General features: G+C 63.9%; 50 protein-coding genes (2 of these 50 only partly in view). 28 read left to right on the top strand and 22 right to left on the bottom strand.

The window, feature by feature from the left end; translation table 11 throughout:
• The 7 genes from ASC75_RS19815 to ASC75_RS19785 form a co-directional block, all read left to right on the top strand.
• Positions 1 to 643, top strand: partial view of an extracellular solute-binding protein gene (locus ASC75_RS19815; RefSeq protein ID WP_055979293.1) — the 3' portion only. It extends 593 nt beyond the left edge of the window; 643 of the gene's 1,236 nt are visible here — the last part of the coding sequence; the start codon falls outside the window, past its left edge; its stop codon occupies positions 641 to 643.
• Between the two features lie 72 nt (positions 644 to 715).
• Positions 716 to 1,600 carry a sugar ABC transporter permease gene (locus ASC75_RS19810; protein ID WP_055979076.1) on the top strand — a complete coding sequence of 295 codons (885 nt, stop codon included), beginning with the start codon at positions 716 to 718 and terminating at the stop codon, positions 1,598 to 1,600.
• The gene (locus ASC75_RS19805) at positions 1,600 to 2,445 is read left to right on the top strand and encodes a carbohydrate ABC transporter permease (protein ID WP_055979073.1); all 846 of its coding nucleotides are present in this window, start codon (positions 1,600 to 1,602) and stop codon (positions 2,443 to 2,445) included. Before ASC75_RS19810 ends, ASC75_RS19805 begins: the two co-directional genes overlap by 1 nt.
• Positions 2,442 to 3,464 carry an SIS domain-containing protein gene (locus ASC75_RS19800; RefSeq protein ID WP_055979072.1) on the top strand — a complete coding sequence of 341 codons (1,023 nt, stop codon included), beginning with the start codon at positions 2,442 to 2,444 and terminating at the stop codon, positions 3,462 to 3,464. The genes ASC75_RS19805 and ASC75_RS19800 overlap by 4 nt, the downstream gene beginning before the upstream one ends.
• A complete protein-coding gene (locus tag ASC75_RS19795; protein ID WP_055979068.1) occupies positions 3,465 to 4,394 on the top strand; it encodes a PfkB family carbohydrate kinase in 930 nt (309 codons plus the stop codon).
• On the top strand, positions 4,391 to 5,476 hold the full coding sequence (ugpC, locus tag ASC75_RS19790; protein ID WP_055979065.1) for a sn-glycerol-3-phosphate ABC transporter ATP-binding protein UgpC: 1,086 nt from the start codon (positions 4,391 to 4,393) through the stop codon (positions 5,474 to 5,476). Before ASC75_RS19795 ends, ugpC begins: the two co-directional genes overlap by 4 nt.
• A 326-nt stretch (positions 5,477 to 5,802) precedes the next feature.
• Positions 5,803 to 7,095 (top strand): NCS2 family permease, encoded by a 1,293-nt coding sequence (locus ASC75_RS19785; protein ID WP_055979063.1) that lies wholly within the window; start codon positions 5,803 to 5,805, stop codon positions 7,093 to 7,095.
• An 80-nt stretch (positions 7,096 to 7,175) separates the two neighbouring features.
• Here ASC75_RS19785 and ASC75_RS19780 read toward each other — a convergent pair whose 3' ends face one another.
• Complete coding sequence (locus ASC75_RS19780; protein WP_055979060.1) at positions 7,176 to 7,697, bottom strand: cytochrome c; 522 nt, start codon at positions 7,695 to 7,697, stop codon at positions 7,176 to 7,178.
• A 448-nt stretch (positions 7,698 to 8,145) separates the two neighbouring features.
• Between ASC75_RS19780 and glpD the strand changes: the two genes are divergently transcribed.
• From glpD to glpK, 8 genes are all read left to right on the top strand, one after another.
• Positions 8,146 to 9,669 carry a glycerol-3-phosphate dehydrogenase gene (gene glpD, locus ASC75_RS19775; RefSeq protein WP_055979053.1) on the top strand — a complete coding sequence of 508 codons (1,524 nt, stop codon included), beginning with the start codon at positions 8,146 to 8,148 and terminating at the stop codon, positions 9,667 to 9,669.
• Positions 9,670 to 9,706: 37 nt separating this feature from the next.
• Entirely contained in the window at positions 9,707 to 10,789 is a 1,083-nt protein-coding gene (locus ASC75_RS19770) for an ABC transporter ATP-binding protein (RefSeq protein ID WP_055979049.1), read from the top strand.
• Between the two features lie 9 nt (positions 10,790 to 10,798).
• Positions 10,799 to 11,866, top strand: coding sequence for an ABC transporter ATP-binding protein (locus tag ASC75_RS19765; RefSeq protein ID WP_055979046.1), 1,068 nt, complete (start codon positions 10,799 to 10,801; stop codon positions 11,864 to 11,866).
• A gap of 2 nt (positions 11,867 to 11,868) precedes the next feature.
• Positions 11,869 to 12,735, top strand: a complete 867-nt coding sequence (locus ASC75_RS19760) for a sugar ABC transporter permease (protein WP_055979043.1) — start codon at positions 11,869 to 11,871, stop codon at positions 12,733 to 12,735.
• A gap of 118 nt (positions 12,736 to 12,853) precedes the next feature.
• On the top strand, positions 12,854 to 13,672 hold the full coding sequence (locus tag ASC75_RS19755) for a carbohydrate ABC transporter permease (protein ID WP_055979290.1): 819 nt from the start codon (positions 12,854 to 12,856) through the stop codon (positions 13,670 to 13,672).
• Positions 13,673 to 13,685: 13 nt separating this feature from the next.
• The gene (locus tag ASC75_RS19750; protein ID WP_055979040.1) at positions 13,686 to 13,967 is read left to right on the top strand and encodes a DUF2160 domain-containing protein; all 282 of its coding nucleotides are present in this window, start codon (positions 13,686 to 13,688) and stop codon (positions 13,965 to 13,967) included.
• 74 nt (positions 13,968 to 14,041) lie between these two features.
• Positions 14,042 to 15,766 carry an ABC transporter substrate-binding protein gene (locus ASC75_RS19745; RefSeq protein ID WP_055979037.1) on the top strand — a complete coding sequence of 575 codons (1,725 nt, stop codon included), beginning with the start codon at positions 14,042 to 14,044 and terminating at the stop codon, positions 15,764 to 15,766.
• 89 nt (positions 15,767 to 15,855) lie between these two features.
• A complete protein-coding gene (glpK, locus tag ASC75_RS19740) occupies positions 15,856 to 17,349 on the top strand; it encodes a glycerol kinase GlpK (protein WP_055979034.1) in 1,494 nt (497 codons plus the stop codon).
• An 18-nt stretch (positions 17,350 to 17,367) separates the two neighbouring features.
• Here glpK and ASC75_RS19735 read toward each other — a convergent pair whose 3' ends face one another.
• The 10 genes from ASC75_RS19735 to hutI all read right to left on the bottom strand — a co-directional run bounded on the left by ASC75_RS19735 (position 17,368) and on the right by hutI (position 36,860).
• Entirely contained in the window at positions 17,368 to 18,444 is a 1,077-nt protein-coding gene (locus tag ASC75_RS19735) for a nitronate monooxygenase family protein (protein ID WP_055979031.1), read from the bottom strand.
• Between the two features lie 27 nt (positions 18,445 to 18,471).
• The gene (locus ASC75_RS19730) at positions 18,472 to 19,236 is read right to left on the bottom strand and encodes a heme ABC transporter permease (protein WP_055979029.1); all 765 of its coding nucleotides are present in this window, start codon (positions 19,234 to 19,236) and stop codon (positions 18,472 to 18,474) included.
• A gap of 137 nt (positions 19,237 to 19,373) precedes the next feature.
• The gene (locus tag ASC75_RS19725) at positions 19,374 to 21,140 is read right to left on the bottom strand and encodes a glucan ABC transporter ATP-binding protein/ permease (RefSeq protein WP_055979025.1); all 1,767 of its coding nucleotides are present in this window, start codon (positions 21,138 to 21,140) and stop codon (positions 19,374 to 19,376) included.
• Positions 21,141 to 21,383: 243 nt separating this feature from the next.
• On the bottom strand, positions 21,384 to 29,939 hold the full coding sequence (locus ASC75_RS19720) for a glucoamylase family protein (RefSeq protein WP_055979022.1): 8,556 nt from the start codon (positions 29,937 to 29,939) through the stop codon (positions 21,384 to 21,386).
• Positions 29,940 to 30,313: 374 nt separating this feature from the next.
• Positions 30,314 to 30,886, bottom strand: coding sequence for an NADPH-dependent FMN reductase (locus tag ASC75_RS19715; protein WP_055979017.1), 573 nt, complete (start codon positions 30,884 to 30,886; stop codon positions 30,314 to 30,316).
• 111 nt (positions 30,887 to 30,997) lie between these two features.
• A complete protein-coding gene (locus ASC75_RS19710; protein ID WP_244487883.1) occupies positions 30,998 to 31,567 on the bottom strand; it encodes a HutD family protein in 570 nt (189 codons plus the stop codon).
• Between the two features lie 10 nt (positions 31,568 to 31,577).
• Entirely contained in the window at positions 31,578 to 33,254 is a 1,677-nt protein-coding gene (gene hutU / locus ASC75_RS19705) for a urocanate hydratase (RefSeq protein ID WP_055979013.1), read from the bottom strand.
• An 11-nt stretch (positions 33,255 to 33,265) separates the two neighbouring features.
• Complete coding sequence (gene hutG / locus ASC75_RS19700) at positions 33,266 to 34,093, bottom strand: N-formylglutamate deformylase (protein ID WP_055979010.1); 828 nt, start codon at positions 34,091 to 34,093, stop codon at positions 33,266 to 33,268.
• Positions 34,090 to 35,634, bottom strand: coding sequence for a histidine ammonia-lyase (gene hutH, locus ASC75_RS19695; protein ID WP_055979007.1), 1,545 nt, complete (start codon positions 35,632 to 35,634; stop codon positions 34,090 to 34,092). The genes hutG and hutH overlap by 4 nt, the downstream gene beginning before the upstream one ends.
• On the bottom strand, positions 35,631 to 36,860 hold the full coding sequence (gene hutI, locus ASC75_RS19690) for an imidazolonepropionase (RefSeq protein ID WP_055979284.1): 1,230 nt from the start codon (positions 36,858 to 36,860) through the stop codon (positions 35,631 to 35,633). The genes hutH and hutI overlap by 4 nt, the downstream gene beginning before the upstream one ends.
• A 98-nt stretch (positions 36,861 to 36,958) precedes the next feature.
• Between hutI and ASC75_RS19685 the strand changes: the two genes are divergently transcribed.
• Both ASC75_RS19685 and hutC read left to right on the top strand, forming a co-directional pair.
• Positions 36,959 to 38,311, top strand: coding sequence for a formimidoylglutamate deiminase (locus ASC75_RS19685; protein WP_156381327.1), 1,353 nt, complete (start codon positions 36,959 to 36,961; stop codon positions 38,309 to 38,311).
• 16 nt (positions 38,312 to 38,327) lie between these two features.
• The gene (gene hutC / locus ASC75_RS19680) at positions 38,328 to 39,086 is read left to right on the top strand and encodes a histidine utilization repressor (protein WP_244487882.1); all 759 of its coding nucleotides are present in this window, start codon (positions 38,328 to 38,330) and stop codon (positions 39,084 to 39,086) included.
• Positions 39,087 to 39,156: 70 nt separating this feature from the next.
• Here the strand turns inward: hutC and ASC75_RS19675 are convergent, their stop codons facing one another.
• Complete coding sequence (locus ASC75_RS19675; RefSeq protein ID WP_055979001.1) at positions 39,157 to 39,501, bottom strand: RidA family protein; 345 nt, start codon at positions 39,499 to 39,501, stop codon at positions 39,157 to 39,159.
• A 205-nt stretch (positions 39,502 to 39,706) separates the two neighbouring features.
• Here ASC75_RS19675 and aztA point away from each other — a divergent pair, with 205 nt between their 5' ends.
• From aztA to ASC75_RS26495, 7 genes are all read left to right on the top strand, one after another.
• On the top strand, positions 39,707 to 40,540 hold the full coding sequence (gene aztA, locus ASC75_RS19670) for a zinc ABC transporter ATP-binding protein AztA (RefSeq protein WP_055978998.1): 834 nt from the start codon (positions 39,707 to 39,709) through the stop codon (positions 40,538 to 40,540).
• A gap of 2 nt (positions 40,541 to 40,542) precedes the next feature.
• Complete coding sequence (gene aztB, locus ASC75_RS19665) at positions 40,543 to 41,409, top strand: zinc ABC transporter permease AztB (protein WP_055978995.1); 867 nt, start codon at positions 40,543 to 40,545, stop codon at positions 41,407 to 41,409.
• A 38-nt stretch (positions 41,410 to 41,447) separates the two neighbouring features.
• The gene (aztC, locus tag ASC75_RS19660) at positions 41,448 to 42,383 is read left to right on the top strand and encodes a zinc ABC transporter substrate-binding protein AztC (RefSeq protein WP_055978992.1); all 936 of its coding nucleotides are present in this window, start codon (positions 41,448 to 41,450) and stop codon (positions 42,381 to 42,383) included.
• Between the two features lie 185 nt (positions 42,384 to 42,568).
• Entirely contained in the window at positions 42,569 to 43,765 is a 1,197-nt protein-coding gene (gene aztD / locus ASC75_RS19655; RefSeq protein ID WP_055978989.1) for a zinc metallochaperone AztD, read from the top strand.
• Between the two features lie 133 nt (positions 43,766 to 43,898).
• Positions 43,899 to 44,237 carry a TIGR01244 family sulfur transferase gene (locus ASC75_RS19650; RefSeq protein ID WP_055978986.1) on the top strand — a complete coding sequence of 113 codons (339 nt, stop codon included), beginning with the start codon at positions 43,899 to 43,901 and terminating at the stop codon, positions 44,235 to 44,237.
• Positions 44,238 to 44,304: 67 nt separating this feature from the next.
• Entirely contained in the window at positions 44,305 to 44,535 is a 231-nt protein-coding gene (locus ASC75_RS19645; RefSeq protein ID WP_055978983.1) for a type II toxin-antitoxin system prevent-host-death family antitoxin, read from the top strand.
• Positions 44,489 to 44,740: a type II toxin-antitoxin system VapC family toxin gene (locus ASC75_RS26495; RefSeq protein ID WP_082496671.1), complete on the top strand. Its 252-nt coding sequence runs from the start codon at positions 44,489 to 44,491 to the stop codon at positions 44,738 to 44,740. Before ASC75_RS19645 ends, ASC75_RS26495 begins: the two co-directional genes overlap by 47 nt.
• Here the strand turns inward: ASC75_RS26495 and ASC75_RS19640 are convergent.
• Genes ASC75_RS19640 through ASC75_RS19630 form a run of 3 tightly spaced genes read right to left on the bottom strand, consistent with a single transcriptional unit; the run spans position 44,737 to position 46,913 of the window.
• Entirely contained in the window at positions 44,737 to 45,273 is a 537-nt protein-coding gene (locus tag ASC75_RS19640) for a DinB family protein (RefSeq protein ID WP_055978980.1), read from the bottom strand. The genes ASC75_RS26495 and ASC75_RS19640 overlap by 4 nt on opposite strands.
• A 7-nt stretch (positions 45,274 to 45,280) precedes the next feature.
• Positions 45,281 to 46,027: a fumarylacetoacetate hydrolase family protein gene (locus ASC75_RS19635; RefSeq protein ID WP_055978977.1), complete on the bottom strand. Its 747-nt coding sequence runs from the start codon at positions 46,025 to 46,027 to the stop codon at positions 45,281 to 45,283.
• Positions 45,993 to 46,913, bottom strand: a complete 921-nt coding sequence (locus tag ASC75_RS19630) for an MBL fold metallo-hydrolase (RefSeq protein ID WP_055978974.1) — start codon at positions 46,911 to 46,913, stop codon at positions 45,993 to 45,995. The genes ASC75_RS19635 and ASC75_RS19630 overlap by 35 nt, the downstream gene beginning before the upstream one ends.
• Positions 46,914 to 47,051: 138 nt before the next feature.
• Between ASC75_RS19630 and ASC75_RS19625 the strand changes: the two genes are divergently transcribed.
• Positions 47,052 to 47,564, top strand: coding sequence for a tetratricopeptide repeat protein (locus ASC75_RS19625; RefSeq protein ID WP_156381326.1), 513 nt, complete (start codon positions 47,052 to 47,054; stop codon positions 47,562 to 47,564).
• Positions 47,565 to 47,690: 126 nt separating this feature from the next.
• On the opposite strand, the gene ASC75_RS19620 is transcribed toward ASC75_RS19625, so the two are convergent.
• The 4 genes from ASC75_RS19620 to ASC75_RS19605 form a co-directional block, all read right to left on the bottom strand.
• Positions 47,691 to 48,143, bottom strand: a complete 453-nt coding sequence (locus ASC75_RS19620; RefSeq protein WP_244487881.1) for an HPP family protein — start codon at positions 48,141 to 48,143, stop codon at positions 47,691 to 47,693.
• A gap of 156 nt (positions 48,144 to 48,299) precedes the next feature.
• Positions 48,300 to 49,334, bottom strand: a complete 1,035-nt coding sequence (gene tdh / locus ASC75_RS19615) for an L-threonine 3-dehydrogenase (RefSeq protein ID WP_055978966.1) — start codon at positions 49,332 to 49,334, stop codon at positions 48,300 to 48,302.
• A 54-nt stretch (positions 49,335 to 49,388) separates the two neighbouring features.
• On the bottom strand, positions 49,389 to 50,576 hold the full coding sequence (locus ASC75_RS19610) for a glycine C-acetyltransferase (RefSeq protein ID WP_055978963.1): 1,188 nt from the start codon (positions 50,574 to 50,576) through the stop codon (positions 49,389 to 49,391).
• 122 nt (positions 50,577 to 50,698) lie between these two features.
• Entirely contained in the window at positions 50,699 to 51,178 is a 480-nt protein-coding gene (locus ASC75_RS19605) for a cupin domain-containing protein (protein WP_055979276.1), read from the bottom strand.
• Positions 51,179 to 51,429: 251 nt separating this feature from the next.
• Here ASC75_RS19605 and ASC75_RS19600 point away from each other — a divergent pair, with 251 nt between their 5' ends.
• Entirely contained in the window at positions 51,430 to 52,545 is a 1,116-nt protein-coding gene (locus tag ASC75_RS19600; RefSeq protein WP_055978960.1) for a mandelate racemase/muconate lactonizing enzyme family protein, read from the top strand.
• Positions 52,546 to 52,584: 39 nt separating this feature from the next.
• On the opposite strand, the gene ASC75_RS19595 is transcribed toward ASC75_RS19600, so the two are convergent.
• Together ASC75_RS19595 and ASC75_RS19590 are read right to left on the bottom strand one after the other, a co-directional pair.
• Entirely contained in the window at positions 52,585 to 53,028 is a 444-nt protein-coding gene (locus ASC75_RS19595) for a hypothetical protein (RefSeq protein WP_055978956.1), read from the bottom strand.
• A 260-nt stretch (positions 53,029 to 53,288) separates the two neighbouring features.
• On the bottom strand, positions 53,289 to 54,491 hold the full coding sequence (locus ASC75_RS19590; RefSeq protein WP_055978955.1) for an acyl-CoA dehydrogenase: 1,203 nt from the start codon (positions 54,489 to 54,491) through the stop codon (positions 53,289 to 53,291).
• A gap of 118 nt (positions 54,492 to 54,609) precedes the next feature.
• Between ASC75_RS19590 and ASC75_RS19585 the strand changes: the two genes are divergently transcribed.
• Positions 54,610 to 55,527: a LysR family transcriptional regulator gene (locus ASC75_RS19585; protein WP_055978951.1), complete on the top strand. Its 918-nt coding sequence runs from the start codon at positions 54,610 to 54,612 to the stop codon at positions 55,525 to 55,527.
• Here ASC75_RS19585 and ASC75_RS19580 read toward each other — a convergent pair.
• A complete protein-coding gene (locus tag ASC75_RS19580; RefSeq protein WP_055978948.1) occupies positions 55,505 to 57,550 on the bottom strand; it encodes an NADH:flavin oxidoreductase in 2,046 nt (681 codons plus the stop codon). The two genes, ASC75_RS19585 and ASC75_RS19580, sit on opposite strands and share 23 nt — an antisense overlap.
• A 111-nt stretch (positions 57,551 to 57,661) precedes the next feature.
• Between ASC75_RS19580 and queF the strand changes: the two genes are divergently transcribed.
• On the top strand, positions 57,662 to 57,671 hold the 5' end (the start) of the coding sequence (queF, locus tag ASC75_RS19575) for a preQ(1) synthase (protein ID WP_055978945.1). Its footprint extends 452 nt past the window's final position; 10 of the gene's 462 nt are visible here — the first part of the coding sequence; its start codon is at positions 57,662 to 57,664; the stop codon falls past the right edge of the window.

Here is a 57,671-nt window from a genome sequence, read left to right as displayed (position 1 = left end):
GCTGGTCAGCGCCTATGGCGGTGAATTCCTGAAGGACGGCAAGCCGGCGTTCCAGAGCGGCGGCGGGCTCGACGCGCTGAACTACATGGTGACCAGCTACACCTCCGGCCTGACCAACCCGAACTCCAAGGAGTTCCTCGAAGAGGACGTCCGCAAGGTCTTCCAGAACGGCGAAGCCGCCTTCGCACTCAACTGGACCTACATGTACAACATGGCCAACGACCCCAAGGACAGCAAGGTCGCGGGCAAGGTCGGCGTCGTTCCCGCCCCCGGCGTCGCCGGCAAGAGCGAGGTGTCGGCCGTCAACGGTTCGATGGGTCTCGGCATCACCACGGCCAGCAAGAACCCCGACGAAGCGTGGAAGTTCATCACCTTCATGACCTCGCAGGCGACGCAGAACCAGTATGCCAAGCTGAGCCTGCCGATCTGGGCTTCGTCCTACGAGGATCCGGCCGTCACCAAGGGACAGGAAGAGCTGATCGCCGCAGCCAAGATCGGCCTGGCCGCGATGTATCCGCGCCCGACGACGCCGAAGTACCAGGAGCTGTCGACGGCGCTGCAGCAGGCAATTCAGGAATCCCTGCTTGGTCAAGCCAAGCCGGAAGACGCGCTCAAGGGGGCTGCCGAAAACAGCGGCCTGTAAGCATTACTGCCCCAACTTCCGGGCGGCTCCGGCCGCCCGGCCCTTTCGTTTCCAATAATAAAGAGTCGCCTCATGTCGGGCTCATGGATGACGACCCGCGCATGGCTGCTGATGCTGCCTTTGCTTGTGGTCATGGTTTCAGTCATCGGCTGGCCCCTCGTCGACACCGTTCGTCTGTCCTTCACCGACGCCAAGCTCGTCGGCACCGAGGGCAACTTCGTCGGCTTCGACAACTACGCAAAGATGCTTTCGGGCTCGAATTTCCAGCGCACGCTGGTGACGACGACCTGGTTTGCGGTCATCTCCGTCGCCTCGGAGATGGTACTGGGCGTTCTTGCCGCCTTGTTGCTGAACCAGCAGTTCCGTGGCCGCACGCTGTTGCGTGCGCTGATGATCCTGCCCTGGGCGCTGCCGACGGTGGTCAACGCCACGCTGTGGCGGCTGATCTACAATCCCGAATATGGCGCGTTGAATGCCGCACTGACGCAGATCGGCCTGCTCGACGCCTATCGCTCCTGGCTCGGCGAACCCAACACCGCGCTCGCCGCCCTCATCGTTGCCGATTGCTGGAAGAATTTCCCGCTCGTCGCGCTCATCGCCCTGGCGGCACTACAAGCCGTGCCGCGCGACATCACTGCAGCATCGCTCGTCGATGGCGCCGGGCCATTCGCCCGCTTCCGCTTCGTCATCCTACCCTACCTGGCCGGACCGTTGATGGTGGCGCTCGTGTTGCGCACCATCGAGGCATTCAAGGTCTTCGACATCATCTGGGTGATGACCCGCGGCGGGCCTGCCAATTCGACCAGAACGCTGTCGATCCTCGTTTACCAGGAGGCATTTTCATTCCAGCGCGCCGGTTCCGGCGCATCGCTGGCGCTGATCGTCACCTTGCTGGTCACGGTCCTGGCCGTCGCTTATGCCGTCCTGGTCAGGAAAGCTGCGGGAAGTACCGCCTGATGGAACGCAAAAGCCCGCTCTTCACCGTCTTCGTCTACGCATCGGCGCTTCTGCTGGCGATCGTGATCCTGGCGCCCGTGCTGTGGCTGTTCGTCATGAGCATTTCGCCTGCCGCCAATCTTTCGGCCAAGCCGTTGCGCTGGTGGCCGCAGGAAGTCGACTTCTCGCGATACGCGATGCTGCTGTCGACGGCCGAAAACAGCGCGGGTGCCGCCTTTGTCGCCTCGCTCTACAACAGCCTCAGGATCGCCGGCATGGCGACGGTCGCAGCGATCGCACTGGCCATCCCCGCCGGCTGGGCGGTGTCGCGCACGCCGACGGTGGGTTGGTCGCTGTCGATGGTAATCGCCACCTACATGCTGCCGCCGGTGGCGCTGGCCGTCCCACTCTACATGGGCCTTGCCTGGCTCGGCCTGCTCAACAACATCTTCGGCCTGGCGCTCGTCTACCTGACCATCCTTGCGCCGTTCACCACCTGGCTGATGAAGTCGGGCTTCGATTCCATCCCGCGCGAAATCGAGTCCGCCGCGATGATCGACGGCGCCAGCCTGTTCCAGACATTGCGCATCATCACCTTGCCGCTGGCAGCGCCCGTGGTGGCGACGTCGGCACTGTTTGCGCTGCTGCTTGCGTGGGACGAGTTCTTCTATGCACTGTTGTTCACGTCGGACCTGCGCGCCAAGACGCTGACGGTGGCCATCGCCGATCTCGCCGGCGGCCGCGTCTCTGACTACGGGCTGATTGCCACGGCGGGCGTCCTGGCCGCGCTGCCCCCGGTGCTGATCGGCCTGGTCATGCAGCGCGCCCTGATTTCGGGGCTGACCAGCGGCGGCGTGAAAGGATGACCATGACCCCACAAAAGACCAGGCCCGCCGGGCTCGTGGCGATCGACCGCGAAATGGCGCGCCAGTATGGCGATGCGCTGGCATCGTTTGCCGAAGCCTCCGAGACGGCGGCCAGGGTTGCCGCATCCCTGGCCAGCACGGGGCAGTTGCTGCTGCTCGGCATGGGCGGTTCGCATGCGGTGGGCCGCGCAGTCGAGCCGCTCTATCGCGCCCTCGGCATCGATGCCATCGCGCTGCCCTTGTCGGAGCAGCTCGGGCAGCCGCTGGCACTTGACGGCCGCACAGTACTGATGACCTCGCAATCGGGCGAAAGCGCCGAAGTCCTGCGCTGGTTTGCCGAGACCGGCGGAAATTCCGAGACATTCGGACTGACGCTGGAGGCAGGCTCCTTCCTGGCCCGCACCGCGCCTTCGCTGGTCGGCATCGGCGGCACCGAGCTCGCCTTTGCGGCAACGCGAAGCCTGACCGTCACCCTGGCCCTGCATCTCGCCATCCTGGCCGCACTTGGCGAACACCCGAGCGGGGCGCTCGTCGCGCTCCAGGCACCTGAAGTCGTCGACATCCGTCCGGCACTCGCCGCCCTGGAGAACATTGCTACCATCGTCACTTCGGGACGCCGCCTGCAGGGCGTTGCCGAAGCGCTGGCCCTCGGCCTGACGGAGCTGTCGCGGCGGCCGTGCTTCTCGCTCGAAGGCGGGCAGCTTCGGCATGGGCCGATGGAAATGCTCGGCCCCGACATCGGCGTCGTGCTGTTTCGCGGCGACGATCCGACCGCCGCTCTCGTCACGGCCATGGCGGCGTCGGCAATCGACACCGGAGCACCGGTCGTCATCTTCGATTCGTCCGCAAAGAGCCCGGTAGCCGGTGCAGTCACGCTCCGGTTCAAGCCGGCCACCGGCATGGCCGCCATCTTCGCAATGCTGCCCACGGCGCAGCGCCTGATGATCGCCTTTGCCGATGCCCGCGTCGATGATGCCGGCACTCCGGTGCGATCGACCAAGATCACCCGGAGCGAATGAATGCGGCCACTTGCGGTGATCGGCAACGTCAATGTCGACCTCATTCTCGGACCGACCGCCCCCTGGCCGAAGGCCGGCACGGAAATCATCGTCGACCACGACGAGTTGCGCGTCGGCGGCCAGGCGGGCAATTCGGCTCTTGCGTGGGAGGCGCTCGGCGTTGACTTCGAGATTGCGGCGAATGTCGGCAACGACCAGTTCGGCCTGTGGCTGCGCACCGCCTTTGGCCGCCGCGCGGCGAAGTGGGCCATCTCTTCCGAGCGGACGACGCTGTCTGTCGGCATCACACATCCCGACGGCGAACGGACGTTCTTCACCACGCATGGGCACCTGCCCCGTTTCAGCCTCGCCGACACGCTTTCCGTGCTCGACGGCAAGCGGCTGTCCGGCGGCTATGCCCTGCTGTGCGGCTCGTTCCTGACCACAGACCTCGCCCAAGACTACGACGCCTTTTTCGACTGGGCGCATGGCCACGACATCTCGGTCGTTCTCGACACTGGCTGGCCGCCGGATGGCTGGACCGAAGCGAACTGTGCAACGACCCGCACCTGGCTATCCCGCTGCGATTGCGCGCTGCTGAACGAAGTCGAAACAACGACGCTGGCTGGCCGCGACAATCCAGCAGAGGCGGCACGGACGATCTGGTCCAGCATGCGCAAGGGGGCCGTCGTGGTGGTCAAGTGCGGACCGGATGGCGCCATTGCCATCGGTGCCGACGGCGAGCTGGTGTCGGCAGGCGCCCCAAAGGTGAAGGTCGTCGATACCATCGGCGCCGGCGACGTCTTCAACTCGGCTTTTCTTGCGGCCCTTGCCAAGGGCCAGCCGCTCGCCACCTGCCTCGCTGCTGGAACGCAGGTTGCATCGCGCGCGATCTCCACCTTGCCCCGCAGCTATGGCCACTTGCCGGATTTCAGGGACGACATTGCATGAGTGCGCTTGAAATCCAGAACATCCGCAAGAACTACGGGGCCGTCGAAACACTGAAGGGCATCGACATCTCATTGCAGAGCGGCGAGTTCCTGGTCCTGCTCGGTTCGTCGGGTTGCGGAAAGTCCACTCTGCTCAACATCATCGCCGGGCTGGCCGAGGCGACGAGCGGCGACATCAGGATCGGCGACCGCTCCATCCTCGGCGTTCATCCCAAGGACCGCGACATCGCCATGGTGTTCCAGTCCTACGCGCTCTACCCCAATCTCAGCGTCCGCCGGAACATCGGCTTCGGGCTCGAGATGCGCAAGGTGCCGGTCGCGGAGCGCGACAAGGCCGTGCAGGAGGCGGCGCGGCTGCTGCAGATCGAGGCGCTGCTCGACCGCAAGCCGAGCCAGCTCTCCGGCGGCCAGCGCCAGCGCGTCGCCATCGGCCGCGCGCTGGTGCGCAAGCCGCAGGTGTTCCTGTTTGACGAACCGCTTTCCAACCTCGATGCCAAGCTGCGGCTTGAGATGCGTACCGAGCTCAAGCGCCTGCACCAGATGCTGCGGACGACGGTGGTCTACGTCACCCACGACCAGATCGAGGCGATGACGCTGGCGACGCGCATCGCGGTGATGAAGGACGGCCGGATCGAGCAGCTCGGCACGCCCGAAGAGATCTACAACCGCCCAGCCACGCTCTATGTGGCGGGCTTCGTCGGCGCGCCGCCGATGAACATCCTTGATGTCACCGTGCGCAATGGCCTGCTTGAGATTGCAGGATCCGACGTGACGATCCCGCTGCCACCGCGATATGCAACGATCGGCGACGGGACCCGCCTTTCCCTTGGCATACGCCCCGAGGCGCTCCGGCTCGCAGCCGAAGGTGCAGTCGGCCTGACGTTGCCTGCCAAGGTCGAGGTCGTCGAACTGACCGGTCCGGAACTGATCGCGACAGCTCGAATCGGCGGGCAGAAGCTGATTGCCTGCCTTGCGCCACGCACGCGTCTCGGCGAAGGGGAAAGCCGCAGATTTGCTTTCGATGAAGAAGCGTTGCATCTTTTCGATCCCACGAGGGGGCTGGCTTGCGAAGGGGCGCCGTAGGACACGACGCTGGGTTTCATAAGGCCGGCAATTCCTCCCCAAAAACGCGAAACTGCTTCTCACAGAATTGGCTGTCTGGCCTCTTGTGCCATCCATGCAACGAGCAGAAGTTACCCCGGTTTGCGCAGGCAGCCATGTCCTGCGCTGGATCATTGGTCACAGTCGGCTGGGATGGACACGCTGGAACAGCGTCAAAGCCGACGGGGTGAGGAGCAGCAACGCTCGGCAAGGCCACGGGGTTCTTCGATCCACTCGGGATCATGGGCCATCGCAGTCTTGCGCGTGACGGACGGCCGCTCCCCGCGCCGCATGGGAGGAAGCAAAGAGTGCTCGAGAAGTATTTCAACCTGAAGGAACAAGGGACGACGGTGCGCACCGAGGTGATCGCCGGCGTCACGACCTTCCTGACGATGGCCTACATCATCTTCGTCAATCCCGAGATCCTGTCGTCGACGGGCATGGACCGCAACGCCGTGTTCGTGGCCACCTGCCTTGCCGCAGCGCTCGGCTCGCTGATCATGGGCCTTCTGGCAAAATGGCCGATCGGCATGGCGCCGGGCATGGGCCTCAACGCCTTCTTCGCGTTCACGGTGGTCGGCGCGATGGGCTTTTCCTGGCAGCAGGCGCTGGGCGCCGTCTTCATCTCGGGCGTCATCTTCCTGCTTTTGACGGTCAGTGGCGTGCGCAGCTGGCTGATCGCCGGCATCCCGCACTCGATGCGCAGTGCGATCGCCGCCGGCATCGGCCTGTTCCTCGGCATCATCGCGCTGAAAAGCTCGGGCATCGTCGTTGCGAGCCCCGCAACGCTGGTGACGCTGGGCGACCTCAGCCAGACTGGAACGCTCCTGGCTATCGCCGGCTTCTTCATCATCGCCGCCCTCGACGCACTCAAGGTGCGTGGCGCTATCCTGATCGGCATCCTGGTGATCACCGTCGCCTCGATGGCGCTCGGCGTCAGCCAGTTCAACGGCATCGTCTCCATGCCGCCTTCCATCCTGCCGACCTTCCTGCAGCTCGACGTCGTCGGCGCCCTGCACGCGGGCCTTGTCCATGTCATCCTGGTGTTCGTGCTGGTCGAGGTGTTCGACGCAACCGGAACGCTGATCGGCGTCGCCAAGCGGGCCGGGCTGATCGAGCCAGGTAAGCCCAATCGCCTCGGCCGCGCTCTGCTGGCCGACAGCACGGCGATCGTCGCCGGCTCGCTGCTCGGCACCAGCAGCACCACCGCCTATGTCGAGAGCGCCTCGGGCGTCCAGGCCGGCGGCCGCACCGGCCTCACCGCACTGGTCATCGGCGTGCTGTTCCTCGCAGCGCTGTTCTTCTCGCCGCTGGCTGGCTCGGTGCCGGCCTATGCGACCGCTCCCGCCCTGCTCTATGTCGCCTGCCTGATGATGCGCGAGCTGGTCGAGGTCGAATGGGCCGACATCACCGAGGCGGCTCCTGCCGCGCTGACCGCGCTGATGATGCCGTTCACCTATTCGATCGCCAACGGCCTGGCGTTCGGCTTCGTCACCTACGCAGCGCTCAAGCTCCTGACCGGACGCCCCGGCGAGGTGCACATGGCAACGTGGCTGGTCGCGGCGCTGTTCATCATCCGCTTCGCCTTCTTCCCGCACTAAGGCTCGACAAAGCATCGCCGGAGGCTGCGCCAGCGGCCTCCGGCGATTTTCGTTTCAGCCCAGCCCCACGGGCTGCGGGCCTATTTTGGCGCCGCTGCTGCGGTTTCGCCCGGCGGCAAGATCCGGAACGTGAAGGTCGATACCTTTTCGCCCGGCTTGAACGGCCCCGGCACCGCATTGCTGACCGGCTTCACGCTCTTGAGAAAAGCTGCAATTGCGGCCGCGTCTTCGGGGGTGAGCTGGGCCAGGGCACGCCACGGCATGATCGGCGCCAGTTCCCGCCCGTCCGGCCTCTGACCGGTCTGGAGCGCCGTGACGACCTGCTCGGCTGTCCACTTGCCGATGCCTGTCTCGTTGTCGGGCGTGATGTTGCGGCCGACGAAGACACCCAGCCCCGGAATCTCGAAGCCGACATCCGAGCCGCCGAGATACTTCGAATCATCGGGCTTTCCCAAGAGATAGCCCGGCGTGTGGCAGTCGGTGCAACCACCCATCGTCACGAGATATTCGCCTCGCGCAACCTGCGCCTGGTCGGCAATGGCAGCCGAAGATGCGGCGATTGTCGCGGCCCACAATGCAAGTCCAACTGGTGTTCGAAACATCGTTTCACCCCTGACGTTGCCTGTTTCTGCTCCCTCGCGTTCCGCCGCCTGTCTTCCCCGCCCTGGCATAGGTGCGGGACGCCCTAATTCTCGCACCCTTGCAAGACGCTGACCAGCAAGGATCGCTTCATCATGACCTCGATCGAGGCTGCCGCGAGGCCCTTTCGTTTTCGCCAGGCATCCCGAAAAACGAACATCGCGGTCAACAAATGTCGTGCAATCGCCACGCCGAACCCTGTTTCGCGGGCGCAAGAACAGAATATTCAGTGCAATCCGCGCAAAAATCGCAATCAGATCGCTGAAATCCAATGCCTACGCAACGTAATGCGCAACGTCACGATCATCGATATATTTCGTTTGACATTCATTTCCAGTTCGAAATAATCGAAATCGAGCTTCGGAATATCCTGAAATTGCTGCACTGCGAAAAGGCGACGAAGGCGTGAGCATGCCCGAGATACACGACATTTTCGTCATCGGCGGCGGCATCAACGGCTGCGGAATCGCCCGGGACGCGGCTGGGCGCGGCTACTCCGTCTATCTCGCCGAAATGAGCGATCTGGCCAGCGGCACGTCGTCCTATTCGACCAAGCTGATCCATGGCGGCCTGCGCTATCTCGAGCACTATGAGTTCAGGCTCGTGCGCGAAGCGCTGATGGAACGCGAAGTGCTGTGGCGCAACGCACCGCACATCATCTGGCCTATGCGCTTCGTCCTGCCTTACGCCAAGGGCCTGCGTCCTGCCTGGCTGATCCGTCTCGGGCTGTTTCTCTACGACCATATCGGCGGCCGCAAATTGCTGCCGCCGACCCGCACGCTCGACATGCGCAGCGACGCCGCCGGCAAGCCGCTGAAGCCGATGTTTGCGCGCGCCTTCGAATATTCGGACGGCTGGGTGAACGACGCCCGCCTGGTGGTGCTCAATGCCCGCGACGCGGCCGACCGCGGCGCCGTCATCCGCACCCGCGCCAAGGTGACGAGCGCGCGGCGCGACAACGGCCACTGGAATATCGCCGTCGAAGATCTGCGCAACGGCCAGGTCGAGGAGGTCAAGGCACGGTTGATCGTCAACGCCGCCGGCCCGTGGATCGACCATGTGCTGACGGAGACCGTCGGGCAGAACAACGTCCACAATGTGCGGCTGGTCCAGGGCAGCCACATCGTGGTGGCAAAGAAGTTCGACGACCCGCGCGCCTATTTCTTCCAGAACAAGGACGGGCGCATCATCTTCGCCATTCCCTATGAGGAAGACTTCACCCTCATCGGCACCACCGACCAGGACTATGACGGCGACCCGCGCCAGGCCAAGATCAGCCAGGCCGAGATCAGCTACCTGTGCGACGCAGCAAGCGAATATTTCGCCGAACCGGTAAAGCCCGAACACATCGTCTGGACCTATTCCGGCGTGCGGCCGCTCTATGACGATGGCGCCAGCAAGGCCCAGGAAGCGACGCGCGACTACGTGCTGAAGTCCGACGGGCGCGAAGGCCAGGCGCCGATCGTCAACATCTTCGGTGGCAAGATCACCACTTACCGGCGCCTTGCCGAGTCGATGCTGGAAATCATCGAAAAACACCTGGGCAAGAAGGGCAAATCCTGGACCGCGACGGCAGCCCTGCCCGGCGGCGAGTTCGAGGCAACCGCCTTCGATGCGGAGGTGGTGAAGCTCAAGGCCGCCTATCCATTCCTCGACATGCGTCTGGCGCGGCGCCTGACACGCCTTTACGGCACGCGCGCCAAAGCCTTGCTCGGCCTTGCGAGGTCCGAGGCAGACCTGGGGCGCAATTTCGGCGCCGACCTCTACGAGGCAGAAGTCCGATACCTTGTCGCCAACGAATGGGCTTTGACGGCGGAGGACATCTTGTGGCGGCGAACCAAGCGCGGCCTCAAGCTCGCCAAGGAGCAGGCCGCGTCACTCGACGAATTCATGCATGGAATAAGCCCGGGCGTGCACAACGCCGCGGCGGAGTAGGCGCCACCGCCTGATATCTGCCCTGGGAGGAGGGGAAATGCTGGAACTACGCAATGTAACCAAGGCGGTTGCCGGCGCGGACCACATCCGCGACGTCTCGCTCAACCTGCAGCACGGCAGCCTGAACGTGCTGCTCGGGCCGACGCTGTCCGGCAAGACAAGCCTGATGCGGCTGATGGCCGGGCTCGACAAGCCGACCGCCGGCTCGGTCTGGTTCGATGGCGTGGACGTCACCGGCGTGCCGGTGCAAAAGCGCAACATCGCCATGGTCTACCAACAGTTCATCAATTACCCGGCGATGACGGTCTACGAAAACATCGCCTCGCCGCTGCGTGTTGCCGGCGCCGACAAGGCCAGGATCGACCAGGAGGTCAAGCGCGCCGCCGAACTGCTCAAGCTGACGCCCTATCTCGACCGCACCCCGCTCAATCTCTCCGGCGGCCAGCAGCAGCGCACCGCGCTTGCCCGCGCCATCGTCAAGAATGCCCGGCTGGTGCTGCTCGACGAGCCGCTGGCCAATCTCGACTACAAGCTGCGCGAAGAACTGCGCGCAGAACTGCCGAAGATCTTCGCCGAAACCGGCGCGATCTTTGTCTATGCCACGACCGAACCGCATGAAGCACTGCTGCTCGGCGGCAATGTGGCGACTCTGTCGGAAGGCCGTATCACCCAGTTTGGTCCGACGATCGAGGTGTTCCGCAAGCCGAACGACCTGATCACGGCGCGGACCTTTGCCGACCCGCCGCTCAACACGATCGTGCTGAAGAAGAGCGGCCGCAGTTTCCAGCTTGATGGTGGGGTGGACCTCCCGGTGCCGGCAGACCTCGCCGGCATTGCCGACGCCAGCTATACGATCGGCTTCCAGCCCCACCATCTTTCTTTCGAGAAGCGCAACACAGATGCGGTTGGCGTGAAGGCCAAGGTGACGGTGACTGAGATCACCGGCTCCGAAAGCTTCGTGCACCTCGATTTCGCGGATGCCCGCTGGGTGATGCTCACGCCTGGCATCCGCCAGTTCGAGCCGGACGAGACCATCGAGGTCTTCATCGACCCTCGCCACGTCATGGTTTTCGACGCGAACGGCCGTTCTGCCGCCGCGCCATCGCAGCTGGCAGCGTAGGAGGGCGAAATGGCACGCATCGACCTGAACCATATCCGCCACGCCTACGGCGCCAACCCGAAGTCCGACAAGGACTATGCCCTTCGCGAGGTGCATCACAGCTTCGACGACGGCGGCGCCTACGCGCTGCTCGGCCCGTCGGGCTGCGGCAAGACCACGCTGCTCAACATCATCTCGGGGCTGCTGCACGCCTCGCACGGGCAGCTGCTGTTCGACGGCAAGGACGTGACCCGGCTGTCGACGCAGGAGCGCAACATCGCCCAGGTGTTTCAGTTCCCGGTCATCTACGACACCATGACCGTCTACGACAATCTGGCGTTCCCGTTGCGTAACCGCGGCGTCGCCGAAGCCGACGTCGACCGCAAGGTGCGCGAGACGCTCGACATGATCGACCTTGCCAGCTGGGCCAAGCGCAAGGCGCGCGGGCTGACCGCCGACCAGAAACAGAAGATATCGCTCGGCCGCGGGCTGGTACGCTCGGACGTCAACGCCATCCTGTTCGACGAGCCGCTGACCGTCATCGACCCGCACATGAAGTGGGTGCTGCGCTCGCAGCTCAAGCAACTTCACCGCCGCTTCGGTTACACCATGATCTACGTCACGCACGACCAGACGGAGGCCCTGACCTTCGCCGAAAAGGTGGTGGTGATGTATGACGGCGAGATCGTCCAGATCGGTACCCCTGCCGAGCTGTTCGAGCGCCCCAAGCACACCTTCGTCGGCTACTTCATCGGCTCGCCCGGCATGAACGTGATGCCGGTCAGTGTCGAAGGCAATCGCGCCCGCCTTGGCGGCCAGGTCATCGACTTGCCCGGCAGCCCAAAGGCCGAAGGCAACGAGATCGAACTCGGCATCCGGCCCGAATATGTCCGGCTCGGCGCCGCGGGCATGCCTGTCACCGTGCGCAAGGTCGAGGATATCGGCCGCCACAAGGTGGTCCGCGCCAGCCTCGAGGGCCGCGAGATCGCAGCTATCCTCGGCGAGGACGACCAGGTGCCCGCCGATGCGCGTGTCACGTTCGACCCCGCCGGCATCAACCTCTACGACAAGTCCTGGCGCGTCGAGATGGGAGCCTGACCATGGAAAAGACCTGGAACAACAAAGCCTGGTTGATGGTGCTGCCGGTGCTCGTGCTGGTGGCGTTCTCCGCGGTCATCCCGCTGATGACGGTGGTCAATTATTCGGTGCAGGACACATTCGGCGGCAACCAGTTCTTCTGGGCCGGCGCGGAATGGTTCCAGGAGATGCTGCACTCCGATCGCTTCTGGGCGGCGATGGGCCGCAACCTGATCTTCTCGGCGATCATCCTGGCGATCCAGATCCCGCTCGGCATCTTCATCGCGCTCAACATGCCCAGGAAAGGCTGGGGCGTGCCGGTCTGCCTGGTGCTGATGGCGCTGCCGCTGCTCATCCCGTGGAATGTCGTCGGAACCATCTGGCAGGTCTTCGGGCGCATCGACATCGGCCTGCTCGGCTATACGCTGCATGCGCTCGGCTTTGACTACAACTACGTGAACGACCCGTTCGATGCCTGGGTGACGGTCATCATCATGGATGTCTGGCACTGGACGAGCCTGGTCGTGCTGCTCTGCTATGCCGGGCTGGTGTCGATCCCGGATGCCTTCTACCAGGCGGCCAAGATCGATGGCGCCTCGCGCTGGGCGGTGTTCCGCTACATCCAGTTGCCGAAGATGCAGCGCGTGCTGCTGATCGCCGTGCTGCTGCGCTTCATGGACAGCTTCATGATTTACACCGAGCCGTTTGTCGTCACCGGCGGCGGGCCCGGCAATTCCACCACCTTCCTGTCGATCGACCTCGTCAAGATGGCCGTCGGACAGTTCGACCTCGGCCCGGCGGCGGCGATGTCGATCATCTACTTCCTGATCGTGCTGCTGCTGTCATGGGTCTTCTACACCGTCATGACAAACTACGACGTGGAGAAGTGAGATGACGGACACGAGCGAAGCCGTCGTGAGCACCGACAAGGACAAGATGATGCGCAATGCGCCGGCCACCGAAGGCGTGGCCCATGGCAGTTCCGCCGATGCGGCGCTGGCCAGGCGGATGCGGCGACGCGGTGAGGAATCGCGCTTCTGGTGGGTGGTGCCGACGATCTACATCATCTTCCTGATGCTGCCGATCTACTGGCTGATCAACATGAGCTTCAAGTCGAACCAGGAGATCCTGGGCGCCTTCTCGCTATGGCCGCAAAACCCGACGCTTCGCAACTACGGCGTGATCTTCACCGATCCGTCCTGGTACAAGGGCTACATCAACTCGATCATCTATGTGGTCATGAACACGGCGATTTCGATCTCCGTCGCCCTGCCTGCGGCCTATGCCTTCTCGCGCTACCGCTTCCTGGGCGACAAGCACCTGTTCTTCTGGCTTTTGACCAATCGCATGGCGCCACCTGCGGTGTTCGCCCTGCCCTTCTTCCAGCTCTATTCCGCCTTCGGCCTGATCGACACGCACATCGCAGTTGCATTGGCCCATTGCCTGTTCAACGTGCCGCTGGCTGTGTGGATCCTCGAAGGCTTCATGTCGGGCGTGCCGAAGGAGATCGACGAGACCGCCTATATCGACGGCTATTCGTTCCCACGCTTCTTCGTGAAGATCTTCGTGCCCCTGATCGCCAGCGGCATCGGGGTCGCGGCCTTCTTCTGCTTCATGTTCTCGTGGGTCGAACTGCTGATCGCCCGCACGCTGACCACCACCGACGCCAAGCCGATCGCCGCTATCATGACGCGCACGGTCTCGGCCTCGGGCATGGACTGGGGCGTGCTTGCCGCAGCGGGCGTGCTGACCATCATTCCGGGTGCGCTCGTCATCTGGTTCGTCCGCAACTACATCGCCAAGGGCTTTGCCCTGGGCCGCGTCTGAGGGAGCGCTTGCGATGGATTTTTCCTGGATGGCCTGGACGCTGCCAACGGCAGCCTTCTTCATCACCATCTTCCTGATGCTCGTCGGCATGGGTGTGTGGGAGTATTTTTCGCCCGGCGGCAACCCGCGCGTCGGCATCCTCCGGTTCGAGACGACCCGGGGCGACAGGCTTTTCGTTTCGCTGCTTGGCAGCGCCTTCATTCATCTCGCATGGCTGGGCCTGATCGGGCCCAACCTGTGGTGGGCTCTCGCTCTCGCAGTGGTCTACGCCATCGGCGTATTCCGCTTCGTCTAGAGGGGGAAATGTTGGGCCGCCGCAAGCCCGCGGCGGCGCCAAATGGCAATGCAACCTTGTTTGGGAGGAAATTAATGCGACGCCATATTCTAGCATCAACGAGCGTGATCGCCCTGCTTTTGGGCGCGGGCAATGCCTTTGCCGGCATGGAGGAAGCGAAAACCTTCCTCGATACCGAGATCAAGGACATGTCGGCGCTCGACCGCGCCGGCCAGGAAGCCGAAATGCAGTGGTTCATCGATGCGGCGAAACCTTTTGCCGGCATGGAGATCAAGGTCGTTTCGGAAACCATCACCACGCACGAGTATGAATCGAAGACGCTCGCCAAGGCGTTCTCCGACATCACCGGCATCAAGATCACGCACGACCTCATCGGCGAGGGCGACGTCATCGAAAAGCTGCAGACGCAGATGCAGTCGGGCGAAAACATCTATGACGCCTATGTCAACGATTCCGACCTGATCGGCACCCACTGGCGCTATCTGCAGGCGCGCAGCCTGACCGACTGGATGGCCAACGAAGGCAAGGACGTCACCAACCCCAACCTCGACATCGCCGACTTCATCGGCACGAAGTTCACGACAGCCCCGGACGGCAAGCTCTACCAGCTCCCCGACCAGCAGTTCGCCAACCTCTACTGGTTCCGCTACGACTGGTTCAACGACGAGAAGAACAAGGCGGACTTCAAGGCGAAGTACGGCTACGACCTCGGCGTCCCGGTCAACTGGTCGGCCTACGAGGACATCGCCGAGTTCTTCACCGGCCGCGACATCAATGGCCAGAAGGTCTATGGCCACATGGACTACGGCAAGAAGGACCCCTCGCTCGGCTGGCGGTTCACCGACGCCTGGCTGTCGATGGCCGGCAACGGCGACAAGGGCCTGCCGAACGGCCTGCCGGTCGACGAATGGGGCATCAAGGTCAACGAGAAGTCGCAGCCGGTAGGCTCCTGCGTCGCCCGCGGCGGCGACACCAACGGCCCGGCCTCGGTCTATTCGATCGTCAAGTATCTCGACTGGCTCAAGGCCTATGCTCCGCCGGAAGCCCAGGGCATGACCTTCTCCGAATCCGGACCGGTCCCGGCCCAGGGCGCGGTTGCCCAGCAGATCTTCTGGTACACCGCGTTCACTGCCGACATGGTCAAGCCCGGCCTGCCTGTGATGAACGAGGACGGCACGCCGAAATGGCGCATGGCGCCCTCGCCGCACGGCGTCTACTGGAAGGACGGAATGAAGCTTGGCTACCAGGACGTCGGTTCGTGGACGATCCTGAAATCCACGCCTGACGACCGTGCCAAGGCCGCCTGGCTCTACGCGCAGTTCGTGACGTCGAAGACCGTGGACGTGAAGAAGAGCCATGTCGGCCTGACCTTCATCCGCCAGTCGACCCTCGATCACAAGAGCTTCAGCGATCGTGCGCCGCAGCTCGGCGGCCTGGTCGAGTTCTACCGTTCACCGGCCCGCGTGCAGTGGTCGCCGACCGGCACCAACGTGCCTGACTATCCCAAGCTGGCCCAGTTGTGGTGGCAGGCGATCGGCGACGCTTCATCGGGTGCGAAGACGGCCCAGGAAGCCATGGACTCGCTTTGCGCCGAGCAGGAAAAGGTGCTGGAACGCCTTGAGCGCGCCGGCATCCAGGGCGAAATCGGTCCGAAGCTGGCGGAGGAGCATGATCTCGCCTACTGGAACGCGGAAGCGGTCAAGGCAGGCAATCTTGCACCTCAGCTGAAGATCGAAAACGAAAAGGAAAAGCCGATCACCATCAACTACGATGAGTTGGTGAAGAGCTGGAGCAAGTAAGGGCTCAGGCGGACATTCCGCCTGGCAGGACCTGGGGAGACGGCGCAGTGCCGTCTCCCCTCTTTTTGCAAGTGACTGCGGAGGGGAAGATGAGCGGATTCATTCTGGCGATCGACCAGGGCACCACGTCCAGCCGGGCAATCGTGTTCGATCAGGCAATGAGGGTTGCAGGCGTCGGCCAGAAGGAATTTGCGCAGCATTTCCCGGCGTCGGGCTGGGTCGAACATGATCCGGAAGAAATCTGGGACAGCGTGGTTTCGACTTGCAAGACTGCCCTGAAGAAGGCCGGCAGGGACGCCGCCGACATCGCGGCGATCGGCATCACCAACCAGCGCGAAACCGTGGTCATCTGGGACAAGGCGACAGGCAAGCCGATCCACAACGCGATCGTGTGGCAGGATCGGCGTACCGCCCCGCTGTGCGCCAAGCTCAAGAAGCAAGGGCTGGAGCCGCGCTTCACCCGGAAGACCGGCCTGCTGCTCGACCCCTATTTCTCCGGCACCAAGATCGCCTGGCTGCTCGACAAGGTCAAAGGCGCGCGCAAGCGGGCCGAGCGCGGCGAGCTGCTGGCGGGCACCATCGACTCGTTCCTGATCTGGCGGCTGACCGGCGGCAAGGTGCATGCGACGGACGCCACCAACGCCTCGCGCACGCTGGTCTACAACATCGAGAAGAACGTCTGGGATGCCGAACTACTCGACATCCTGCGCATTCCGGCTTCCCTCTTGCCCGAGGTCAAGGACTGCGCCGCAGACTTCGGCGTGACCGCGAAGGCGCTTTTCGGCGCGGAAATCCCGATCCTCGGCGTCGCCGGCGACCAGCAGGCGGCGACCATCGGCCAGGCCTGTTTCGAGCCCGGCATGATGAAGTCGACCTACGGCACCGGGTGCTTTGCCATCCTCAACACCGGCGGCGACATCGTGCGCTCGAAGAACCGGCTGCTCACCACCATCGCCTACAGGCTCGACGGCAAGACCACCTATGCGCTGGAAGGCTCCATCTTCATCGCCGGCGCTGCGGTGCAGTGGCTGCGCGACGGCATCAAGGTGATCGGCAAGGCCGAGCACAGCGGCGAACTGGCGGTACAGGCCGACGACACCCAGAGCGTCTATCTCGTGCCTGCCTTCGTGGGCCTCGGCGCACCGCACTGGGATGCCGAGGCACGCGGCGCCATCTATGGCCTGACCCGCAACACCGGACCCGAAGAATTTGCCCGGGCAGCACTGGAGTCCGTCGCCTACCAGACCCGCGACCTGCTCGACGCGATGAAGAAGGACTGGAAGACCCGGAACGGCAAGACGGTGCTGCGCGTCGACGGCGGCATGGTCGCCTCCGACTGGACGATGCAGCGCCTCGCCGACATCCTCGACGCACCGGTCGACCGGCCGACGGTGCTCGAAACCACGGCCCTCGGCGCTGCCTGGCTTGCCGGTTCCCGGGCGGGGGTGTGGCCGAAGGCCAAGGACTTCGCCAAGGCCTGGGCGCTCGACCGACAGTTCAAGCCCGAGATGCAGCCGGCCGTGCGCACGGCCAAGCTGAAGGGCTGGCACGACGCCGTGCGCCGGACCCTGACGCCAAAGTAGCGGCTCCAGGCAGCCGGCCTATCTGGCGAAGCTCGACAACAGAGCCTGCGCTTCCTCGGCGAGGGTTCGCGTCAGCTCGGCCGCCGGCATTTCACGGCCGAAACGTGCAGCCTGGCCCGCCCACAACGACATGAAGTCGCCCGAGCCCTGCGGCTCTGACTTCGCCCGAAGCGGCGCCAGCGCGCCGCCGGCAAGCGGAAAAGCCGGCGCCAAATCGGACAGCGGACCAACTTCGCGCATGATGCGGTTGACGATGCCTCGCGCCGGCCGGCCGGTGAAGACATTCGTCAGGGCGGTGTGATCGTCCTTGGCGCTCCGCAGCACTGCCTTGTGAGGGGCGGCCACCTTGGCTTCCGGGCAGAACAGATAGGCGGTGCCGATCTGCACCGCCGAGGCCCCAAGCACGAAAGCCGCCACGATGCCGCGTGCATCGGCGATGCCGCCGGCCGCGATGACCGGCACCTTGACCGCATCGACCACCTGCGGCACCAGCGCGAAGGTGCCGGGCTGGTTGGCGAGGTCGTCGGTGAGAAAGATGCCGCGATGGCCACCAGCCTCGGCACCCTGGGCGATGATGGCGTCGCAGCCATGCTGCTCCAGCCAAACTGCCTCATCGGCAGTGGTCGCCGACGACAGCACCTTGGCGCCAGTCGCCTTGACCCGGTCGAGCAGGGCTGAATCGGGCAGGCCGAAATGGAAGCTCACCACCTCGGGACGGAATTCCTCGACGATGCCACAGAACTGTTCGTCGAAAGGCGCGCGCGCCGATCGCGGCGCAGGCGCCGCGGGATCGAGCCCCAGTTCGAGGTAGAAGGGTTCGAGGCGCTTTTTCCAGGCTGTCTCACGAGCGAGGTCTTCCTCAGGCTGCTTGTGGCAGAAGAAATTGACGTTGATCGGCCTGGACGTACGCTGCCGGAAGATGCCGAGTTCGGTCCGCGTCTTTTCCGGCGTCATCAGCGCACAGGGCAAGCCGCCCAGCCCGCCAGCTTCGGAAACGGCAATCACCATCTCGGAATCGACCGGCCCGGCCATCGGCGCCTGCAAGATCGGAAGGTCGAGGCCCAGGAGATCAAGAATTCGACGATCGGGCCACATGTTGACTTCCTTCCTGGGTTTGGCTGCTCAGGGCCGCTGGCGCTCGGCCCTGCGGGCAGCGATCTGGCGCATGGCCATCACGCGGCGCCGCAATATCTCGGTGCGCATCGCCATTAGATGCAGAGTGAAGAACAGAAGGGTAAAGCCAAGCGCCATCACAAGCAGGGGCCAGAGCAGGCTCGGATGGATCGTCGGGCCGTCGAGGCGGAACACCGAAGCCGGCTGGTGCAGCGTGTTCCACCATTCAACCGAAAACTTGATGATCGGGATGTTGACGAAACCGACCAGCGTGATGACCGCCGCGGCACGCGCCGAACGCGCGGGATCGTCGAGCGCGCGGGTCAGCGCGATGATGCCGAGATACATCAGGAAAAGCACGAAGACCGAGGTCAGCCGCGCGTCCCATACCCACCAGGTGCCCCACATGGGCTTGCCCCATATCGACCCGGTCAGCAGCGCGAGAGCGGTGAACACGGCACCAACCGGTGCTGCCGCCTTCAGTGCCACGTCGGCGAGAGGATGGCGCCAGACAAGCGTGCCGAGGGCCGCGATCGCCATCACCGAGTAGCACATCATGGCGAGCCAGGCGAAAGGCACGTGGATGTACATGATGCGGACGGTGATGCCCTGCTGGAAATCGTCAGGCGCGGCAAAGCCGAGATACAGCCCTGCTGCCAGCACCAAGGCCGAGGCGCCGGCGAGCCAAGGGACAACCTTGTCCACCAGCGCGATGAAGCGGGTCGGGTTGGCCAGGTCGCTGAAACGCCAAGCCTGCGAACTCGTCTGTGTCATGGACGCTAAATAGCCGTGGCCGGCCCTCTTCGCAATCAGTTCCAACGTCGCGGCCCGCAACGCAAACGGGGCGCCGAAGCGCCCCGCAGCAATGCTGACAGAAAAACCGACCAGACCCGCTGCCTCGGCGGACAGCGTCAGGCCGCTGCCTCGACATGGGTGACGCGGCGCACCTCTTCGTCGTTGAGCAGCCCGCCGGCGCGCAGCAGCGAGGCAAAGCGGCCGTTGCGGGCCGAGAGCTCGCCAAAGCCGCCCATCTCGACAACACGGCCGTGATCCATGAACACGACGAGATCGGCATCGCGCACGGTGCTCAGGCGGTGGGCGATGATGAAGGTCGTGCGGCCATCGCGCAGCATGTCGATCGCGTCCTTGACGCGGTTTTCGGTCTCGACGTCGAGCGCACTGGTCGCTTCGTCGAGCACCAGGATCGGCGCGCTCTTGAGGATGGCGCGTGCGATCGCGATGCGCTGGCGCTCGCCGCCCGACAGCTGGCCGCCGCGTTCGCCGACATTGGTGTCGTAGCCTTCGCTCTTCGACAGAATGAAGTCCTGCGCTGCCGCGGCGCTGGCCGCTGCATGCACTTCCTCATAGCTGGCGCTGGCGCGGCCGACGCGGATGTTGTCCTCGATCGAGCGGTTGAGCAGACCGGCGTCCTGGAAGACGGTGGCGATCGAATGGCGCAACGACTTCTTGGTCACTGTGCGCGTATCGATGCCGTCAATGAGGATTCGGCCATGCTCCGGCGCATGAACGCGCTGAAGAAGGTTGATCAGCGTGGTCTTGCCCGCACCGGTCGGGCCCACGATGGCAACCGTCTGGCCGGCGCTGACCTCGAAGGAGACGTCGCTGACGCCCTGCCCCGAATTCGGGAACTCGAAGCTGACATTCTCGAAGCGGACATGGCCGGTGACGTTTTCCAGCTCACGCAGCCCCTCGGGCTCGCGATGGTCGGCGGCGCAATCCTCGAGGCGATAAAACTCCTCCAGCTTCGAACGTGCATCGAATATCTGGTTCGCAAAGTTCGAGACCTGATCGAGGCGGCTGATCAGCAGGGCGGCGAAGCCGGTGAAGGCAACGATGTCGCCGATCCGCAGCTGACCCTGGGTGACGAGATAGGCACCGATGAGCAGGACGACCATCATCGAGATCGTCGAGGCGAGGCGATGCATGGCGGAAGCCAGGGCCCACCAATCGAGAACCGGGTTCTGCGTGGTGATCAGGGCCTTGACGTAATCGCGCAGCGATTCCGTCTCCTGGCCGATACGGTTGTAGCTCTGCAGCACCGCCACGTTGCTGACCGAGTCAGACACATGGGAGAAGACCTTGTGATAGTGGCGCTCGACCGAGGCCTGGCCTTCCTTGGTCTTGCGCATCACCAGCCGACCGATCATCAGATAGAGCGCGCCGAGCCCGATGAGCACCAGCGACATGCGGACGTCCATCGAGAAAGCCGTCGGAATGAGCAGCGTCAGCGCCACAGCGGTCGACAGATGGGTGCGCATGAATTCGAGCCACAGGCTGAACAGCGCCTCTACCGCGCGCAGCAGCGTGTGCAGCGAATGCGACGTGCCGCGCTGCTGATGCCAGGCCAGCGGCATGGTGATGACGCGTTCGAAAGACTGGCAAAGAACTTCGCCGCGCCGCGCGTGGGCGAGCCGGTCGGCGCCACGCGCCACCAGAACGAATGCGACAATGTTGAACGCGCCGAAACTGGCCCACAGCGCCATCGTCGGAACGACTTCCGTCTTGCCGGCAATCGCATCAATGATGCGCCCGAACAGGATCGGCTCTGCAATAGTGACAATCGCCAACACGACGTTGGCGGCGCAAATCAGCCCAACCTTCTTGCCGTCTGCGGCAAGATAGCGAAGGGCTCTCCAATAAACCTCAAGCAACGACACTTTGGTACCCCTTGAGTCCCGTTCGTCCCTTTATTGTGCACTGCACCATGGCCGACAGATAACGACCCCGGGTCCGCAAGACAATGCGCAGATAACGTCTGAGTTCAAAAAAATCGAACAACACATGGCTACGCTCGGTAATCTCGTGTGATCCGATAAGGAATTGAGAACTAACGAAAAAAGGCATCGTTGCGGCGAAATGATGACGAAGATGCCGGACAAGTTAACGCAGGGGCATCCCGGTCAGGCCGGAATGCGCACCACCACCTCGATCTCGCCGCTGTCGCGCATGGCAAAAGATGCATCCTTGCCCTTCACACCATCGACGTCAGCCTTCGCAGCCTTAGTGGTTTTGTCTCGCACCACCCGCAACCTATAGACAGCCCCACCCAGGCGCAGGGTTGCAGAGTAACCCTCCCAATGCTTCGGGATGGCCGGAGACACCACAAGGCGGTCACCGCGCCGGCTGATGCCGAGGATGCTTTCGACCGCTGCACGATAGAGCCAGCCGGCCGAACCTGTGTACCAGGTCCAGCCGCCACGCCCGGCCTTGGAGGCGTCGGCATAGACATCCGCCGCCACGACATAAGGTTCGACCCTGTAGGTCTCGGCCCCCTGCTCGTCGAGCGCGTGATTGACCGGGTTGAGCATCGAGAAGCAGCGGTAGGCCTCGTCAACCTGCCCCATTTCCGCCAGCGCGATGACAAACCACGTCGCCGCATGGGTGTACTGGCCGCCGTTCTCGCGAACGCCCGGCGGATAGGACTTGATGTAGCCCGGCTCCTTCTCCGTCTCGGAGAATGGCGGCGTAAACAGCCGGATGAGCTTCATCTCATCGTCGACCAACATCTTGGTCGCCTGGGCCATGGCGGTGCGCGAGCGGGCCGGATCGCCCTCGCCCGAGATCACGCTCCACGACTGGGCGATCGAATCGATCTTGCATTCGTCGGAATTGCGCGAGCCGAGCGGCGTGCCATCGTCGAAGCTGCCGCGGCGGTACCACTCGCCATCCCAGGCGGCATGCTCCAGCGCCCGCTTCAGGGCATTGGCATGCTTGTCCCAGGCATTAGCGCGCTTGGAGTCGCCCTCGGCCTTGGCCAGGGGCGCGAACTCGCCCAGCGTCTTCAGCAGGAACCAGCCAAGCCAGACGCTGTCGCCCTTGCCTTCCTCGCCGACGCGGTTCATGCCGTCGTTCCAATCGCCTCCAAGGATCAGCGGCAGGCCATTCTTGGCCGTCCGCTTGATGGCGAGGTCGAGCGCGCGGGCACAATGCTCGTAGAGTGACGCCTTCTTCTTCGACGCCTCGGGCGTAAAGAAGGCATCATGCTCGCCCGGATTCAGCTGCTGCCCTTCGATGAACGGCAGTTGCTCGGCCAGGATCGCCGCATCGCCCGTAACCGAGACATAGCGTGCCGTGGCGCTCGCCAGCCAGACGACGTCGTCGGAGATCATCGTGCGCACGCCGGCACCGGTGCGCGGCAGCCACCAATGCTGCACATCGCCTTCGGCAAATTGCCGGCCTGCCGCATTCAGGATCTGGGCACGGGCCAAGCTTGCATCATGCATCAGCAGCGCTAGCGTGTCCTGCAACTGGTCGCGGAAGCCGAACGCACCGCTCGCCTGGTAGAAGGCCGAGCGCGCGCGGATGCGGCAGGCAAGGCTTTGATAGGGCAGCCAGTTGTTGACCATCGCGTCGAGCGCCTTGTCCGGCGTCTCGACTTCGATCGTGCCGAGGAACGAGCGCCACTCTTGCGCGTTGTCGCCGAGCCGCTTGTCGAAGTCGACCTTGAGATGACGGGCGACAAGCGCGCTCGCCTCCTCGTCGGAGCCGGCATCGCCGAGCAGCCAAAGCAACGACACCGAGCCGCCGGCCGGTACCTCCACGTCCCGCGCAATCGCCGCGCAAGGATCAACACCGGCTTCCACGCGGCCGGTCAATTCCACGCCGAGCGTCACCGCCCGCGGCGCTTCGACCGTGCCTCCGGTGCCGATGAATTCCTGGCGATCGGCTGTGACCGTGCCGGCCTTGCCATCCATCGCCATGAAGGCGACGCGCTCGCCGAAATCGAGACCATAAGTGTTGCGCGCCAGAAGTGCGCCAGTGGCAGGGTCGAGCGAGGATACGATGTTTGGCGCGGTCTTCGCCCGCCCGGTGCCGAGCACCCATTCGGCATAGGCATAGACCCTGAGCTTGGCTGCCACGGCGCCGGAATTCTCGATGCGCAGCCGCGAGACACGAACCGGATCCGACGGGTCGACGAGATGTGTCAGCTCGGTCGTCAGCGTGCCGCGCTTGGAGCGGAAGGTCGAGAAGCCCTGACCATGGCGCGCCTCATAGGAAGCGCTCGCGTCCCTTGCGACAGCGGCAATCGGCGAGTAGGTCCGGCCACTGGTGCGATCGAAGACATAGACCGCCTCGCCCGGACGGTTGGTGACCGGGTCGTTGGACCATGGCGTCAGCTGGTAGTCGCGGCTGTTGCGGCTCCAGGTGAAGGACGCGCCCTCGGCCGAGCTATGGAAGCCGAATCCGGGATTGGAGACGACGTTGATCCAGGGCTGCGGCGTGGCGCGCATGCCATTGAGGCGCACCACATAGTCGCGGCCGCCGGCATCGAAACCGCCGAACCCGTTCCAGTGGGAAAGTCCGTCGCCGACCGCCTTGCGAGCGTTTCGCGACGGCAGCGTTGCCGTTGCCGTGGATTCCGGGCGATCCGTTGCCTGAGCCGTCGCCAGCGCATCGCGCGCCTGCAGGGCTGCGGCCTCGGCACGCTCGATCTGGTCGAATATGGTGCCGTTGCGGGTGTGCAAGCAGACCCGTGCGACAGCGAGCAGCGTGCGATAGGACGCTTCGTCCATCAGGTCGCGGCGCACGGCAAAGATGTGCTGGCGCGGTCCGAGTTCCTTGCCGCGCAGGCGGCTGTTCTCGCACAGATGTTCGATCGCCTGCTGCAGGTCCTGAACATAGGACGAGGCCTGCTCGTTGACGATGACGAGATCGGCAACCAGGCCGCGGGCCCGCATGTACTCCTGGAACCGCAGCGCCTGGGCGACGATCTCGATGTCGGCGACGTCGCCGATGCGGATCGCCAGGATCGGGAAATCGCCGGAAATCGCCATCGGCCACAGCGCCGACTGCCGGCCGAGGCCGGAGGCGATCGCGTCCGCTGAAAGGCGCAGGAACGGATCGGGATAGATCAGATAGCGCGCCAGCTTCTGGACGTTGGCGGCGTCGGCGAGATTGAGGCCGAGATGGCGCGTCTGAACCTGCGAACGGGTCCAGGACAGCATTGCCTGGCGCGGGAAACCCTCGGGATGGTCGAGCCGGGCCACCGTCTCTTCGACTTCCTCGCGGGTCGAGCCGACGACGGTCCAGAAGGTCAGCGAGACCTTCTTGTTGGCGGGCACGCGGACCCGGCGTCGAAGGGCGGCGACCGGATCGAGCGTGAAGCCGGCGCTGCCCGAAAGCTTGGCGCCGGCATCGAAGGCGGCCGGGTCGGCGATGGTGCGGCCACGGCCGATGAAGGCGCGGCGGTCGGTCTCGGCTTCGGTGTCGCGTGCAAACCCCGACTGATCGGTGACGAAATGCGCGGCAACGATCGACGGCTCATTGGCCGCCCGCTTCTGCCGGGTTGCCAGAATAGCGCTGCCGTTGTGGGTGATCTCGGTCTCGACGAACATCTTCGAGAACGCCGGATGGGCGTTGTCGTTTGCTTCGGGTGCAAGCACCAGTTCGGCGAAGGACGTCACCTCGATGTGACGATCGACGGCGGCATCGTTCCAGATGACGACGCGGCGCGCTTCGCCATTGCCTTCGGAGACGACGATGCACTCGACCTCGCTGCGCAGCGTGCCGACAGTCTTGATGAAGCTCGCCTTGTCGTCGCAGAACAGCGTCTGGGTCTGCTCGCCGGTGGCGCGCTTGGGTTCGGCGGTAGCCGACCACCAATCGCCCGTATCGATGTCGCGCAAGAACAGATAGGTACCGAGGCGATCCTCGGTCGGGTCGGGCTGCCAGCGCGTGATCGCCATGTCGTTCCAGCGGCTGTAGCCGGAACCGGTGGCGGTCACCATCACCGAATAGCGGCCGTTCGACATCAGGTTGGTCGAACGCAGGGCCCGCATGGGATTGAGCACCAGGCGCGTGTCGGCGCTGTGGTCGGCGGTTTCGTCCTTGGTGTGCTCGGCGACCTCGGTGCGAACGGTTGCCACCGGGATGTCGCGCGGCGCCTTCTCCTGCAACAGGAGCTCGGCAGCCTCGATCACCTGATCGCTGTGGAACCGGTCGCGCATCCTGCCTTCGAAGATGGCGTTGGCAATCGACACGATCGACATGCCCTGGTGGTGGGCCATGTAGTTGTAGACGACGGCATGATCGGTGCCCTCCGGCACGCGCTGCGGCGTGTAGTCGACCGCGTCGTAATAGCCGTAGCGGCCGAGCGCGCCGAGCTTGCGCAAGCGCCGGAGGTTGGCCGTCGCTTCGCTCGGCATGAACTGGGCTGCCAGCACGGTCGCGTAAGGCGCGATGACGGTGTTCTGGCCAAGACCTCGCTTGAGGCCGAGGCCCGGCACGCCGAAGTTGGTGTACTGATAGGTCAGTTCGCGGTCGCGGCCATTGTAGGCGGCTTCCGAAATGCCCCACGGAATGCCCTTCGAACGGCCATACTGGATCTGGCGGCGGATGATGAGCTTGTTGGTCTGGTTGAGAATGCCACCCTGCGGCTCCTTCATGACCAGCGGCGGCATCAGGTACTCGAACATCGAACCCGACCACGACATCAGTGCGCCCTGGAAACCGATCTCGACGATCGGCCGGCCAAGCCGGAACCAGTGCTCGGTCGGAATATCGCCCTTGGCGATGCCGAACAGGCTGGTCAGACGTGCCTCGGAAGCCAGCAGGTCGTAGCAGCTTTCGTCGAGCTGATGTTCCTCGACCCGGTAGCCGATGGACAGCAGCTTGCGCTCGTTGCGCATCAGGAACGAGAAGTTCATCTCGAACGCGAACTTGCGGGTGCGTTCACGCAGTTCCATCAGCTTGGCCCGCAGGCCGGCGACGGCCAGGTCGTCGCTGTGCGCGTCATGCACGTGCGCCTCGCATGTCACCTCGAGCGTCCTCGCCCAATCGGACAGGACTTCGCTCCTGGTCGATGCGGCCTCGGTGTGGATGGCACCGGCCAGCTTGCGGATCTCGCCCGACAGGACCGCCAGGTTGATGGTGCGGATCGACGCCATTTCGGGCTGGGACTTGATGGTTTCCACGGCGCGGCGCATGCCGTCGATGCGGTCGATGAGCCGCTGGCGCAGCGGCCTCAACTGCCGGCGGTCGTCCGGCAGGTCGGCAACGCTTTCCTCGATGATCGAGACGATGTCGAGAATGCCCTCGAAATCGCCCTGCAGATGGACGGACGGGGCTTCCGCCCATTCCGAGCAGGCCGCGGCGACCGCCACGAGGTGCCCGGCAAGATTGCCGCTGTCGACGCTCGAAACATAAAGCGGATAGAGCGGGCGCAGATTGGTCGTGTCGTACCAGTTGTACAGATGCCCCCTGTAGCGCTCCATCTTCTCGATGGTCGAAACCGTGGCGTCGATGCGGGCAACCGCGTCGGCCAGGCTGATCCAGCCGAAGTCGCGGGCGGAGACGACCGACAGCAGGTAAACGCCGATATTGGTCGGCGAGGTGCGGGTGGCAATGACGCCGGTCGGGTTTTCCTGGAAATTGTCAGGCGGCAGGTGGTTCTGCTCGGGCGTCACGAAGGTTTCGAAGTAGTGCCAGGTGCGGCGCGCCACGGTGCGCAGCGTGTGGACGTCCCAAGGCATGACGTGCAGCCGGTCCTCGGTCTCGGCCGAGCGGCTGATCAACCAGGCGAAGGCCGGCGAGCCGGCCCAGAAGACGGCGAAGGCGAAAGCAACGAACGCACCGGTGGAATCGGCGAAAACCGGCACCGCCAGGCCGATCACGGCGATGATCACCGCGCCATACATCATCCGGTAGTAGGCGGCGAGGTCGTTGCCGCCCGACTTGTGGGCCTGCGAGGCGGTGCGCCATTCCAGCAGATCCTTGCGGCTGACGAACAGGCGATAGAGCGTGCGGACAATGGCGTCGCCCATCATCCAGGCGAGATGCGCCATGAGCACGATCTTCAGCGCCACCATTGCCGTGCCGAATGCCAGGTCGCGGCCAAGCGCGCTGAAATGGCCACGCGGCGTGGCGTCGCGGTTCTTGGGCAGGATGGCGTCGATGATGTCGAAAGTCGGCGCCATGAACAGGCTGAGGATCAGGAGCGCCTGCCACTGCGCCGCCTGGGTGAAGGGCAGCAGCGTCCAGCCGGCAATCGCCGCCATGACCCAAAAGATCGGCGTCAGCGAGCGCCTGAGGTTGTCGACCATCTTCCAGCGCGACAGCGCCGGAACGCCGGACTTCGGATCGAAGATGAAGCCGAGCAGTTGCCAGTCGCCACGGGCCCAGCGATGCTGGCGCGAGGCGTCGACCGAATAGCGGGTCGGGTAATCCTCGACGACCTCGACATCGGTGACGAGCGCTGAACGCGCCAGCGCGCCTTCGAGCAGATCGTGGCTGAGCACGGTGTTTTCGGCGATGCGGCCCTTGAGCGCTGCCTCTATCGCATCGACATGGTACAGCCCCTTGCCGGTGAAAGTGCCTTCACCGAAGACGTCCTGATACAGGTCGGAAACGGCAAAGACGTAGGGGTCGAGGCCGCGGTGGGCCGAGAAGACACGCTGGAAGAACGAGGCCTCGTCGCCCGTCGTCAGGGACGGCGTGACGCGCGGCTGCAAGATTGCATAGCCAGCCGTCACCAGGCGCTTTTCGACGTCGAACTCCGGCCGGTTGAGCGGGTGGCACATCTTGCCGACCAGCTTGGTGACCACGCCGCGCGTCATCCGCGTGTCGGCGTCGAGCGTCATGACATGGATGATGTTGTCAGGCAGCGGCACGTCGGTCGGCATGAAGGTGGTGTCGCCGTCTCCGCGCAGCAGAAGGTTCAGCTCGTGCAGCTTGCCGCGCTTGCGCTCCCACCCCATCCAGCAGCCTTGCGCCGGATTGTAGAGCCGGCGGCGGTGCAGCAGGTAGAACCGCGGCGCACCCTCGCTCGGATAGCGCTGGTTGAGCTTGGCAATCTCGCGGCGGGCGTAATCATAGATTTCGCGGTCACCAGTCGAAATCTCGGCCTGGCTGTCGGGCCAGTCCGACAGCACAGCAAAATGGATCTCACCCGACATGTTGGCGAGGTGATGGACCTCGATGTTGCGGATGTTTTCCTCGACATCGTCGCGCGAGCCGATCAGCGACGGCACGACAACCAGCGTGCGGGCCTCCGCCGGCACGCCGTCCTTGAATTCGTAGCCGATGAGGCGGGTCGGCTCGAGGAACTTGAGCACGATGGTGTTGAAGAAGGCGAGCGCGCCTTCGCTTGCCGGCACCGCAAACAGCGTCAGCATCAACGCAATCGCTGCCGAAGGCAGGCCAAGGGCGGCGAGCGCATTGCCGGCAAGCAACAGCAGAAGCACGGTCAGCGCAAAGACCGGCAGCGCTATGCCGATCCAGTTGGTCTTGCGGAAGGCACGATTGATGACGCGGCCGATCGTGGGGCGATAGCCGATCGCCTGCTCCAGTTCCTGCCGGCGCGGGCCGACGAGGAAGAAGCCGACGTCGGAGCATTCCTTTTGCAGATCGCCCTGCTCGTCGAGCGGCGCGGGCTTTTCCGTCTGGGCGAAATCGGTGGCGCGCTCGGCAACCTGGAATTCGGACAGCTTGGAATGGCGAGCGAGATCCTCGATGGCGGTGCGATACTGGTCACGCGAGGCAAAATCGAGCGCGGCAAAATTTGTGCGCTCGCGCAGCAGCGTGTCGACGCGGCTGACATCCTCGAACCATACCGTCCAATCCTGGTCGTTGATGAGGCGAAGGCCACGGATGATGTTGCCGGTGGTGACGTTGCCACTGGAGAGCGTGTGATGCTCGCCGATGATGATCTCTTCGGCGTCGCTGCCGGACTTCTCAAGCTCGTTTTCGAGCCAGATCAATGCCTTGCCTGCATTTTGCGAGCCATCGCGCAAGCGGTAGAGCAATTGCGTCGCAAAGGTCGTGTCACGGGCATGCGCCGCGTAGGCCCTGAGCAGGGCCAGCCCGTCATCCTGTTCCTGCACGCCCTGCAGGCGGTCGGCAACGTCGTTGGCGATCGCCCGCATCTCGCGGGCGCGATTGACCCGCACGGCAATGCGGCGCAGGTTCTCGACCAGCACGAAGCGCAGCAGCGACGGAAGCGCCCAGAGTTCGCCGATCTGCAGCGGCTCGACGGACTGGTAGCCCTCGACGATCGACTTGAACATCTGAGCCGACACGGTGCTGTCGGAGTGGGCGACGTAGATCCAGGCAATGGCGAGCGCGCGCGGCACCCGCTGTCCTTCGCCGAGTTCGATGGTCGGTAGTTCACGGTAGAAGCGGCGCGGCAAGTCGCGCTTGACCTGATAGATGGTCTCCTCGACCAGATAATTGTTGTCGAGCAGCCATTGCGCGGCGGGCGTTATCGGCTCSCCCCTGCCCTGCGCGGCATTGGTGTCGCGATAGACCTGAAGGATCTTCTTGGCGCTCTCGCGAACGCGGGCGTGGAAGTCGAACGCCTCGAGACCGACATAGGAGCGCAACTCCTTGCGGGCGAGGCTTTCACCCGTCGCCCTGAGCCGATCTTCATGCAGCACGGTCGCCCTGATCGGCTGCTCTGCCACAGCCGGGAAACTAGGCACTACATCTTTGATCCGGCGCGGGTCGGTCTGAATATTCATCTACAACATTTCCGTTTGACAGAAAGTCCGCCACGCCTGCCGGCGCCGCGGACCTGTCGCATAAACCGTTTCAAACAAGAATTGGTTGCATCGCAACACAACAGGTCGACTGATCGCTCTTGCACCGCGATTGAGTGAAAATATGGCGCCGCCCTCACCCACGTCGCCGGTCGCCTCATAGCAGTGCCGGGTGGAGACCGGAACGGAAGGATTCAGGCTTTTTCGTGTTCGATGCTCGAATTTGGCCATATTTCAGGCAGTGCCCGTCACAGGAAATCGCTTTGGCATTTGCGAGGCACGAATCTTCTCTGCTGCGAGCCCCGGATGCCTCTCGTGCAGGCCAGGATTCGCCCGGCCAAGCCGCTTTGCCAAGGTTATCCGCCGCGCGGCAATACGGTGTAGACCCTGACGACAAAAGCATGGAACTCGGCCATGTAATTCCTCAGGAATTCGGCGGTGTCGTCATTCGTCACCTCGCCCTCATCGGTGATCAGGCCGGGCTTGAACTGGATGTAGGCTTCCGGGGCGTTCATCTGCGGCGAATTGCAGAAACTCAGCACGCTGCGCAGGCTCTGCTGCGCCACCGCCGTGCCGATGGCGCCGGGCGACGTGCCGATGACGGCCGAAGGCTTGCGGGTGAACGAATTCGTGCCATAGGGCCGGCTCGCCCAATCGATGGCGTTCTTCAGACCACCGGGAATGGAGCGATTGTATTCAGGCGTGACGAAGAGGATGGCGTCGACGCTCGCCAACGCCTGCTTGAAAGCACGGGCGGGGGGCGGAAAATCGGCATCGTAGTCATAACTGTAGAGCGGCAGGTCCCGAAACGAGATCTCCTCCATCTCGAGATGTTTCGGCGCCAGCCTGACCAATGCCTTGGCGAGCTTGCGGTTGATCGAGCCTGCGGCAAGGCTGCCGATGAAGTAACCGACCTTGTAGGTGTCCATGGCACAATCTCCATATTGCCTGCGACATCGGTCGCCGGCCTGACTACCCACCCCGAAGGGATAGTTCGCCAGTTCCGGCCAGATGTCACGACGATTTTGGAGATTGCGGGACTATTGGCGCCGAATGGAGACGAGCAGGAGCGACACCGGCTCGTTGGGCTCGATTTCCAGCACATCGGGACCATCGCCGGAATACAGCGTGTCCAATGCGGCAATGTCCTCGCCACCGACACGCACCGAGCCGGACGCAAAGAAGGCGAGGCTGGCGCCCTCCCCCACAGCGACCCTGGTCGGCTCTGCAAATTCCAGCCGCTGGACTGAATGGCTGATGCGGCCACGCCGGGTCATGACGTTGAAATCGAGCACCGGCCCGTCGATCAGTGTCGCCTCGGTGCTGACATCGCCCGGGAAAACGTAAGGCGCCGATGTTGGAGAAAGCGTGACCGGCGGCGCTGCGCCCGCCGCAAGCCGCATGCTCCCGGCCAGGACCGTCAGCGTCCGGTCGATGCCGGCAAAGACGGAAAACGGCCCGCCGCTCGCGACCTGCGCCATCGAGATGCGCCAATCGAAGCCGTCGAGACCGGTCGCGGGCGGCCAAGCCATGATTTCGGTCGTCACGCCGCCGCCGTTCTTCCACGGCATGGGGCGGCAGTCGGCGTGACGAATGATGCGCATGGTCATCCCAGGATCGTTAGCCCAAGATTCCAGGCAGGTTGAGGCCCTTGTCCTTGGCGCAGTCAACGGCAATGTCGTAGCCGGCGTCGGCATGGCGCATGACGCCGGTCGCCGGGTCGTTCCACAAAACGCGCTCCAGCCGGCGCGCCGCATCTTCGGTACCGTCGGCACAGATGACAACGCCGGAATGCTGCGAAAAGCCCATGCCGACGCCGCCGCCATGGTGCAGCGACACCCAGGTGGCGCCGGAAGCGGTGTTGAGCAGCGCATTGAGCAGCGGCCAGTCGGACACGGCGTCCGATCCGTCCTTCATCGCCTCGGTCTCGCGGTTCGGCGAGGCAACGGAGCCCGAGTCGAGATGGTCACGGCCGATGACGACGGGCGCCTTGAGCTCGCCCCTTGCGACCATCTCGTTGAAGGCGAGGCCAAGCCGGTGGCGGTCGCCGAGGCCGACCCAGCAGATGCGCGCCGGCAGGCCCTGGAAGTGAATGCGCTTGGCCGCCATGTCGAGCCAGTTGTGCAGGTGCGTGTTGCCAGGCGTCAGTTCCTTCACCTTGGCGTCGGTCTTGTAGATGTCTTCCGGATCGCCCGAGAGCGCTGCCCAGCGGAACGGACCGATGCCGCGGCAGAACAGCGGGCGGATGTAGGCCGGCACGAAGCCGGGGAAGTCGAACGCATTCTCCACGCCCTCTTCCAGCGCCATCTGGCGGATGTTGTTGCCGTAGTCGACGGTCGGAATGCCCATCTTGTGGAAATCGAGCATCGCCTTGACGTGGACCGCCATCGACGCGCGGGCAGCCTTCGCCACCGCATTGGGATCGCGCTGACGCTTGTCTTCCCACTCGGCCACAGTCCAGCCCTGCGGCAGGTAGCCGTTGACGGGATCATGCGCCGAGGTCTGGTCGGTCACGGCATCGGGCTTGATGCCACGCTTGACGAGTTCCGGGAAGACGTCGGCGGCGTTGCCCAGGAGAGCGACCGAAATCGCCTTCTTTTCCTTGCAGGCCTTGTCGATGATGGCGAGCGCGTCGTCGAGATCCTTGGCCTGGACGTCGACATAGCCAGTCTTCAGACGCATCTCGATGCGGCTCGGCTGGCATTCGACGGCAAGGCAGGAAGCCCCGGCCATGGTCGCGGCCAGAGGCTGTGCGCCACCCATGCCGCCGAGACCTGCCGTCAGTATCCAGCGGCCGGCGAGATCGCCGCCGAAATGCTGGCGGCCCATCTCGACGAAGGTTTCGTAAGTGCCCTGAACGATGCCCTGGCTGCCGATATAGATCCACGAGCCGGCGGTCATCTGGCCGTACATCATCAGGCCCTTCTTATCGAGGGCGTTGAAATGATCCCAATTGGCCCAGTGCGGCACGAGGTTGGAGTTTGCAAGCAGGACACGCGGCGCATCCTTGTGCGTGCGGAACACGCCGACCGGCTTGCCCGACTGGATCAGCAGCGTCTCGTCGGCCTCGAGCTTGCGAAGGGCGGCGACGATGCGGTCGAAGCTCTGCCAGTCGCGGGCGGCTCGGCCGATGCCGCCATAGACGACCAGTTCGCTCGGCTTTTCGGCGACCATCGGGTCGAGATTGTTCATCAGCATGCGCAGCGGCGCTTCGGTGAGCCAGCTCTTGGCAGTGAGCTCCGTACCGGTGGCGGCGCGGATGACGCGGTCATTGTCGATGCGGGAATGTTGGGTCATGCGTAAGCCTCCTAGGAGTGTCGGCTGCCCGCCCAAGCGAGCGCGGTTTCGAGAATCTTGGTGAGCGTCGCGCGCATCGGCGCGGCGAATGCGGGATCGTAGCGGCTCGGCCAGTTGGAAGGCGCGACCTTGCCTTCCGGCTCCAGCATGTAGCCGCGGCAGGACAGCTCCATCTGCAGGGCGTGGACGCCATGTTCCGGGCGACCGTGGTGGCGGGTGATCCAGCCACCCTTGAAACGGCCATTGACGACGGAGGGTCGGCCCGTCGCCGCCATCAGCGCGGCAACCTGGTCCTGCAAGGCAGGGTCGGCGCTGGTGCCGGAGTTGGTGCCAAGATTGAACAGCGGCAGCTTGCCTTCAAATAGCCTCGGGATGACCGAGCGGATCGAATGGCAGTCATAGAGCACGATCTGCGGATGCAGCGCCCGCAGGCGGGCGACCTCCTTCTCGAGGGCGGCATGATACGGCTCGAAATAGGTTGCGCGGCGACGTGCAACCTCGTTGTCGTCGGGCGCCTGCCCTTCTTTATACAACGCCTCGCCGTCGAAGGTCGTGGTCGGGCAAAGCTCGGTCGTCGCCTGGCCGGGATAGAGCGAGACTCCAGAGGGATCGCGGTTGACGTCGATGATCGAGCGCGAAACCGTGGTGCGAACGACCGTCGCGCCCAGCTCGTCGGCGAAGTCGTAAAGCTGCTCGATCCACCAGTCGGTGTCACGCCGGGCAAGCCAGGGCGAGACGAAGCTGCCGTCGAGCCCAGCAAGATCGGTACCGGTGTGGGGGATACTGACGAGCAGCGGGGCATCGCCCCGCTTGACCGTCAGCCAGGAGCTATCGCTCATGCCTGAGCCCCTGAAATCTGCGGCAAGGCCACGCTGCCAAGCGCTTCGACGATCGCCCCGGTGCGGATCATGGCGATGGCCTTTTCCATGTCGGGATGGAAATGACGGTCATCGTCGAGATGCGGCACCTGCGCCCTGACCAGCTTGCGCACCGCTTCAAGCGCCTCGCTCGATGCCAGCGGGGCATGGAAATCGCAGCCCTGGGCAGCGGCCAGCAGTTCGATGCCGAGCACGCCATTGGCGTTTTCGATCATCGACAGCAGCCGGCGGGCGCCGTGGGCAGCCATCGAGACATGATCTTCCTGGTTGGCTGAGGTCGGGATGGAATCGACGGATGCCGGGTAGGCTTTCTGCTTGTTCTCGGAAACCAGTGCTGCAGCAGTGACCTGCGGGATCATGAAGCCCGAGTTCAGGCCCGGCTTGGGCGTCAGGAATGCCGGCATGCCGGAGAGCGCCGGGTCGACCAGCATGGCGATGCGGCGCTCGGACAGAGAGCCGATCTCGCAAACGGCCAGCGCGATCATGTCGGCGGCAAAGGCCACCGGTTCGGCGTGGAAATTGCCGCCGGAAAGCGCCGTGTCGTCTTCGGTGAAGATCAGCGGATTGTCGGTGACGCCATTGGCTTCGGTGCCAAGTGTGTCGGCGGCCTTGCGCAGCACGTCGAGGGCCGCGCCCATCACCTGAGGCTGGCAGCGCAGGCAATACGGGTCCTGGACACGTTCGTCGCCGACGCGGTGGCTTTCGCGGATGGCGCTGCCGGCCATCAGGTTACGCAGCGCCTCTGCCGTCTCGATCTGGCCGCGGTGCTTGCGCAGCAGATGGATACGCGGGTCGAACGGGGCGTCGGAGCCCTTGGCGGCGTCGGTCGACAGCGCGCCGGTGACCAGTGCCGACTTGTACAGGACTTCGGCGTCGAACAGCGCCGCAAGGGCATAGGCTGTCGAGAACTGGGTGCCGTTGAGCAGCGCAAGCCCTTCCTTGGCGCCAAGGGTGATCGGCTCGAGTTCGTGGGTGACGAAGGCAACCTTGGAGGGCACGATGCCATGCGGGGTGTGGCAATCGCCGACGCCGATCATCGTCGCGGTCATGTGCGACAGCGGCGCCAGATCGCCCGAGGCGCCGACCGAGCCCTGCGCCGGCACGACCGGGATGACACCCTTGGCCAGCATCGCCTGCAGCAGGTCGATGGTCTGCTCGCGTACGCCGGAGGCACCCTGCGCCAGGCTTGCCAGCTTGAGCGCCATCATGAGGCGCGTCACCGCCACCGGCATGGCCTCGCCGACGCCCGCGGCATGGGAGAGCACGATGTTGCGCTGCAGGGTTTCAAGGTCATCCGCCGGGATGCGAACGCTGGCCAACTTACCGAAGCCGGTGTTGATGCCGTAGACCGGCTCGCCCTTGGCGACGATCCTGGCCACCGTTTCGGCGCTGGCCCTGATCCTGGGGCGGCAGGTCGGGTCGAGTTCGGGCACGGCGCCACGATAGATGGCGCGCCAATCGGCCAGCGTTGCGTTGCCGGGCTTCAGAACGAGCGTAGTCATTTACCTCTCCAGATACGGGCATGGAGCGGGTTGAACCCCATGCGATAGACAAGTTCGGCCGGGCTTTCGATGTCCCAGATGGCAAGGTCGGCCCATTTGCCGGCTTCGAGTGTGCCGGTCTCGGCCTGAAGGCCGAGCGCATGCGCGGCTTCGCGGGTGGCGCCGGCGATGCATTCGTCGACCGTCATGGCAAACAGGGTAGCCGCCATGTTCATGGCCAGAAGCAGCGAGGTCAGCGGCGAGGTGCCGGGGTTATTGTCGGTGGCGACGGCCATGCGGACGCCATGCTTGCGGAACAGGTCGACCGGCGGCTTCTTGGTCTCGCGGATGAAATAGTAGGCACCGGGCAGGATGACGGCGACCGTTCCGGCCTTTGCCATGGCAATCGCGCCGGCCTCGTCCGTGTACTCGAGATGGTCGGCCGACAGCCCGCCGTAGCGCGCGGCGAGTGCCGCGCCGCCAAGATTGGACAGTTGGTCGGCATGGAGCTTGACCGGCAGGCCGCGTGCCGTGGCCGCATCGAAGACACGCGCAATCTGATTGGGCGAGAAGGCGATGCCCTCGCAGAAGCCATCGACGGCGTCGGCCAGGCCTTCATCGGCGATCCTGGCCAGCATCGGACCGGCAACGAGGTCGATATAGGCATCCTTGTCGCCATTGGCTTCCTGCGGCAGGGCATGGGCCCCGAGGAATGTCGTGCGCACCGTCACTGGCCGCACCCCGGCCAGCTGCCTCGCGGCGCGCAGCGACTTGGCTTCGTTGTCGAGGTCGAGGCCGTAGCCCGACTTGACCTCGACCGTCGTCACACCTTCGGCGATCAGCACATCAAGACGCGGCAAGGTCTGGGCCACCAGCTCGGCTTCGCTCGCCGCGCGCAGCGACTTGACCGACGAGACAATGCCGCCCCCTGCCCGCGCCACCTCTTCATAGGTGGCGCCGGCGAGGCGCATCTCGAACTCGTTGGCGCGATTTCCCGCGTGAACCAGGTGGGTGTGGCAGTCGATCAGGCCCGGCGTGATCCAGCGCCCCTGGCAATCGACAACTTCGGCACCGGACAGCAGGCCGGCAGGCATGTCGGCTTCAGGACCGGCATAGACGATGCGGCCGTCGCGCGCCGCGACCGCGCCGGCCTCGACAACGCCAAGACCTGACGTGCCCTCGGCCAGCGTCGCCAGTCGCGCATTGCGCCAAACCCTTGCCGATCCTGTCGATTGAGCGCCAACCATGATCTTTTTCGTTTCCTCCACTTTCAATTATGTATATACATATCTAAGCGCGATGCAAGTGCTATCGTGGGGTTTGCGACAGCGGTGAGGAGATTATGGTGGCAACGATCTTTGCGGAACAGGCGCTTCTGGCCGATGGCTGGCAACGAAACGTGCGGCTGACGCTGGCCGACGGACGCATCGAACAAGTGGAAACCGGAGCCGTGGCCACCCCAAGCGACGAGCGCCATGCCATCGTGCTGCCTGGCATGCCGAACCTGCACAGCCACGCCTTCCAACGTGGCATGGCCGGCCTTGCCGAAATCCGCGGTCCCTCCTCCGACAGTTTCTGGTCCTGGCGCGAGGTGATGTACAAGTTCGCGCTGTCGATGACGCCGGACCAGGTCGAGGCGGTCGCCGCACAGCTTTATGTCGAGATGTTGGAGGCCGGCTTCAGCAGGGTCGGCGAGTTCCACTATCTCCACCACGACCGCGACGGCAGCCCCTACGCCAACATCGCCGAGATGGCCGAGCGCATCGCGGCAGCCTCGGTCGACACCGGCATCGGGCTCACCCTACTGCCGGTGTTCTACGCGCATTCCGGGTTCGGCGGTACGCCGACCAATGACGGCCAACGGCGATTCATCAACGATACGAATCGCTTCGCGAAGCTTTTTGAGAAGTGTGGCGAGGCAGTCGCCGACGTCGATGGCGCGGTGCTCGGTCTTGCGCCGCACAGCCTGCGCGCAGCGACCCCGGACGAATTGCCGGTCGTCACCGCCATGACCACCGGGCCGATCCACATCCACATCGCCGAACAGGTGAAGGAAGTCGAAGATTGCGTCGCCTGGTCGGGCAACCGGCCGGTCGAGTGGCTACTGCGTAATGCCGACGTCGACAAACGCTGGTGCCTGATCCACGCCACGCACATGACCGAGGCCGAGACGATCGCCATGGCCCGGTCGGGAGCGGTCGCCGGACTGTGTCCGATCACCGAGGCCAATCTCGGCGACGGCGTCTTTTCGGCGCCGCTGTTCGTCGAACATGGCGGCAGGTACGGCGTCGGCTCGGATTCGAATGTCGAGATCGGCGTCGGCGGCGAGCTGCGCATGCTCGAATATTCGCAACGGCTGGCGCATCGCGCCCGCAATGTGCTTGCGACATCGGGCCAATCGACAGGGCGCGCGCTGTTCGACGCCGCCCTCGCAGGCGGATCGCAGGCGCTCGGCGCCAGATACGCTGCCATCGCGGCGGGTGCGCCTGCGGATTTCATCTCGCTCGACGCCACCCACCCGACGCTGGCGGGAAAATCAGGAGACGCCATTCTCGACGCCTGGATCTTCGCGCGCGGCGGCAAGGTCGATTGTGCCTGGGTCTATGGGCGCAAAGTCGTATCGGATGGCCAACATTTCCGCCGAGATGCTATTGCGGCGCGGTTCCGGAGCGTGATGATGCAACTGACGGCGGCGTAAAGGCGGGGGACTCCTGGTGCCTGATTCGATAGCGGACCTTGTTGAAACGCCGGAGAGCGGCGATGCCGCGACGTCGCTCTACCAGCGCATCCTCAACGACATCCGGGACCGCATCGTTTCGGGCGAATGGGAACCCGGCTATCGCATTCCCTTCGAACACGAACTGACCGAGGAATATGGCTGTTCGCGCATGACGGTGAACAAGGCGCTGTCGCAGCTCGCCAAGGCCGGGCTGATCGAGCGGCGTCGGCGCTCTGGCAGTTTCGTCCGCCGGCCGCAGTCGCAGGCAGCCGTGCTCGAGATTCACGACATCCGCATCGAGGTCGAAGCGCTTGGCCTGCCCTATCGCTACGAGTTGATGTCGCAGATCAAGCGACGCGCCGGCGCCGGCGACCGCGACAGGCTGGGATCGAGCGTGTCGGGCCAGTTGCTGGCATTGAAATGCCGCCACCATGCCGGCGCGCGGCCATTTTGCGTCGAAGACCGGCTAATCAACCTCGCCGCGGTGCCTGAGGCCGCCGACGAGGAATTCATCGAAACAGCACCCGGCCCGTGGCTGATCGGACAAGTGCCGTGGAGTGCCGCCGAACACGTCATCCGGGCAGCTGCCGCCGATGCCGAGACAGCAGCGGATCTCGGCCTGTCCGCCGGAGCGCCCTGCCTGGTCATCGAAAGGCGGACCTGGAGCGCCGAGCGTCCCGTCACGCATGTGCGCTTCATCTATCCAGCGAATGCCCATGCGGTGGTCGCGCGCTTCACGCCGTCCGACAGCTAGAAAAAAGCAAAAACGCCGCGCATCCCGGGGACGCGCGGCGTTTCTTTGGGCTCGAAGCCGAAAGAAATCGTCAGGCAGCAGCCGTGACGATGATCTCGACCTTGTATTCCGGGCCGGCCAGCTTGGCTTCGCCGGTGGCGCGCGCCGGCGTGTTGCCCTGCGGCACCCAGCCATCCCACACCGAGTTCATTTCGGCGAAGGTCGACATGTCGTCGAGCCAGATGATCGCCTGGAGTATCTTGGTCTTGTCGGTGCCGGCCTTGGCCAGCAGCGCGTCGATCTCGGCCAAGATGGCCTTGGTCTGCGCGGCAACACTTTCGCCCGGGGCACCGACCTGGCCTGCCAGGTAAACGGTGTTGTTGTGGATGACGATCTGGCTCATGCGAGGGCCGACATCGATACGACGAACGCTCATGGTGGTCTCCTTCCGTTACAGGTGGCGCCTTCTTAGATTTTGCTGGCCCTTGGACGCAAGGCCGCAATAGTCAAATTCCGTGGGCCAGCACGGTTCGCCGCGGTGCTGCAGGGAAAATGCACTGCTTTGTCGCAGCGCGTCGTTGACTAATGTAATAACATCACATATCCAGGGCTCGAACGAGCGGTTGCCTGTGGACAGATCGATGACCGACGCCTGCCTGACATTCAAGGACCTGACGCTGGGCTACAACAGCCATCCGGCGGTCCATCACCTGAACGGCTCAATCAGGACCGGTTCGCTGACGGCGGTCGTCGGCGCCAATGGCTCGGGCAAGTCCACGCTGATGAAAGGCATCGTCGGCGTGTTGAAGCCGATGGCCGGCAGTTGCACGCTCGCTCCCGGCAAACGCATCGCCTATCTGCCACAGCAATCGGAGCTCGACCGCAGCTTTCCTTCTCGCGTCGTCGATCTCGTGTCGCTCGGCCTGTGGCCGAGGCGCGGCCTGCTCGGCCGCTATACCAAGGAAGATCGCGAAGCCGTCGGCCACGCCTTGATGGCGGTCGGGCTGGAAGGCTTCGAGAAACGGCCGATCGACACGCTGTCTGGCGGACAGCTGCAGCGCGCGCTGTTTGCCCGCGTGCTGGTCCAGGACGCCGACATCATCCTGCTCGACGAGCCGTTCAACGCGGTCGACGCCAAGACGGTCGGCGACCTGATCAGGCTGATCAAGCGCTGGCACGGCGAAAACCGCACGGTAATGGTGGTCGCCCACGATCTCGAACTGGTGCGTGCACATTTTCCCGACACCCTGCTGCTCGCCCGCCAGCCGATCGCATGGGGCGAAACGATCGAGACGCTGCGGCCGGAAAACCTCCTGAGGGCCCGGCGTTTCGACGAAGCCTGGCACGACGATGCACCATGGTGCGAGCCGGAACCCGGCCATGCCCACGCGCATGGCCATGACGACCACCACCATCATGAGCACGGCGAGGTCCACGGCCATCCCGATCATGAATCTGGCCCGCGGGCAGCTTGACGATGTATGATTTCCTGATCGCTCCGTTCGTCGAGTTCGGCTTCATGCAGCGTGCGCTTGCCGGCTCGCTGATGCTGGCGCTTGGTGCCTGCCCTGTCGGCGTGTTCCTGATGCTGAGGCGCATGAGCCTGACCGGCGACGCCATGGCGCATGCCATCCTGCCAGGCGCTGCCGCCGGCTTCCTGCTCTACGGTTTGCAGATCGTGCCAATGACCATCGGCGGGCTGATTGCCGGCGTCATCGTGGCGCTCGGTGCCGGCGCGGTGTCGCGCTTCACCGTCCAGCGCGAAGACGCCTCGATGGCCGCCTTCTACCTGATTTCACTGGCGCTCGGCGTGCTGATCGTGTCGCTGCGCGGCTCGAGCGTCGACCTGATGCATGTGCTGTTCGGTACGGTGCTGGCGCTCAACGACGATGCGCTGACGCTGATCGCCTTGATCTCGGGCATCACGCTTTTTACGCTGGCGATCTTCTGGCGCGCGCTGGTCGCCGAGTGTCTCGACCCGTTGTTCCTGCGCTCGGTCAGCCGGCTGGGCACGCCGGTCCATTTCATCTTCCTCGGCCTTGTCGTGCTCAATCTCGTCGGCGGCTTCCAGGCGCTTGGAACACTGCTTTCCGTAGGCCTGATGATGCTGCCGGCCGCAGCCGCCCGCTTCTGGACGGCGCGGGTCGAACCGATGTGCGCGCTGGCCTTCGGCTTTGGCTCGGTCTCCTGCGTCGCCGGGCTGCTGGTGTCCTACCATGCCTCCCTGCCCTCGGGCCCGGCGATCATCCTTTCCGCCGGTGCGATCTATCTGGCGTCCATCCTGTTCGGCACGCGCGGCGTCTTCAACACCAAGCTGCGCCGCCACCGCCACCGCACCGCCTGAACCCTTCGAAATTCCGATCCTCAAGACAGGAGAACTTCATGCTCAGGAAGATTGCTTTCGCCTCCGCTTTGAGCGTTATAACATTAACTTCCGCATGGACCGCTTCGGCTTCGGCCGAGCCGCTGAAAGTCGTGGCGAGTTTCTCGATCATTGGCGACTTTGCCACAAATGTCGGCGGTGACCGCATCGAACTGACCACGCTGGTCGGCCCGGATGGCGACGCCCATGTCTACGAGCCCTCGCCGGCCGACGCGGTCAGCATGTCCAAGGCCGATGTCGTGCTGGTCAACGGCCTGCAGTTCGAAGGCTTCCTGCAACGCCTCGTCGAAGCCAGCGCCACCAAGGCTTCGGTGGTCGAACTGACCAAGGGCGTCGAGCCGATCAAGATGAAGGAAGAACACGAGCACGCTGCCGAGGCGGACAGCGACCATCACAACCATGGCGACCTCGATCCGCATGCCTTCCAGTCGGTCGCCAACGCCAGGATCTATGTGAGGAACATCGCCGACGCATTTTGCGCTGCCGACGTCACCAACTGCGACATCTACAAGGCCAACGCGCTTGCCTACACCGCCAAACTCGACGCAGCCGATGAAGAGATCAAGACGACGGTGGCAGGCATCCCCGAGGACAAGCGCACGGTCATCACCTCGCATGATGCCTTCGGCTATTTCGAGAACGCCTATGGCCTGACCTTCCTGGCGCCGGAAGGCATCTCGACCGAGGCCGAAGCCTCCGCCGCCGACGTCGCTGCACTGATCATGCAGGTACGGGGCGACAAGGCGTCGGCGATCTTTCTCGAAAACATCACCAATCCGCGACTGATCGAGCAGATTTCTTCGGAAACCGGCGTCAAGGTCGGCGGCACGCTCTACTCCGATGCGCTGTCCAAGGCCGGCGGCCCGGCGACCACCTACATCGACATGATGAAAGCCAACATCGGCACTATCAAAGCAGCCATATCGGGAATCTGACGACCCTCACGCGCCCGACAATCCAGCGCCTTCAATGACTTGGCGCGACGTCCGGCGAAACTGATTCAAGCAATCGAGGCCGGCAGATGCCGGCCCAACAGCCTCGGCGTACCCTGCCCGACAAAGGCGGGACTCTGTCGTGCCGCCCGGTTTGATTTGTTACGTAATAACATATGGAGCTACCTATGAAGTCCCTGCTTTCGGCCGCATCGGCCTTGGCTATTTTCGCCGCCTCTCCGATTACACCAGCCCATGCCGAGGAAAAATCGGCATGGCGGCTGTTCGTTTCCGATCACGCCCAACCGATCGTCCACGCCATCGACATGGAGACGGGTCATAAGATCGACACTTTCACCATCAAGGCGCCAACCAGCCTCTACCGCAGCGACAGCGGCCGTACCGTCTTTGCCGTGCAGGGCAAGGGAGATGTGATCTCGGCGCTTTCGAGCGGCATTTCCTTCGGCGACCATGGCGATCACGGCGACATCGACGTCGAGGCGCCAAAGCTTCTCGACATCAGCTTCGAGGGCAAGAAACCATCGCATTTCGTCGACCATGATGGCGACATCGCCTTGTTCTTCGATGGCGAAGGAAAGGCGCGGGTTACAAGGGAGGCAGACATCCTCGAGGGCAAACCGGCCATTCGCGAAGTGGCTACCGACGCGCCGCATCACGGCGTGGCCATCGCGCTGGGCGACCACGTGCTGGTGTCGGAGCCAAACGCTGAAAAGCCCGATGAACTGCCCGTCGGCATTCGCGTGGTCGACCGCTCCGGAGCATCTGTCGGCGATCTGCACGAATGCCCGGACCTGCATGGCGAGGCGTCGTCGGGCAATCTGATCGCCGTTGCCTGTGCCAAGGGCCTGCTCGTCATGTCGGCTGGCAAAGGTGCCCCGGCAATCGACCTGCTGCCTTACGCCGGCCTTCCCGAAGGCAAGTCGACCACGCTGGTGGGCGGCCGTGGCCTGCAGTATTTTCTCGGCAACTATGGCCCCAGCGCCGTCGTACTGATCGACCCGAAGTCCGAAGACGCCTTCAGGCTGCTCGAACTGCCGACACGCCGCGTGCATTTCGCCGTCGATCCGGTGCGGGCAAAATTCGCCTATGTCTTCACAGAGGATGGCAGCCTGCACCGTATCGACGTGGTGGCCGCCAAGTTGGATGGCTCGCTCAAGCTGACCGAGCCCTACAGCATGGACGGCCACTGGAGCGATCCGCGCCCGCGCATCGCCGTTGCCGGCGACCGCATCGTCGTCTCGAACCCGCTGAAGGGCCTGCTGCACACCATAGACGCCGAGACGTTTGAACAGACAACCGACATTGCAGTCGAAGGCAGGCCGTTCAATCTCGTTGCCGTCGGCGGCTCCGGCGAAACCCACTGACATGACGGGGAGCCGGCCTGAACCGGCTCCCCGCCTGCTCTGCTACCTCCAGACGGTTGCCCCGACGCGCCGAGAGTGGCAAGACTGGCTTCGACCAGCCGCGCATGCGGCCACGAACCCTGCGAGGACGAACATGGAATTTCGCCAGATCACCGACGAATACTCGGTTTCCGGCCAGATCACGCCGGACGAAGTTGCCGCCATCAAGGCCGCTGGCTTCAAGAGCGTCATCTGCAACAGGCCCGACGACGAGCAGCCCGGCCAGCCTTCCGCGGACAGCGTCAAGGCGGCGGTCGAGGCCGCCGGCCTCGCTTTCCGCTACATCCCCGTCATCAGCGGCCAGATGACCGGCGACAACGTTGCCGACATGGCCGATGCGCTCGACGAGATGGATGGCCCGGTCTTCGCCTATTGCCGCTCCGGCACGCGCTGCACCAACCTCTACATGGCGATCCAGCAAAGCAAGGGCTGACTGAGAAAGCGGCCGGCCGGTTTGCAGGACAGGCGATTGTGACCTAAATTATCACAGGGATCGCGCCATGAACATTTCGGTTGCAGAAGCCAAGGCCAAGTTTTCCGAACTTATCGAACGGGTGGAAGCCGGCGAGGAGATCGTTGTTACACGCGACGGCAAGGCTGTGGCCACGATTGCTGCTCCCGTAGAAGTCGCGTCATCGCGCCAGAGCATCATTGGCGCGATGAAAGGCAAGGTCTGGATCGCCGATGAATTTGACGAACTCGGCCCTGAATGGGACGAATACGCCAAGTGAGCGACCCGAAATTCCTTCTGGACTCAATGAACGCGGAACTCCGATACTATCGATCAATGAGCACCACGCGTCGCGCGTCGAGCATCTTGCCGACCATCATCGCGACCCATTCGACCGGCTGCTGATCGCTCAGGCACAAGTCGAGAACCTCGTCATCCTGACCGCTGATCCGATGTTTGCGCGCTACGATGTAGCGCTCGCCTAAAGGCCCAGCCCTTCGACCTCCCCAACGCGGAACTGCAAATCGTAGTCCAGGAAGAACTCGTCGAGTTGCGGCGGTGCGACCGACGTACCGGACAGCATCGCATGTACCTGCCCGCGGTGGTGGATCTGGTGGATGAACAGATGCGCCAGCAGGTCGCCGATGCGTTCCGGTATCTGCCCGGCTTCGCCTCTGTCGGAAAGGACTCGCCGGTCGAGATCGGCTTCAGCCAGCCGGTCACAGACGGCCACCAGCCTGCGATCGAACACCAACTGCGCCTCCGCCAGAGCCACGGCATCCTCGAACACGACGAAGCGATCGAATATCCTGCGTCCCTCTCCCGTCTCCTCGATCATGTCGAGATAATAGAGGTCGACCTCGAGGATGTGGTTCAGCGTTTCCTGGAGCGAGGGAAAGAAGCTGGTGCGCGTGGCCGCGAACTCACCAGGCTGCAGGGCCGTCACGGCGCGGTAGATGCGGTCGTTGGACCACAAATTGTTCCGCGCCATGCGGCAAAAATGGCTCGTCATGTCCATGGCGGCCTCAGGCCGGCTCGAACCTGCCAACCTGGCGTTCGATCGCACCGAAGATCGAGTGGCCGGACTTGTCCTTCATCTCGACCCGCAGCGTGTCGCCGAGCGAAACCGACAGCGCCTCGACCGCGCCCCTGACGATGGCGCCGGTGCCCAGCGGTCTGGTCGACGCCGCATCGGCAATCAGCTTCGGAAAGCTGGTCCAGCCGACCGAGGCAATGCTTCGCGTGCCCGCCTGCAGCGGCAGGTGCACCGCACCGTCCCAGGCATCGCCCAGTTCGTCGGGCGTCACCGCGACAGGCGACAGAGCCGACGTTCCGCTGTGGCCGGCATCGAGGTCCGTGTCGGCCGAGAGCACAACAAGGGCAATGGCGTCCTTGGCGGCGTCGGCCGTCGCGCCCATCGCAACGTCTGCGACGATCACGGCAACGGCCGCCTCTATCTTGGCATCGCGCGTCTTGCCGGCCAGTTCGATCGGATCGCGCGGGCCGACAAAGGCATCGCCGCCGCCGAGGCGCTGGTAGGCGCGTGGCAGGGGCGAATGGGCGTCATGCTCATGGAAGCGCGACGAAGGCACCGAACCGATTTCCAGCGAATCCGCCAATGCTGTGAGGTGCGGGAAAATCCGACGCCAGTCGTCCAGCGCCGCCTGCAAGTTCGGCGCCAGGAAGGATGCATCGGTGTATCGCGTCAGGTCGCGCGAGACGATGACCAGTTTCCCGTCACGCGAACCGTTCTTCAGCGTCGCCAGTTTCATGCAGGTCCTCCCGATTGCGGGCGTCATCGCCCTCGACCACCACAACAAGCCCGTCGCGGCCGATCGTCAAGGGACCATTCCATGTTTTCCTGACAGCCTCGACCCAGTCGGCCTCGCCTATCTCGGGATCGTCGGCGGGAATGAGGTGATTGAGCACCAGGCGGCCGACGCCGGCACGCGCCGCGATCGTGCCCGCCTCGCCGGCAAGGCTGTGGCTTGCCATCAGATGCTCGCGCAACCGCGCGCCGTTGCCGGTGCGCGCCACCAGCCGCTCGACGCCTTCTTCCAGCATCGCCTCGTGCAGCAGGATGTCGGCGCCGCGCGCGAAATCCGCCAAGGGCGGGAAAAAGGCGGTGTCGGCGGAAAAGACGATTGCCGTGCCCTGGTGTTCGAAGCGCAGGGCGAAGCACTCGGTGACAGGCGGGTGGTCGACGCGCAGGGCTGTGACCGACAGATCGCCGTCGCGCAGCACCTCACCCTCGCCGAACTCCACGACCTCGACCATCTCGCGCAGATCTGGTCGGCCTTCGTCGATGATCCGGATTTCGATGTCGAATTCAAGCGCTTGCACGAAACCCTGCCAGTATCGATTCAAGCCGGCAGGACCGAAAACCTTGACCGGCGTCGCAAGCCCGGCCGTCCAGGCGGTGTGGAGCAAGGCGCCCAGCTCGAGCACGTGGTCGGAATGGAGATGGGTGATGAAAATCAGGTCGAGCGCCTTGAGGCTGAGACCGGCATCGGTCACTCCGCGCGTCACGCCGAGCCCGCAATCCACGACGATTGTACGCCCGCCGAGCTCAACCAGCGTGGATGTCGGCCAAGGGCCACCGGGGCGGATCGCCGGGCCACCCTTCGTGCCAAGCAGAACGATACGATATTTGCTCATCCAAAATCCCGTGCTGATTGCAAGGTCGCTGCCAGGTTAAGACTAATGATTGCAGGCGCGTTTTCGCAGCGATAACATCATGTCAGTCTGGCTATGGGAACATACGAAGGGTTTACGTCAATGGTCGCAAGGCCTTCGTTGGCATCAAAACTCTGGACAGTATGCATCTCACTCGGGCTGTTGCTCTGCTGCCAGTACGCTGTGCTGGCAAAGGAAATGCCTTTGTGGGAAGGGCAGCACAAAGATGCCCGCCTTCTGGAAGTGGATAAGAAATTCGTAGAAGGCATACGGCAAGCGACAGGCAACCGGCTGGACAGGGGAGCACAGCACGCGATCAAGAGAGGTTGGGAGCCATTCAACGCCAATGATTACGAGCAGGCTATCCGGCGCTTCAATCAAGCCTGGCTGCTAGATCCCGACAACGGCGCGCTCTATTGGGGTTTTGCCCTCACAACACATTTGCGCGGCGATGATCTGGCGGTAGTTGAGCGTTGGTTCGCAGAAGCCGAGAATCGGTTGCCCAACGTTGCAGAACTGCTGACGGATCACGGACGCATTCTGGAGGAACATGACCAACCGGAACGTGCCCTTACCTATTTCAAAAGATCGCTAGTCATCAATCCAACCTCGAAGCTACACATAGCGGCATAGCGTTTGCGGCCAGAAAGCTCGGCGACAAGGAGCTGGAAGAATTTCACACCAAGCAGAGCATCAATCTGAAAGGCAACGCGAATTGACCTGAACTGCTTCGTTGCCGCACGCGCAGAGCCAAAAACGTCAGTCGACGCGGCGCGGATACTGGACGCGAGGCGGGATCCAGTGATGGACGAGCGCCAGCACAAGCAGGCTGATGCAGCTCAGCAGCACGACGACGAACAGCGTGCTGCCCTGAAAAGGCGTGGCTGTCGCCACAAGCGGAATCGCACCTGCTGGCGGATGGGTAACGCGGAACATCAGCATCAGCGCGATCGAGACACCGACCGCGACCGCCGAGACCTCCCACATTCCGGGAAACGCCATAGCAGCCGCCACCCCGATCATCGTCGCGATGAAGTAGCCGGCGAAAATGTTGATCGGCTGGGCCAGAGGGCTGGCCGGCTGGCCGAACAGCAGGACCGCGGTCGCGCCCAGCGGCGCGATGAGCATCGGCAGGCCGGTGACTGAGGCAAGGCCACCGACGGCGGCCAGGCCGACGATCGCGCCCGATCCCGACTTGACGTGCGAGATCATCTGTCCTTTCGGCTCATGCCGAGCAGTAAGGGTGCGTATGTGACTGCGCATCGTCGTTTCCAGCCGAAGGGCCCGCTTCGATAGCAACAGCGGCTTCGGCTGACAACGGGGCTTTATTCGAAAATTTCACCTTACAGTGAAAAAACTTTCCTTGCGTCACCAATCCATCACCACTTTGCCGGAATTGCCGCTGCGCATGGCGTCAAAACCGGCCTGGTAGTCGTCGATGCCGATGCGGTGCGTGATGAGGCCCGTCACGTCGAGCGGCCCTTGCACCAGCGCGATCATCTTGTACCAGGTCTCGAACATCTCACGGCCGTAGATGCCCTTGAGATGCAGCATCTTGAAGATGACCTTGTTCCAGTCGATCTCGAAGCCGGTCGGGGCGATGCCGAGGATGGCAATCTTGCCGCCATTGTTCATGGTGTCGATCATGTCGCGGAAGGCGACCGCTGAACCCGACATCTCAAGCCCGATATCGAAACCTTCGGTCATGCCCTCGTCGCGCATCACGTCGCGCAGTTTCTCCTTCGACGCATCGACCACGTGATGGACGCCGAGCTTTTTCGCCAGCGCCAGACGGACAGGGTTGATGTCGGTGATGACGACCTTCCTGGCGCCGACGCACTGGGCGACCAGAGCCCCCATGATGCCGATCGGCCCGGCACCGGTGACCAGCACATCCTCGCCGACCAGATCGAAGGACAGGGCCGTGTGCACGGCATTGCCGAGCGGGTCGAAGATCGCGGCGATCTCGTCGGACACGTCGTCGGGGATCGGCACGACGTTGTGCTGGGGGATGGCGACATATTCAGCGAAGGAGCCGGGGCGGTTGACACCGACGCCCAGCGTGTTGCGGCAGAGGTGCCCCCGCCCGGCGCGGCAGTTGCGACAGTGGCCGCAGACGATGTGACCCTCGCCCGATACTCGCTGGCCAACCTTGTAGTCCTTCACGCCGGCGCCGAAATCGGCAACAGTGCCGACGAACTCATGCCCCGTCACCATGGGCACCGGCACCGTCTTCTGCGCCCACTGGTCCCAATTGTAGATGTGGACGTCGGTGCCGCAGATCGCCGACTTCCTGACCTTGATCAGCACGTCGTTGGGGCCGATCTCGGGCACTGGTACCTCTTCCATCCAGATGCCCGGTTCGGCCTTGGCCTTCACCAGAGCGCGCATCATGTTCGACATTGTCTTCTCCTGCGAATCCCTTGACCCAGAATCGCTTTTGGCGCTGCCGGTGGCTTAAGAAACGACGCCCAATTCTCGCCCGACGTCGCCGAAAGCGGCCACCGCTCGGTCAATATCGGCAGCAGAATGCGCCGCCGACATCTGCGTGCGGATGCGCGCCTGCCCCTTTGGCACGACCGGGAACGAGAAGCCGATGACGTAGATGCCACGCTTGAGCATCTGCGCCGCCATTTCCTGGGCGAGCGAGGCGTCTCCCAGCATGACAGGAATGATCGGATGGTCGGCGCCGGCGAGCGTGAAGCCGAGCTTGCGCATGCCCGAGCGAAACCGGGCGGCATTGGCATAGAGCTTTTCGCGCAAGGCTCCGCCCGAGGCGATCATGTCGAGCACCTTGATCGAGGCACCGGCTATCGACGGGGCCAGCGTGTTGGAGAACAGATAAGGCCTGGAACGCTGCCGCAGCCAATCGACCGTCTCGCGCTTGGCCGAGGTGTAGCCGCCGGAAGCGCCGCCAAGCGCCTTGCCCAGCGTCCCGGTGATGACGTCGACCCTGCCCTCGACGCCGCAATGCTCCGGCGTGCCGCGACCGTGCTTGCCGACGAAGCCCACGGCATGGCTGTCGTCGACCATCACCATCGCCCCATATTTTTCGGCCAGGTCGCAGACGCCCCCAAGATTGGCGATGATGCCGTCCATCGAGAACACCCCGTCGGTGGCGATCAGCTTGAAGCGGCTGCCCTCGGCCTTCCTCAATTCCTCCTCAAGCGCCGCCATGTCGTTGTTGGCGTAGCGAAAGCGCCTGGCCTTCGACAGGCGCACGCCATCGATGATCGAGGCGTGGTTGAGGGCATCGGAAATGATCGCGTCCTCTTCGCCCAGCAGCGTTTCGAACAGGCCGGCATTGGCGTCGAAGCAGGAGGAATAGAGGATCGTGTCCTCCATTCCGAGGAATGCCGACAGCTTCGTTTCCAGTTCCTTGTGCTCTTCCTGCGTGCCGCAGATGAAGCGCACCGAGGCCATGCCATAGCCGTAGCGGTCGAGGGCTTTCTTGGCGGCGTCGCGCAACTCGTGGCTGTCGGCAAGGCCGAGATAGTTGTTGGCGCAGAAATTCAGCACCCTTTCGCCGCCGACCTCGATCTCGGCGCTCTGCGTCGAGGTGATGACGCGCTCGGACTTGTAGAGCCCGGCCGATTTCAGTCCCTCCAACTCGGAGGACAGATGGGACAAAAACGCTTTGCTCATGGCCAGCTTGCCGCCTCAAATTCGAGTGCATCTGGTCGAGTGTCGTCCCTGCCCGGGTCAAAATCCATCACAAAAGCGACGGCGGGACGAATGGACGCCATCCGCCCCGCCACCCAGTCAGGTCAGTTCAGCGGCGCGCCGATGATGTCGATGCCGTTGCGGGCGCAAGCCTCGGTCAGCATGGCGATGACTTCAGCTGTCGGTGCTTCCTGCGGCGGGATCTCCGCCCTCGGGGCCGGAATGCTGACTTCGCGCACCATGCGCTCGAAATCGCCGCGCGTCGTGATGGTCAGGCAGCGGGCGCCCTCGGCGGATTCGACGCGATAGCTGTGCGGAATGCCCTTCGGCGCCAGCATGGTCTGGCCGGCGCGGCCGTAAAGGTCCTTGCCACCGACATTAAAGCGCACCACGCCCTCGAGAATGTGGAAGACCTCGTCCTCGTTGCGGTGAATATGGAGCGGCGGCGACGAGCCGTACGGCATCAGGTGCTCGATGACGCTGATGGTGTCGGCGCCCGCCTGACCCGAAACCCGGATGGTCGCAAGACTGCCGTTGAACCACAGCAGTTCGCCATCATTCTCGGTCTTTGCATGAATGGTCACTGTGTTTTCCTTTTCGAACAAGCGCAGCGCCGGGCGCCGCGATGGCCTTGCTCTAAGGGGTGAGCGTATCCGTTCGAATTCAGCAAAACCGAAAGCTGTATCCGCAATCTGAAACACTTCGCGCCTCGTACGAACCAGGAATCGAGAGCAGTTGTCACGAATACGACGCCTGCAAGCGCCGCTTCCCTTATCGCTGCCGGGTATCGGCCACGCTATCCTTGGTGCACATCAAGCCTGCGCCCGGGGACAGCATGAGCGACGCGACGATTTCGAGCATCCGCATCTTCCGCCAATGGCAGCCGTTTCGCGACGGTACCTATCGCTGCTCGGGCGGGCGCAGCGCCGAAGGCTTCGATTCGACCATCGTCGAAATCACCAGCCGCGACGGCGTTGCGGGCTATGGCGAGATGGCGCCGCTGGGCAGCTTCTACGACCCGGCCTTTGCCGCCGGTGCACGCAAGGCTATGCAGGAACTGGCGCCGCAACTGCTCGGCTGCGATGCATCCGGCACCGAGGCCCTCAACCGGCGCATGAACCTGCTGCTCAAGGGCCACCCCTATGCCAAGTCGGCGCTCGACATGGCGCTGTGGGATCTGTCAGGCAAACGCTCGGGGCTTTCGGTTGCGGCGATGAGCGGCGGCGCGGAGGGATCGGCGCTGGCGCTCTATCGCTCCATCGCCCAACAGGCGCCAGACGCCATGGCGGCACGGGCGACGAAATACATCGCCGAGGGCTACCGCCGCCTGCAGGTGAAGGTCGGGCTCGACGTCAACGAGGACATCGCCCGGCTCGAGGCCGTACGAGCAAGCGTTCCGGCCGACACGGTCCTGTTCTGCGACGCCAACGCCAGTTGGGGCACGGCCGAAACCCGCCGCTTCCTGATGGCGACGCGAAATCTCGACTACACGCTGGAGCAGCCCTGTGCGAGCTATGAGGAAAACCTCGCCATCCGCCGCGCCACCGACCGGCCACTGGTGCTTGACGAAACGATCGACGGCGTCGACGTGCTGATCCGGGCCATTTCGGACGGACTGGTCGACGGCATCACGATCAAGCTGGCGCGGGTCGGCGGCCTGAGCAAGGCAAAGCTGCTGCGCGACATCGCGATCGCCAGGAACCTCAAGGTTACCATCGAGGATACGGGCGGTGCCCAGATCGACACGGCGGCCTATTCCGGCCTGATGTCGTCGACACCGGAACATCTCAGGCAGCACACCGTCGACTTCCACAACTGGGTGACGGTGTCTAACGCGCGCGGAAGTTTTACCATCTTGGATGGCATGATGAGCATGCCGACCGGCCCAGGGCTTGGCCTCGACATCGACCCGGCCATCTTTGGCGAGCCGATCTTCAACTGCCATGCCTGAATGATGGCTGGACGGATGCGCCCCTGCCGAGCGCCGGCGCTATGGTAGCGGGGCGCCGACGGCCTCGATGGAACTGCTCGCGCGATCGTCGGAAAAAACCCCGGCGACTGAGGGATCCGAACGGCTCATCTGGCGGACCAATTGCTCAAACTCGTCACCTTCGGTGACAATCAGGCAGGTCGCGCCGTCGGCGGACACGATCTCGAAATCATGCGGAAGCCGATTGGGTGCCACGACCGTCTGCCCGACATGGGCGAGAAAAATCCTGTCGCCAACCTGAAACCGCATCATGCCGTCGAGAATGTGGATAAGCCCATCGCCACTCAAGGTCACCTGCAGCGGCGATACGCCCCCTGCGGGCATGCGGCATTCGATAATGCTGGTGTGATCGTTTTCGATGCTCGCTGCTACGCGGATGGTCATGAGGTTGTCGCCGAACCACAGGATCTGACCGGCATTTTCGAATGTCGTCTTGGCGTTCATCAACGATATCCCCTCTGACAGTCCAACGAAATACTGCCGGACGCCTCAGGGAATTATCGACGCCATGTATCCGCCTGACGTCGAGAAGCCAACGGCGTGTTTCATGATTATGAAACAATTCGCGCTATGGTCGAATTTAAATCGCACCACCTAAACCAGAAAGCGAACTTAACGCGCACCCATCCCGGCCTGTGGCCAACAAAACGGCCGCATGGAGTGTCCATGCGGCCGCCATGACCTTCAGCATGCCGATCGAAGGCTCAGAAGAAAGCCTGCAGGCCTGTCTGGGCGCGGCCCAGGATCAGCGCATGCACGTCGTGCGTGCCTTCGTAGGTGTTGACCGTCTCCAGGTTCTGCGCATGGCGCATGACGTGGTAGCCGATCTGGATGCCGTTGCCGCCATGCATATCGCGGGCGACACGCGCGATGTCCAGCGCCTTGCCGCAATTGTTGCGCTTGACGAGGCTGATCATCTCGGGCGCGAACTTGTGCTCGTCCATCAGACGGCCGACGCGCAACGAGCCCTGGAGACCAAGAGCAATCTCGGTCTGCATGTCGGCCAGTTTCTTCTGGTAGAGTTGCATGCCGGCCAGCGGCTTGTTGAACTGCTTGCGGTCGAGGCCGTACTGGCGGGCACGGTGCCAGCAATCCTCAGCGGCACCCATGACACCCCAGGAGATGCCGTAGCGGGCGCGGTTGAGGCAGCCGAAGGGACCCTTGAGGCCTGAAACGTTCGGCAGCAGCGCGTCTTCGCCGACTTCGACGCCCTCCATGACGATCTCGCCGGTTATCGAAGCGCGCAGCGACAGCTTGCCGCCGATCTTCGGCGCCGACAGGCCCCTCATGCCCTTTTCCAGCACGAAGCCGCGGATCTGGTTGTCATGGGCAGCGGACTTTGCCCAGACGACGAAGACGTCGGCGATCGGCGCGTTCGAAATCCACATCTTCGAGCCGCTGATCTTGTAGCCGTTGGCCGTCTTCTCGGCGCGGGTCTTCATGCCGCCCGGATCGGAACCCGCGTCCGGCTCGGTCAGGCCGAAGCAACCGATCCACTCACCAGAAGCGAGCTTGGGCAGGTACTTCTTGCGCTGCTCCTCGGAGCCGTAGGCATAGATCGGATACATCACCAGCGACGACTGCACCGACATCATTGAGCGGTAGCCCGAATCGACGCGTTCGACCTCGCGGGCGACAAGGCCGTAGGTGACGTAGCCGGCGCCCAGGCCGCCATATTCCTCGGGAACGGTCACGCCGAGCAGGCCTGCCTCGCCCATTTCGCGGAAGATCGCCGGATCGGTCTTCTCGTCGAGATAGGCTTCCTCGACGCGCGGCGCGAGCTTGTCGGCGGCAAAGCTTGCTGCCGCATCGCGCATCATGCGCTCGTCTTCGCTCAACTGGTCTTCGATCAGGAACGGGTCGGCCCAGACAAAGCTGCCGCCGCCGGCCGGTGTGGATGCGCTCATGGTTCCTCCGGAGAATAGGTGATTTTCGCTCATCCTAGACCGCCTTGGCACTTTTCGCTAACAAGTAATCTCGCATAGTTTATGCGCAAATTCGATCAACTCGACGACAGGCCAACCAATGCGCCGCAGCTATGTCCCGACGATTGCAGAGCTTGAGGCATTCCGCGCCTGCGCCAGCCTCGGCACGACAATTCGCGCGGCCGATCAGCTCGGCCTGACGCAGAGCTCGGTCAGCCGGTCGATCGGCCAATTGGAGGACCGGCTGGGCGTGGCTCTGTTCCACCGTATCCGGCAGCGTCTGGCGCTGTCGGATGCCGGCCGCCGCTTTGCCCGCGACGCTGAGGCGATCCTCGACAGCCTGCATGAAGCAGCGGTGCGGACCATGGCCTTCGGCGGCCAGTCCGACGTGCTGAGCATAGCGGTGCTACCAACGCTGGCCGATCGCTGGCTGATCCCCAGGCTCGCCGGCTTCCATGCCGCCCATCCGCATGTCGCCATTGACCTTGCGGTGCGGCTGGAAACGGTCGACTTCGAAGCCGAAGCCTTCGATGCTGCGATCCAGCGCGGCCCGGCGGAACCGGGGCAAGCGGGCATCGTCAGGCTGTTCGACGAGCAGCTTGTGGTCGTCGCCTCGCCTTCCCTGCTCGACGGACGCGCCGCCCTCGACGACGCCGAGCTTGCCGCGCTGCCGCTGCTGCAGCAGTCGACGCGGCCGACACTGTGGCTGAAATGGTTCCAGGCAGCCGGCATCGACCCGCGCACCACGCTGCGCGGGCACCGCTTTGAACAGTTCTCGATGGTGGTCGAGGCGGCGGTCGCCGGCCTAGGCGTGGCGCTGGTGCCAGAGGTGCTGGCCGAGCGCGAGCTCGCCTCGGGCCGGCTCATCATGGCGTCGCCGAACCGCATCGTCGGCGAAGCGCCCTACCGGCTCGCCTTCCGCCCCGGCGGCGAGGGCCGGCCGGGCCTGCGTGAATTCGTCCGCTGGCTGACGGCCGAGGCGGCGGACCAGCCCGTCAGATCCTTAGCCCGAACCTGATGCCGTCATAGATGGCGGCATGGATATTGCGCGCCTGCACGGCATCGCCGATGCGCAAGAGCAAGAAACGGCCATCCGGGTTCTTGTCCGTGAAGATGTCGCCGCCATGAACGAGACGCTCATAGTCGATGGCGCCCAAGTTCTTCGACTGTGGCTTCAGCTCGAGATAGAGGTCGTCGAGCGGCAGGGTGCCATGCTCGACAACGATCTGGTCGACACGGCGCTCCTCACTCCAGCCCTTGGCGAAATCGGAGGCCAGTGCAGCTATCAGTTGGTTGCCGTCGCGCCGGACCGACTTGAGCCGCGTGTTGATGGTGATCTTCACGCCATTGCGGTGGAACGCCTCCATGTAAGGTACGTGGTTCATGCCGCCAATCTCTGGGGCGAAGAAGCGCTCCGGCGTCAGCAGTTCGAGCTTTGCCCCGGCCTTGCCGATGAGTTCGGCGGCGGTCATGCCCTGGTGGCCGCCATTGTCGTCGTAGAGCAGCACGTTCTCCGCTGGCTTGACGCTGCCGGCGATGATGTCCCAGCTCGACGCCACCAGATCGTCGCCCGCATCGAGTGGCGGGTTCTGCGGCAGGCCGCCGGTGGCGATCACCACGGCGTCGGGCGCGAGCGCCAGCACATCGTCCACGCCGGCCCAAATGTCGTAACGGATCTCGACGCCAAGGCGCTCCAGCTCGGCAAGCCGCCAATCGACGATGCCGATCAGTTCGCGCCGGCGCGGGTTCTGGGCGGCGAGCCTGATTTGTCCCCCAGCCTGGCCCGACGCCTCGAGCACGATCACCTTGTGGCCGCGCTCGGCCATGACGCGAGCCGCCTCCAGCCCGGCAGCACCGGCGCCGACCACGACGACCTTGCGCAGCGGCCCATCGGTGCGGGAAATATCATGCGGGATCGTCGCCTCGCGCCCCGTTGCGGCGTTATGGATGCAGAGCGCGCCGCCGCCCTCGTAGATGCGGTCGAGGCAGTAGGTCGCGCCGACGCAGGGGCGAATGCGGTGTTCTTCGCCTGACATCACCTTCCTGGTGATATGCGGGTCAGCGATGTGGGCACGCGTCATGCCGACCATGTCGAGCTTGCCGGCCGCGATGGCATGGCGGGCGGTGGCGACATCCGAGATGCGCGCGGCATGAAAGACGGGGAATTTGGTCGCCGCCCTGACCTCGCCGGCAAAATCGAGATGCGGTGCCGACGGCATGCCGTGGATGGGGATCACGCCGGTCAGCGCCGCGTCGGTGTCGATATGACCGCGGATGATGTTGAGGAAGTCGAATTTTCCTGACGCCGCAAGGCGACGGGCGATCTCGACGCCCTCCTCTCGCGACAGCCCCTTGTCCATGTCCTCGTCGGCGACCATGCGGATGCCGACGACGAAACCAGGGCCGACGGCAGCGCGCACGGCATCGATCACCCGCCATGTGAAGCGCAGGCGGTTGTCGAGCGAGCCGCCATAGTCGTCGTCGCGATGGTTGGTGGCAGGCGACCAGAAGCCATCGAGCAGGTGGCCGTAGGCCTCGAACTCGATGCCGTCGAGGCCTGCCGCCTGCATGCGCTGGGCGGCCGAGGCATAGTCGGCGACGATGCGGTCGAGGTCCCAGTCCTCGGCTGTCTTGGGGAAGGTGCGGTGGGCTGCCTCGCGCACCGGAGATGCGCTGAGCACCGGCAGCCAGTCGGCCTTGTTCCAGGCTGTGCGCCGGCCAAGGTGCGTGAGCTGGATCATGACCTTGCAGTCATGCTCATGGCAGGCATCGGCCAGTTCGGCCATCCACGACACGATGGCGTCGTCATAGGCGTGCAGGTTGCCGAAAGCGGCCGGGCTGTCGCGCGAGACGATGGCCGAGCCCGCCGTCATGGTCAGCGCCATGCCGCCCCTGGCCTTCTCGGCATGGTAGAGCCGGTAGCGCTCCTTCGGCATGCCGTCCTCGGAATATGCCGGCTCGTGGCTCGTCGACATGACACGGTTCTTCAGTGTCAGATGCTTGAGCCGGTAAGGCTGGAGAAGCGGGTCGTTGCTGGTCATTGCCTTCCTGCATTATCAGGCGCTAATAAGCGCCACCGAAAATCTGGCCTTGGAGTTTCGCGCGCCAGCGAGCCACGGCAATGAGCCAGAGCCAGCCCGAAGAGCCGCCCAATGACCATCA

The organism is Aminobacter sp. DSM 101952, assembly GCF_001424795.1.
Classification (GTDB): Bacteria; Pseudomonadota; Alphaproteobacteria; order Rhizobiales; family Rhizobiaceae; genus Aminobacter; species Aminobacter aganoensis.
This window is presented reverse-complemented; position numbering and strand designations above follow the sequence as displayed.

What these genes read in the sequence shown, in the direction of transcription:
- ASC75_RS19810 (WP_055979076.1), top strand. Translation starts at nt 716, where the DNA reads ATGTCGGGCTCATGGATGACGACCCGCGCATGGCTGCTGATGCTGCCT.
- ASC75_RS19805 (WP_055979073.1), top strand. Translation starts at nt 1,600, where the DNA reads ATGGAACGCAAAAGCCCGCTCTTCACCGTCTTCGTCTACGCATCGGCG.
- ASC75_RS19800 (WP_055979072.1), top strand. Translation starts at nt 2,442, where the DNA reads ATGACCATGACCCCACAAAAGACCAGGCCCGCCGGGCTCGTGGCGATC.
- ASC75_RS19795 (WP_055979068.1), top strand. Translation starts at nt 3,465, where the DNA reads ATGCGGCCACTTGCGGTGATCGGCAACGTCAATGTCGACCTCATTCTC.
- ugpC (WP_055979065.1), top strand. Translation starts at nt 4,391, where the DNA reads ATGAGTGCGCTTGAAATCCAGAACATCCGCAAGAACTACGGGGCCGTC.
- ASC75_RS19780 (WP_055979060.1), bottom strand. Translation starts at nt 7,697, where the DNA reads ATGTTTCGAACACCAGTTGGACTTGCATTGTGGGCCGCGACAATCGCC.
- glpD (WP_055979053.1), top strand. Translation starts at nt 8,146, where the DNA reads ATGCCCGAGATACACGACATTTTCGTCATCGGCGGCGGCATCAACGGC.
- ASC75_RS19770 (WP_055979049.1), top strand. Translation starts at nt 9,707, where the DNA reads ATGCTGGAACTACGCAATGTAACCAAGGCGGTTGCCGGCGCGGACCAC.
- ASC75_RS19765 (WP_055979046.1), top strand. Translation starts at nt 10,799, where the DNA reads ATGGCACGCATCGACCTGAACCATATCCGCCACGCCTACGGCGCCAAC.
- ASC75_RS19760 (WP_055979043.1), top strand. Translation starts at nt 11,869, where the DNA reads ATGGAAAAGACCTGGAACAACAAAGCCTGGTTGATGGTGCTGCCGGTG.
- ASC75_RS19755 (WP_055979290.1), top strand. Translation starts at nt 12,854, where the DNA reads ATGCGGCGACGCGGTGAGGAATCGCGCTTCTGGTGGGTGGTGCCGACG.
- ASC75_RS19750 (WP_055979040.1), top strand. Translation starts at nt 13,686, where the DNA reads ATGGATTTTTCCTGGATGGCCTGGACGCTGCCAACGGCAGCCTTCTTC.
- ASC75_RS19745 (WP_055979037.1), top strand. Translation starts at nt 14,042, where the DNA reads ATGCGACGCCATATTCTAGCATCAACGAGCGTGATCGCCCTGCTTTTG.
- glpK (WP_055979034.1), top strand. Translation starts at nt 15,856, where the DNA reads ATGAGCGGATTCATTCTGGCGATCGACCAGGGCACCACGTCCAGCCGG.
- ASC75_RS19735 (WP_055979031.1), bottom strand. Translation starts at nt 18,444, where the DNA reads ATGTGGCCCGATCGTCGAATTCTTGATCTCCTGGGCCTCGACCTTCCG.
- ASC75_RS19730 (WP_055979029.1), bottom strand. Translation starts at nt 19,236, where the DNA reads ATGACACAGACGAGTTCGCAGGCTTGGCGTTTCAGCGACCTGGCCAAC.
- ASC75_RS19715 (WP_055979017.1), bottom strand. Translation starts at nt 30,886, where the DNA reads ATGGACACCTACAAGGTCGGTTACTTCATCGGCAGCCTTGCCGCAGGC.
- ASC75_RS19710 (WP_244487883.1), bottom strand. Translation starts at nt 31,567, where the DNA reads ATGACCATGCGCATCATTCGTCACGCCGACTGCCGCCCCATGCCGTGG.
- hutU (WP_055979013.1), bottom strand. Translation starts at nt 33,254, where the DNA reads ATGACCCAACATTCCCGCATCGACAATGACCGCGTCATCCGCGCCGCC.
- hutG (WP_055979010.1), bottom strand. Translation starts at nt 34,093, where the DNA reads ATGAGCGATAGCTCCTGGCTGACGGTCAAGCGGGGCGATGCCCCGCTG.
- hutH (WP_055979007.1), bottom strand. Translation starts at nt 35,634, where the DNA reads ATGACTACGCTCGTTCTGAAGCCCGGCAACGCAACGCTGGCCGATTGG.
- hutI (WP_055979284.1), bottom strand. Translation starts at nt 36,860, where the DNA reads ATGGTTGGCGCTCAATCGACAGGATCGGCAAGGGTTTGGCGCAATGCG.
- ASC75_RS19675 (WP_055979001.1), bottom strand. Translation starts at nt 39,501, where the DNA reads ATGAGCGTTCGTCGTATCGATGTCGGCCCTCGCATGAGCCAGATCGTC.
- aztA (WP_055978998.1), top strand. Translation starts at nt 39,707, where the DNA reads ATGACCGACGCCTGCCTGACATTCAAGGACCTGACGCTGGGCTACAAC.
- aztB (WP_055978995.1), top strand. Translation starts at nt 40,543, where the DNA reads ATGTATGATTTCCTGATCGCTCCGTTCGTCGAGTTCGGCTTCATGCAG.
- aztC (WP_055978992.1), top strand. Translation starts at nt 41,448, where the DNA reads ATGCTCAGGAAGATTGCTTTCGCCTCCGCTTTGAGCGTTATAACATTA.
- aztD (WP_055978989.1), top strand. Translation starts at nt 42,569, where the DNA reads ATGAAGTCCCTGCTTTCGGCCGCATCGGCCTTGGCTATTTTCGCCGCC.
- ASC75_RS19650 (WP_055978986.1), top strand. Translation starts at nt 43,899, where the DNA reads ATGGAATTTCGCCAGATCACCGACGAATACTCGGTTTCCGGCCAGATC.
- ASC75_RS19645 (WP_055978983.1), top strand. Translation starts at nt 44,305, where the DNA reads ATGAACATTTCGGTTGCAGAAGCCAAGGCCAAGTTTTCCGAACTTATC.
- ASC75_RS26495 (WP_082496671.1), top strand. Translation starts at nt 44,489, where the DNA reads ATGAATTTGACGAACTCGGCCCTGAATGGGACGAATACGCCAAGTGAG.
- ASC75_RS19640 (WP_055978980.1), bottom strand. Translation starts at nt 45,273, where the DNA reads ATGGACATGACGAGCCATTTTTGCCGCATGGCGCGGAACAATTTGTGG.
- ASC75_RS19635 (WP_055978977.1), bottom strand. Translation starts at nt 46,027, where the DNA reads ATGAAACTGGCGACGCTGAAGAACGGTTCGCGTGACGGGAAACTGGTC.
- ASC75_RS19630 (WP_055978974.1), bottom strand. Translation starts at nt 46,913, where the DNA reads ATGAGCAAATATCGTATCGTTCTGCTTGGCACGAAGGGTGGCCCGGCG.
- ASC75_RS19620 (WP_244487881.1), bottom strand. Translation starts at nt 48,143, where the DNA reads ATGATCTCGCACGTCAAGTCGGGATCGGGCGCGATCGTCGGCCTGGCC.
- tdh (WP_055978966.1), bottom strand. Translation starts at nt 49,334, where the DNA reads ATGTCGAACATGATGCGCGCTCTGGTGAAGGCCAAGGCCGAACCGGGC.
- ASC75_RS19610 (WP_055978963.1), bottom strand. Translation starts at nt 50,576, where the DNA reads ATGAGCAAAGCGTTTTTGTCCCATCTGTCCTCCGAGTTGGAGGGACTG.
- ASC75_RS19600 (WP_055978960.1), top strand. Translation starts at nt 51,430, where the DNA reads ATGAGCGACGCGACGATTTCGAGCATCCGCATCTTCCGCCAATGGCAG.
- ASC75_RS19595 (WP_055978956.1), bottom strand. Translation starts at nt 53,028, where the DNA reads ATGAACGCCAAGACGACATTCGAAAATGCCGGTCAGATCCTGTGGTTC.
- ASC75_RS19590 (WP_055978955.1), bottom strand. Translation starts at nt 54,491, where the DNA reads ATGAGCGCATCCACACCGGCCGGCGGCGGCAGCTTTGTCTGGGCCGAC.
- ASC75_RS19585 (WP_055978951.1), top strand. Translation starts at nt 54,610, where the DNA reads ATGCGCCGCAGCTATGTCCCGACGATTGCAGAGCTTGAGGCATTCCGC.
- ASC75_RS19580 (WP_055978948.1), bottom strand. Translation starts at nt 57,550, where the DNA reads ATGACCAGCAACGACCCGCTTCTCCAGCCTTACCGGCTCAAGCATCTG.